We start from the raw sequence: 57,671 nt of genomic DNA, 5'->3' as shown, positions 1-57,671 counted from the left end.
CAATGGTGCGGTCAGGGTTTTCAAGCCATGCGGCACCAGAAATACCGACATTTCATCCAGTCGCCACCGACGATTAGCGGCGGCTGCCCGGGTTTTGCTGGCGACAAGGTCATCAAAGCCCGGAAGATTAAGGGCCGGCGGCAGAACAACTGCATCACCCAATCCGGCACGTTCAAGATCGCGCGGCAGTTCTTCGAACACCAGATACCCTTCACTGAAAAACAGCGGGAAAATGATCAGGCGCTCGGCATGTCCCGACCGTTTGAGGGAAGCGAGCTGATCGGGCAGTGACGGATTGCTTCGCATATAGCCATGCGACACCGGTCCGTTCCAGTCGGGCGCAACGGACCGGGCAAGGTCCCCTGCCGGGTCCCCGCCATTGCCGCTATTACCATGCGACACCATCATCAATGTTGGCATTTCGAAATCAGACATTGCGACCAGTCCCGTTATGCGTTCATGCAAAAACCTAGTAACCAGTACGCAGGATGCAAGGTTTTGGATCGCAACAATCCGGTTCTGATTTGGGTTTTATTGCACCAGATCCCAGCGCGGCTGGCCGCCAAACCGGTCATGCATGAAATCAACCAGAAGCCGGATACGCGATGAAAGCTGCCGACTGGGCGGGTAGAGCAAATAAAGAAAAATCTCGGGCGGGGTATAATCACATAACACCGTCACCAGACGCCCGGTTTGCAATTCCGGCCCGGCAATGAAAGTCGGCATTTCTGCCAAGCCCAGACCGGCCACCGCCGCGTCACGCAGAACTTCGGCATTGTTACAGCAAAACACGCCATTGACCTGAACCGAAACCGGCCCGTTCGGACCGGTCAGTTTCCAGGTCGAACCCGACGGAAGATTGCCGTAATGCAGACAGGGCAAAGTCGCCAGATCCCGGATATCTGTCGGTTCACCATGTTTCTGCAAGAAATCGGGTGCCGCGCAAATCACGCGCCGGATCGGAATAATTTCATGATCAATCAGCGCCAGGGTTTCGGTCGGGCGACTGATGCGCACCGTCATGTCAAAACCATCGGCAACCGGATCGATGAAATGATCATTCAAGGCCAATTCGATCCTGATATCGGGATACATGCGGGCAAAATCGACAAGTGCCGGGCCAAGATGCAGGGTGCCAAATGACATTGGTGCATTGATGCGAATGTCACCAGCCGGCTTTTCCGGGTTCTCGCGAATGGAGTCTTCGGCATCCGTCAGATCCGTCAGAATGGCCTTGGCCCGATGATAAAACGCCTGCCCGCTTGGCGTTACAGAAACGGTACGTGTTGTGCGGTTCAGCAATTGCACACCCAGATCATCTTCAAGCGCGACCACCGCACGGTTGACCTGCGATCGCGACTGCCCGATGGCCCGGGCCGCGGCGGCAAAACTGCCTTCTTCGACCACACGGATGAAACTTTGCAAACTGGCCATTTTATCCACGGGCAATATCCCTGGGCTGCGGTTGGGGATGCGTCATATGACGCGATGATAGGCTTATTGTCGCATTAAACGCAACACTGTGGGCATTATTGCGATAATTGTCTCATTTTATGAAAAGCGTATTCTGTCTCCAACAGAAGACATCCTCATGGAGGTACAGACAAATGCTGATCAAAGTAGATGCAGACACCCGTGGCCGCGCACAGTTTGGCTGGCTTGATTCCAACCATACTTTTTCCTTCGGTCATTATTACGATCCCAACCGGATGGGCTGGGGACCGCTTCGCGTCATTAACGAAGACCGTGTCATTCCCGGTGCCGGTTTTGACACCCATGGCCACAAGGATATGGAAATCATTTCCTATGTTCTTGATGGCGCCCTGGAACACAAGGACAGCATCGGAAACGGATCTGTGATCCGTCCGGGCCGCCTGCAACGCATGACGGCTGGCACCGGCATCCGTCATTCGGAATACAACCATTCAAAATCCGATCCGGTTCACTTCCTGCAAATCTGGATCATTCCGGAAGCAGCCGGACTGGAACCGGGTTACGAAGAAAAGGAAATCGCACGCCACGATACGGGATCGGGGCTTACCCTGATTGGCAGCCGCGATGGCCGCGAGAATTCGATCACCATTCACCAGAATGTCGATCTGTATGTTGCGCACCTTAACAATGGCGAAACCGCACAGCACAGCATCGAAAAAGGCCGCATCGCCTGGATCCAGGTAGCCCGCGGATCGGTCAAAGTGAATGGCGAAACCCTTACTGCCGGTGACGGTGCGGCGATCCGGGATGAAGACGAACTTGTCTTCTCTGATGCCGACAATGCCGAAGCCCTTGTTTTTGACATGGTGGCCTGAGCTGCGAAGACCGCGCTCCCCCATCCCGAGGAGAAAAATCATGACCTCGCTTACCACTGACAAACCCCGTTCGATCATCCCTGCCATTGGCAATGTTACGTCCGCCCTGCAACCGCTTGCCCCGGTGATCATCCGTGTTACCACCGGCCTTTTGATGGTTCCGCATGGTGCACAGAAACTGTTTGGTGCCTTTGGCGGTTATGGCCTTGAAGGAACAGCTGGCTGGCTTGAAAGCATCGGCTTTGCCCCGGGCTTTGTCTTTGCCCTTCTGATCGGCCTTCTTGAATTTGTTGGCGGATTGATGCTGACAGTCGGTCTTTTGACCCGTCCGGTTGCCGCCGCTGTTCTGGCTTTCATGGCTGTTGCCGTTTCAACCCATATTCCGGCTGGCTATTTCTGGAACAATGGCGGATTTGAAATGCCGTTGATGTGGGGTCTGCTTGCCCTGACGGTTCTGATCCAGGGTGGTGGCAAATTCTCGGTCGATCGCAAGATCGGCTACGAATTCTGATCTGACCCGCCCTTAAGCGCACCGATCAAACGGGTTGCTGATACAGCAGCCCGTTTTTTTATGGCTCCTCATATGAGGATATTGGAGATCAGATAAAACAGCCAAAGTAAGGTCGCACTGAATGGCCCGACAGGCTGCATCCCGAAGATGCGGTTTGTTGGTTCTTTATGATAACCCAAGCCAGATCTGTCTGACCGAACCATGTACGAAGATATTTCGATCATATTTGTTGATGACGATCCCAACGTGTTGCGCGGATTGCGTCGCCGTATGATGAGCCAACGCCCGAACTGGTCGCTGCGGTTTTTTGAAAGTGCTGAAAGTGCGCTGATCGGCCTTGCAGAAGAACAGGCAGATGTGGTGATTTCCGACATGCGAATGCCCGAAATGGACGGGGCCGAATTCCTGCGGATTGTTGCCAACCGTTATCCCCAGACATCCCGCATATTGCTCTCCGGCTATGCCGACGAAATCGCCATTCAAAACGGCACCACCGCAACCCAGCACTTTTTGACCAAGCCCTGCAAGGATACCGACATCATTCACGCGGTCGAGCGCGGTCTGGTCATGCGGCGTTATTTGCATGATCCGATGCTGGTTGATCTTCTGGCACGGATTCCCAGGGAACTGGCATGGCCGGCAACCTTTGAACGCCTGCACACGATATTGCAGTTCACCGGCCCCAAAAGCCGCGATGAGCTTAATGAATTTGCCGCCGATCATCCCGCACTGACATTTCTGGCACGGGATCTGGCGCGACGGGAAAAACTTGTCGCAGCCGATAGCCAGACCGGCCTGATCGGTCTTGTGAAACTGCTTGGCATCGAGACGATCAAGGCATTGTGCATTCTTTGGTCAGAACTGGGGCAGCCCGCCAAATTTGACCCGAACGTGCCGGCCATTGAACTGCACCGACCGCTGGTTCTTGGACAGATGGCTGCCAATATTGCCCGGTTGCAAAACCTGCCCTTTGAAACGGTTGATCAAGTCCGTGCGGCGGCCCTTTTGTGTCATATCGGGGAAATCATCATCAAGCGGGTGATGCCCGATGGCTACAAGGCCAGCCGTGATCGGGCGGATCGCGATGAATGCGATATTATTTCCGCCGAAGTTGCCGAAATGGGATTTGCCCATCCGGCGGTATCGGCATCCATTTGTGCCTATTGGGGGTTCCCGCACGAAGTTGTTGAACAGATCGCGTTCCATCACAGGCCCGAAGTTGCACCGACCCCGAATTCCAGGACCCTGCTGATTGTCTATGCTGCGCAGTATTTTGCCCGCATCGTTGGCAAGGACGGTATGAAACGCGCCGCCAAATATGACCTGGCCAGCGGGTTCATTTCACGATGCGGTGCCGATGACATCTGGCCGGTCTGGGAACGGAGCTGCATCGAAAATCACCTGCCGCACGGTATCGAAAAACCATATCCCGGCCAGATGTTCCATTCGGCAGGCTAACGCAGCAACGCACCAAGATCGCTTGGTCCCTGCATGGCATCATTTTGCGAATGTGCGTTATAGGATGGATTGATTTTGGGCAGACGGATAACGAATTCTGCCCCGTCGACATAATCCTCTGACAGGGTCAGATCACCACCGAAATCATCCTGGATAAGCTTGCGACAAATCGGAAGCCCCTGACCGGTGCCGACACCGCGTTCCTTGGTGGTAAAGAAATAATCAAAGATGCGATCGCGCAGATCTTCCGGCACACCCGACCCGTTGTCGCGCAGACGGATAAACACATTGTCGTCGTCCGATGTCACCGTCAGATCAATGCGTCCCCGCCGCTGGCCGGTTTCCTTGATGGCCTGCGATGCATTGACGATCAGGTTGATCAGCGCCTGTGACAGATGGTTGCGCCGTCCATTGACCTCGGTGACATCCGACTGGATATGAACATCAAGATCGGCAACATGTTTGACCTGGTTGCGGGTCAGGGTAACCGCCGTTTCGATTTCTTCGGGAATTGAAATCAGTTCGATTGCGTCATTGGCCGGATGGGCAAATTTGCGAATCCCCCGGACAATTTCCGCAATCCGTTCAAGTCCCTGGATACTTTCATCGATCGCAAGCGGCACTTCCTGCACCAGGAAATCGATTTTGCTTTGGTCAAAATCGACCTTTGCCGTCGGGTCGGCCTGTTGGCGGCGCACTGCATCGACCAGACCCGAAAAGCTGTCAGAAAGGAATTCAAGATTGTTCTGGATATATTGCGCCGGGGTGTTGATTTCATGCGCGACCCCGCCTGCCAGCGTCCCCAAAGCATGCAGCTTGGCGTAATCGGCGGCCTCTTCGATGACTTCCTGTTCCTGTCGGGCTTTCTGGGCGGCAATATCCGCGGCAAAAACACGCTGGCGCTGACGGATCATGAATGCCCCCAGCACCGCCATTGCAACAACGCCGACAAAGAACAAATAGGTCAGAAATTCAATATTGCGCTTCACGGTCTGGATATTCTGGGCGTTATAGACCGACACAAAATTCGTGGTCCGCACCACCGCCTGTTGCAACGGTTCGCCCATCGGTTCAAGCAACCGATAGAGTTCCTGTAATTTTGACCTTGGATCCGTGGCATTTTCCAGCGCGATATCGACTTCATCGATCCGGTTTTGCAGGGCGTCTATGGATGCCGCCACTTCGGGCACGGAAAACAGCACGCGGAAACCTTCGCCATCGCGCAACAAAAATACGCGGCTGACCATGATTTCATATTCAAGCATGATGTCTTCGACCGTCTGGTCATCAAGACCGGCACGGCCAAAGGCGGCTTCTATGTCGCGTTGAATGATGAAAAGCTGGCGCTGGATCTGAAACACCGCCCAGACGAAATTTTCGCGATAGGTAAACCGCTCGTCTTCAAGCTGGCGAATGATCGCCCCGGACAGAACCGCATACAAACCGACAAACAGCACCAGTCCAAAGAACATGGCACGGCCTGAACGGTTGAAAAAAAACGCCTTAATTCTTTGCATCAACAGATTTTACCTGCCAGACCGAATATGCCCAATAGGTATCTGTCTGGAAACGCACATCCCTGTCATAGGGGAAGACAACCCAGAACGGGCCTTTTTCACGCACCGACATTTCCGCGTCATTAAGGTGATAGGCCAGAATGGCACCGTCATTTCGCAATACGTTGGTCGGGACAATGACGCTGTAATCATTCAGGGCCGCGACACGCACCATATCGGCATCAAGGCCATAGGTCTCAAGCAGCAGGTCAAAGGAAACGCCCTGGAATTTCTGCACCCCGTTTGTCCAGGGGGTCGATGTGTAAAACTCGACCGCAGGCATTTCCATGAGCTTGTCCATGGAAACCGTTACCACCTCGCCATCGGGTTTTGTCAGCTTCAATGACCCGCCGGCCAATGCCCCCGCAGAAACGAAGCCCACCATGGCGACCACAAGGGCCAACACCTTTGCAAAGCTTTTCATATTCATATCCATGCTCCCTACCATGCCTTAAAGAGTGGTCACAGCATGTTGATTTAACAATAACTAACAGGTGAATTTAGTCAAAGACACAAGCACTTTTACGCGCTCATGGCTGTTGCTGTCTTTTCTTCCCAGACATCAAGCGGTTCCGGGCTGCCAAGATAGAATCCCTGCAATTCGGTGATGCCATAGACTTGCAGTTTTTCGGCAACCGCACCGCTTTCGATACCCTTGGCCGAAATCGACAGCCCCATTTTCCAGCAGACCTGCGCGATCCATTCGACAAAGGCATCGTCAAGGAAATCGGTCATGATCCCGCGGACAAGCTCACGGTCCAGCTTGATCCCGGCAAAGACTTCATGGCGCAACAGTTCAAGCGAATTGTTGCCCGACCCGAAATCATCAATCAGTACCGCAATGCCGCGTTCACGAAGGCGCGAAACACTGCCCAGCAATTCCTGATCATCCGGAACCAGCTGACGTTCGGGAATTTCATATGTCACGACGACACCGCGCATGCGCATCTTTTCATAGAAGCGGATCAAAAGATCGAGGAATTCCGGCGTTTTGAGCGAATAGGCAGAAATATTGACCGCAAGGTTGCTGGAATCACCCAGCAAGGCACGATATCGCGGCGCCTGATCAATCATCACCGCCATCAGCTGGCTGGTCAGCCGGTTGATTACCGGATGATCGCGGCAAGCCTCAAAGATTTCATCAACCCCGAAATCCTTTTCTAGCGACGGCATGCGACACAGAACCTCAACACCGCACAGACCCAGATCACTTGCCGCAAATCGTGGCTGAAGAACCGTGGAAAATTTGGCCTGATCAATCGTCGAATTAACCATCATCGGCGTCACGCGCGATGTCGGCTTTTCGGCCGGTTTGTTGGTCTGGATGACCCGGTCAATGGCGTCTTTCAAAACAGAAACCGAAACCGGCTTGGCCAATACACGCGTGACCATGGCCTGACTGATGGCTTCGCGCAGGGAAATGGTCGAAATATTGCCAGACAACATCATGCGGCTGACCATCGGCGCGATGCGGGCGGCCTGTTTCAGGAACGAGATACCATCAAGAGTCGGCATGATCAGATCGGCAATGACAAGATCGGTGCGTTCGCGATTGTGCGACAACCAATCAAGTGCCATCTGCCCGTCCGAAAATGTGACAAATTCAAAACTGGTCGCAAGGGTGCGCCGCACCGCTGCCAACAGTTTTTCATCATCATCTACCATCAGAATGACGGGGCGTTTTGTATTGACCACATCCATTAATGGGCAACTCCGGAATGATTCTAAGTCCTGAAATTCTTGTTATTTGGCCCGGCGAGTTTGCGCATATGACGAAAGGCGGGGCTTTGAACGATTGCAGAATAGTGTCAGACTGCCATTGTCCAATATCCCCATTTGTGGAGGGCACTTTTGATGACCGAAAAAACGCCGGTGCGGATTGCCTTTGTCGATGATGACGAACATCTATTGTCATCACATCGGCGCAACTTTGCGCGCTTGCGGCCCCAATGGGGGGCGGTCTATTTCAATGATCCGATCACGGCACGCGATGCCATTGCCGCCGACCCGTCAATCGGGGCTGCTGTTCTGGATATCCATATGCCGGGCATGTCGGGACTGGAACTGGCTGCGGAATTGCGCACCGTTCGCCATGATCTGCTGATTGTGATCCTGACCGGATATGCCGATTTGCAGTCGGCCTTGCTTGCCGTTAACGAGCTGGGGGTATTTCGGTTCTATCCCAAGCCGACCAATCTTCAGACCATTCTTGAAGGACTGGAAACAGAAATCGAAGCCCGTCAGGGACAGGCAGAAGACACCCTTCCTACCGATTTCCTTGATCTGTTCGAGCTTGGCGTGATTGCCGTTGATGCCGACCTTTCGATTTTGCATATGAATGCCCAGGCAGCCGAATTGATGCGCGGATCATCACTTGTTCATTCGGGCAGTCAGGGGCGCCTGATCATTGAACCCGTTCCGGAGGGGTTGGAAAGTTTTCTGAACCCGCCAGCAAAGATGGCGCCGCGCAAACATCAAAGCTATGCGATCGAACGTGACGGCGAAAAACTGTCTGTTCTGATCCGGCGTGTGCCCAAAAAAACCGATGGCAAATCAACCTTTATGGTGATCCTTGTTGATCCCGCACAGCAAAAACCACCCGCGATTGACGATCTGATGGATCTGTTCGGTCTGACCCGGTCCGAGGCAAAACTGACCCAGAAACTGGCAGAAGGTCTTGCCCTTGATCAGGCAGCGGAACTTGTCGGCATCTCGCACAGTTCGGCCAGAACCTATTTGAAAACCATTTTTTCCAAGACCGGCGTCAACCGCCAGCCGCAATTGATGAAGACGGTCCTTTCATCGATACCGTCTTTGCGATAAGCGACGGGAAAACCAACAGAAACAACCCACTACCAACCAAAGACCACAATATATTTACTTGATCAGCGGCAAAATACATCTACCCTGAGTTATGTGAACTGACATAACCATCCAGATGTGGGGGCATCGCGGTTGACCAGGGAAAATCACAAACCAGAAATCCTGTCCGACTTTTCCCGGGTGAATGCCGATCGCCATTACGGCTTCAAACGCCTTTGTGATCTGTTGATTTCATTACTTGCGATCATTGCCCTTGCGCCAGTGATGATTGCGATTTCCATAGTCCTGATCGGACTTGGATTCCACCACCCGATTTTCCGTCAAAAACGTGTCGGCAGACATGCAACGGTGTTCACCATTTTCAAATTCCGCACCTTGCGTGACCGGACCTGCCGGCGGTCATCGGCGCCGATCATCCGGCTTTCAGATCAATTCACCGGGTGGCTGCGCATAAGCGGGCTGGATGAATTGCCACAATTGATCAATGTGATACGCGGCGAGATGTCGCTGGTGGGACCGCGCCCGCACAGTGTCGCCGATCACGCCCTTTTTGCCGCATCCCTGCCCGGCTATGACGCCCGCCTGGTCATGCGTCCGGGCATCACGGGATTGGCGCAAATTCGTGGGTGGCGGGGCCCGGTTGATTGCCATCATCATCTTCGGGCGCGCACGGGATGCGATCTGGATTATATCGCTGATCAGAACCCGCTGCGTGACGGGATCATTCTGTTTGCAACCGTTCTTTTGCCGTTGCGCAGATCATCGACATCGCGCCGGCCAGCCCGTCAAGCGGACCATAACGGGCAGAGGCCGGGACAGGGTCACGTTTTTCGTCATGACCAGCGGCTTGTTTGATGATCAGGCATTTCTGCACAATCACCAAAACAGTCGCCAGGACCGTCACCGGTCACGGCAAAGTCCCCGTGATGTTGTGCTGTGCGATATTCCTGACCGGGCTTTGGGCCCCAACGCGTTCTGTTGCCCAACCTGGCGCGTCATCCGGTCCGAATCCAACCCGGTCACAAGATGACCCCCATATGCGCCTTGGACGGTTTGTTCTGGCCCCGGAAATCACCAACCGCGTAACCCATGACGACAACATCTTTTTATCTGATGACAATGCGCAATCGGATGTCATCACCATGATCGCCCCGCGCCTTCATCTGAGCGGCGACTGGCCGTTCTTTCGTATGCATATGACGATCGGCGGGGAGCTTGGATTTTTTGCCAAATCCGATCAGGACAATTATCAGGATGCCGAGGCCAAGGCCGCCGGAAGCATTGATCTTGGCCCGTCATCGGTTGATGGCGCAATCGAATGGCATCGTCAGCATGATCCGCGCGGAAGCAATGATGTCCCGACTGGCGCACGGGAACCCGTGATTTATCGTGATGTCCGCGCCCATATTGGCGGGCGATATGCCACCAGCAGCTTGCAATATGAATCGCGGTTGTCTTTGCGTCGTCTTGATTTCGAAGACAGCACCGCCATCAATGGCAATGCGATCCGCAATGACGATCGCGACCGCCTTGAAACCCGTGAAACCCTGCGCGCTGTGATGCCATTCGATCCGGGACGCGAAGCGTATGGCGAAATCACGCTTAATCAGCGGCAATATGACAGAACCCCCGATGATAGCGGGCGGGTTCGCGATTCTGCCGGATACCAGATTTATGGTGGCCTGCGGTTTGATGTGACCGACCTGATCCGGGCGGATCTTGCGGCCGGCTGGATGAGCCAAAGCTACGTCGATCCGGCATTTGGCAATATCAATGACTATACGCTGCGGGCCGATATCGACTGGTCTGTTACCCGGCTGACCAGCCTTTCATTTACCGCTGCGCGGGCGGTGCGCGAAACCACCGTCCAAGGTGCCAGCGGCATTCTGGCATTTGAAACCGGCATCGGAGTAACCCATGAATTGCTGCGCACGTTACAGATCGGCGCCAATGCCCGTTATCGCAATGATGCTTTTCAACAAACCACACGCACCGACAGGGTACGTTCGATTGGCCTTGACCTTGATTATCAGCTCAATCGCTTTGCCAGGATCAACAGCACCGTTGGCCACGAAATTCGCCAATCAACCAGCAACGGCGAAGATTACGCCCGCCTGCAAAGCCAGATCAGCCTGAAGCTGGAGATGTAAATGACCGGCATTGTCACATCCGTCACAGCCAGAACCCGATTGCTTGCGATTGTGCTGATCATGCTTGTCGGGATCGTCGCGCTTTCGCGTTCCGGAACTGCCCAAACCATCTATTCGCTTGATAGCGGCGATCTGGTCAGGGTCACGGTATTTGGTGAGCCAGACCTGTCGGGTGACTTCAGCATCGATGCACAGGGCAAGCTGAACCTTGCACTGATCGGGCCGGTTTTTGTAAGGGGCATGACAACCAGCCAGGCCCGCACCGCCATTCATGACGCCTATCTCGACGGCTATTTGCGCCATCCCGATATTGCGGTCGATGTCGTTGCCTTTCGCCCGTTCTTCGTCGTTGGCGAAGTCAATCAGCCCGGGTCATACAGCTTTGTCCCGGGCATGAATGTTTTAAATGCGATTGCGATTGGCGGGGGCATGACCTATCGCGGGGACGAGGACGATATCGAAATCCTGCGCGGTAATGATACAGCACGGGTTTCGATCCCGGCCAATCTGGCAACCATTGTCATGCCCGGTGACATCGTGCGGATCGCCGAGCGGTATTTCTGATCCGCCCGCCGGTTTCCATGCCGCCGCTGCCATTGTTCCTATGCCGCGGTTTCCATTGCTGATTTCGCGACAAAATGATGGGCTGCGATCTGTTGCAGATCGGCAAGTTCCGGCTGGTAATCCAGCCCGTGAACAGGACTTGGGACTTCGCCGGTGATCAGGCTGAAATCCTGACGACGTTTGCGCGGATCGGGGATCGGGACGGCGGCCATCAGCTTTTTGGTATAGGGATGCTGCGAGTCTTCAAAAACCGCCTGACGCGGCCCGATTTCAACAATCTGCCCCATATACATGACGGCTACCCGGTGGCTGATCTGTTCGACCACGGCCATATCGTGCGAAATAAACAGATATGAAAGCCCGCTTTCAGCCTGCAATTCCCCCAGAAGGTCAAGAACCTGTGCCTGCACCGATACATCAAGTGCCGAAACCGATTCGTCGGCAATGATCACCTTGGGCGACAGGCTGAGCGCACGCGCAATACAGATGCGCTGACGCTGACCACCGGAAAATTCGTGCGGATGCCGTTTGGCCGCATCTGCTGGGAGTCCGACCCGCCTGAACAGATATTCGACCCGGTCATCAAGTTCCGATCCCGATGCCAGACCATGGATTACCAATGGTTCGGCCACCAATTCCCCGACCGTCATACGCGGATCAAGGGACGCATAGGGATCCTGAAAAATCATCTGGATATTGCGGCGAACTTCGCGGGTCTGGATGCGGGAATTGGCATCGATCTCGCGCCCGTCAATCACCACTTCGCCCTGCCAGGGAATAAGGTTCATCAACGCCCGACCGGTTGTCGATTTGCCACAGCCGCTTTCACCGACAATCGACAATGTTTCACCTGCAAAGATATCGAAACTGACCTGTTCGACCGCGTGCACGCGTTTCTGCACGCGCTGCAAAAGACCGCCGCGAATATCGAAACGCACGGTAAGGTCCCTGACCGATACCAGGGGTTTGGCCAAACCACGTTCAAGCGCCTTGCCATCACTGCTGGCCGGGCCTTCTGTGCCGGCCATGGCGCCAAGTCGCGGCACAGCGGCCAAAAGCCCGCGGGTATAGGGATCATCGGGTTTTTCAAACACATCGGTCACAGTGCCGCTTTCGACCACCTTGCCCTGGTTCATGACAATGACGCGGTTCGCCATTTCGGCAACAACACCCATGTCATGGGTAATCAGAATGATCGCGGTTCCGGTTTCGCGTTGCAGATCCCGCATCAGTCCCAGAATCTGGGCCTGGATGGTGACATCAAGGGCCGTGGTCGGCTCGTCCGCAATCAGAACATCGGGATTACAGGCAAGTGCCATGGCGATCATTACCCGCTGGCGCATGCCACCAGACAATTCATGGGGATATTGCGAAAGCCGCTTTTCCGGCTCGGAAATGCGAACCTGTTTGAGAACCTCAAGCGCACGCGCCCGAACCCGGGATCCGGACATCGGATTATGGGTTGAAATGGCTTCCCCCAACTGGCGTCCGATCGTCAGAACCGGATTAAGCGATGTCATCGGTTCCTGAAAGATCATCGCGATTTTATTGCCGCGAATGTCGCGCATGGCCCGTTCAGACAGGGTCAGAAGATCGGTGCCGTTCAGGCGGATTTCCCCACTGGCAACCCGTGCCATCGGTTCGGGCAGAAGCCCCATGATCGACAGCGACGTCATGGATTTACCACTACCCGATTCACCGGCAATACACAGCGTCTCGCCACGGCAAAGATCAAAGCTTAATCCATCCACAACGGTTTTCGGGCCGCTTGGTGTTGCCACCTGTGTCACCAGATCGCGTACTTCAAGGATCTTTTCCACCGCTTTACTGCCCTGTTCGGTCATACTGCCAACCCTGAGAAAGTCTGTAATTTATTGATTTTAAAATCCGGGGCAGAACAATTCGATCGCTCCGCCCCGAAAAGCCGTCTTAGTCAAATACGATGCGCGGGAAATAGAACGAGACAACCCAGTTGGGCTGATCAACGATTTCACTGATGCGCAGATCCCCACAGACCGAACACAGCATATAGGCGTCGACCGCCGACATGCCCTGTGTCTTGCAAAGCCAGTCCACCATGCGACGTACGGCATCACGCGCACCGGTCATAAGATCACTTCCGATCCCGGTGGTGCATTCATATCCCTTGCTATCAAGGTGACTGGTCACCGGACCAGGCGTGGTGAAATGCGGTGATTCAAGTTGGGCATTCTTGACCAGATCAAGGGTCACGGTTGCGTTCATCGGGCTTTCAATCGCCGTTCCGCAAACTTCGCCATCGCCCTGTGCGGCATGGGTATCGCCGATCGAAAACAGGCCACCGGCAACCTCGACCGGAAGATAAAGTGTGGTCCCTGCGGCAAGATCGCGAATATCAAGGTTGCCACCAACCCGCCTTGGCGGCACGACCGAATGCAGGCCCGGTTCAGCCAGTGCAAGGCCGATGGTACCGGCAAACGGTTTCAGCGGCACTTTGCCGTATTTGGAAAACAGCGACGGGGCCAGCGTATCGGGATCATATTTCCAGATATGCAGGGCCGGGTCTTCGAACTGATCGGCCAAAAGACCAAATCCCGGAATATTTGCCGTCCAGCCAAAGCCCGACGGTTTGAAACCTTCGATGGTGATTTTGACCGCATCACCGGGTTCTGCCCCGTCAATAAAGACAGGACCGGACACCGGATTGATTTTGGAAAAATCCAGTGCGGTTACATCCGCAACCGTACTGTTTGCATTGAACTGGCCTGCTGCACTGTCGACGCATTCAAATTCAATGGTGGTACCGGGCGCGACCGTCAATGCGGGCGGGATCGAATGATCCCACCCGTGATGACAGTGCGCGGAGTGGATCGTGTAATCCGCACATTTGCACATGTTTATTTCACCGCAATGTAGTCATAGTGAACAGGAATGTGGACCGGATCGACGAGGATCGCGTCATCGGCCACAAGGCGCGGCGAACGAATGGTGTAACGCTGTTCATTGAACACCGGTACCCACGGTGCGTCGGCCATGACTTTGGTAAAGATGTCGCGCCACATATCAATGCGGGTATCGGCCTGGGACGGATCGGCAAGCGCGTCGGCCTTTGATGCTTCGGCATCAAGTTCCTCATTGCAGTACCACGACCAGTTCCAGCCACCCGGCACCGCACCGCCACAACCAAGAATCGGGCCATAGAAGTTCGACGGATCCGGGAAGTCCGCAATCCAGGCCATGCCACCCGACCAGATCATCGGGGCCTGATCGGCTTCACCACCAGCGGCAATCACGTTTGCCTGTGCCAGCGACTTGATTTCGACTTTCATGCCGATTGCCGAAAGATCCTGCTGGATGGCCTGGGCGATACGCGGCTGCGGATCGGTGTTGGCAACAAACAGGGTGGTTTCAACGCCATCAGCAAAACCGGCTTCGGACAGAAGGGACTTGGCCTTTTCCGGATCAAAGGCATAGCCCTTGTAATCGGTGTTGTAGCCGGGCATCAGCGGCGGCAATGGCTGGTTGGCCGGAACGGCACGACCATTGATTACGCGAACGATACGATCCTTGTTGACCGCCATGTTGACGGCCTGACGGACCTTGACATTGTCGAATGGCGGAATGTTGGTATTCAGGGTGATATAGCCGGTATGAAGCTGTTCACCCGATACAACCAGATCCTTGTATTCCGGGTCATTCATGACTTCGAGGAACTTTGCCGGCGGAATGCCGTCACCGGCGATATCAACTTCGCCACGCTGCAAGCGCAGAAGTGCGACCACCGGTTCCTGACCGACTTCAACCGTAATGGTTTCAAGCTTCGGGATACCGTCAATGTGATAGTCCGGGTTGGCCTTGAAAATCAGATGCTGGCCAAGGGTCCAGTCTTCAAGGGCAAAGGCACCGGTACCAACCGGATGTTTGCCGAAATCCTGACCCCATTTTTCGACTTCTTCCTTGGGCACGATATGCGCAAAGTTAAGCGCCATTTTATGCAGGAAGGCCGCATCAGGCTGGCTCAGTGTGAATTTGACGGTGTAATCATCGACAACTTCAACACCCGAAAGGCTTTCGGTTTCACCCGCGGATTCTTCGGCAAAGCCATTGATGGTTTCAAAGAAACCGGCGCCCGGGCTTTGGGTTTTCGGATTTACAACGCGTTCAAGGGTGTATTTGACATCAGATGCCTTGAATTCGCGGCCATTGTGGAATTTGACCCCTTTGCGCAGCGTAAAGGTATAGGTCAGACCATCATCAGAAACCGTATAGCCGGTTGCCAGATCAGGCTTGAGCGTCGTGGTGCCCGGCTCGTAATCCATCAGACCGTCAAACAGGCTTTTGATCATCGACCAGTTCTGCCAGTCATAACCGATCGCCGGATCAAGGGTCGAAACATCGTCCTTGTAGGTCACGGTGATGTTGCCTTCGCCAGCAGCGGCGTTGTGCGCCGTCGTCATGCCGGCACCGGCAATCAGTGCAGCCAGTGCAACACCTTTCAGTGCTTTGCTAAACATTGTTGATATTCTCCCTGTGAATATAAACTTCCATAAGTTTCCTTCCTGATTTTGCTGCGTCTTTTGGTCTTGCATCAGCGCAGCTTGATGCGCGGGTCGATGAACGGCGCCACCAAATCCGCCAATAGATTGCCCAGCACGATGGCGCAGGCCGACACCAGCGTCACACCCATGATGATCGGAATGTCGACCCGCTGAATGGCCTGCCAGGCCAGCTGACCGATGCCCGGCCAGCCAAATACGGACTCGACAACGACAATGCCGCTCATGAACATGCCGATATCGATGCCGATCATTGCGATGATCGGCAAAAGCGCGTTGGGGAATGCATGAACAAAGAATACCCGGGCGCGTCCAAGGCCCTTGGCGCGCGCGGTGCGCACATAATCCTGACGCAGAACATCAAGCATCGATGACCGCATCATGCGCGAATACCACCCCGCCCCGAGGAACCCCATGGAAACGGATGGCAACACCAGATGCGCAAACGTGCCGTACCCGCCAATCGGGAACCAGCCGAGCACCACCGCAAACAGATACAGCATCAGAATGCCGACCACGAATTGCGGTGCCGATACCCCGACAAAGGATACCACCATCAAACCGCGATCAAGCGGTGTATTGCGTTTGATCGCCCCGATGGCGCCCGCCGTCAGCCCGAACAGAAGTTCACAGAAAATCGCACCGGCCATCAGCAAAAGGGTCGCTGGAAGACGGGCCGCAATCAGTTCGCCAACCTCGGTCTTTTGCAGATAGGACCGACCGAAATCACCGGTCAGAAGATTGCCCAGATAGCGCAGATATTGTTCATAGAATGGCAGATTAAGGCCAAGCTGTTCGCGGATATTGGCAACCGTTTCCGCGGTTGCCGAACGCCCGGCAATCTGGCGCGCCGGATCGGCCGGCAGCATGTAAAGCAACGCATAGGTCACGATACTGACGCCCAGAAGGATCAGGATGGCCTGGACAAGACGGCGAAGAATATAGGCAATCATCAGTGGCGCCCCTTCTGAGTCGGATCAAGAATGTCACGAAGGGCGTCGCCCACCAGATTGAAGGCCAGTGCCAGAAGAATGATCGCAATACCCGGGAAGAACACCAGCCACGGGGCCGAGGTAAAATAAGTCTGGTTTTCAAAGATGATGTTGCCCCAGCTCGGCGTTGGCGGCTGCACCCCGACCCCAAGATAGGAAAGGGTCGCTTCAAGCAGCACCGTGGTCGCAATTCCAAGGGTTGCCCACACCACCATGGTCGACAACAGATGCGGCAACATATGTTTGAAAAGAATACGGAACCGGCTGGCCCCGATGCCCCATTCGGCCTCGATGAATTCGCGCTCGGACAGGGACCGGGTTTCGGTATAGATCACGCGTGCAACCTGGACCCAGTTGACCATGGCAATCACCATGGCAACAATCCACAGGCTGGGTTTGAAAATTGCCGCCAGCACAATCGCCAGCAACAGGGCGGGAAACGCCATCATCAGATCGGTTGCCCGCATCAGGATGGTTCCGATCCAGCCCCGGAAAAACCCGGCCGTGACACCAACAAGGGCACCGATCAGGACCGCCGCCCCGTTTGCGACAATCCCGATGATCAGCGATGTCTGTGCCCCATACATAAGACGGGACAGCAAATCACGGCCCAGCAAATCGGTTCCCAGCAAGAACTGCCCGCCGGGCGGCATCGGCGCGCCTTCGATGGTCAGGCCGTCAAACATCTGGTTTTGCGGATCATATGGCGCGATCCACGGCGCAAGCAGGGCTGAACCCGCGATCACCACGATGATGATCAGCCCCAGAAGCGCCAGTTTTCTTTTGGCCAGTTCGGCAAGAACAAGCATACCCACCCTGTCTCGTTAGTTCGTGACAATCGGTGCACCGTCGCCCGAACCGGTCCGGCCCGACGCAACGATTGCCGCGCAATAGTCTTCGATCGTTTGTTGTTTTTTCATCGCTTCGGCGCGGATCGCCTTAAGGGCGCCGTGCTCGTCGATATTGTGGCTGAGCATCACGGTCATCAGCACCTTGGCCACAACCGGGCGCAGCTTCAGCCGCCTGCGCAATTCACAAATCTCAGCCCGCAATTTCTGTTGCTGTTCAAAGGCATGAACCGCCAGAACCGCCGCACTGAAAACACCGGCTGTTGAAACCGGCTTTTGCAAATGGGCCCCGCTTTGACGGCTGAGAACCCATTCAAGACGCCCCGGTGCTTCCGACCCGATCAGGGCGACACTTGGCATCGGGGTCTGATCAGGCGTCCAGGGAAACTGTTCATCCATCCCCATATCGGCATCGAAAAACAGGATATCGGCCGCCTTCACATTGGCATCATCGCCGCGCGGCAATTCCGGCCAATAGCGGTCAACCGTCATCCCGAGACGTTCCAGATGGCGCAATAACGGATCGATCGCCGCACTTGGACGGTGCAGGACCCAGACATGCCAACCTCGGAAGTTCGGAATACGATTGGTGCGTTTCATCAGCTGACCACCCGCAAATTGCCTGCACCGGGTTTGCCGACCTTGCGCCGGAAATCATCGGCATCAAAATGCACAAGATAGGGATCGGGCACGACCGCATGATCCGCGCGCGACACGATCTTGAACCAGCCCGCTTCGCCGATCTCGCCAATCAGCGGAGTCAGGGCGGCATGATTGTTGGTCGCATCGATCTGAACCATGCCAAACGGTGTCTGTACCGGTTTGCGCATCAGGTGATGGCGCACCGCAGGAACATCATCATTCCCGGCCCGCCGGATCGACTGGGCGAGCATTTTGACCGTGGCGTATCCCTGGGCGACAAAGGCCGACGGAATACGATCAGCCCCGGCAAATTCATGGAATCTGGCCAGCCATTCGGTGTTTTCGGCATCGGTCTGGTTGGCGAAATAGATCGCCGTACTCAGATGCCCGATCCCCGCTTCGGCAAGCTGGCCCAACTCGCATTCCGTCAGATTGCAACTGACGATCGGGCGTTTGGCAGCGGCAAATTCCGGATCTTCCTGACCCAGTTTCTGATAGGCGCGAAACAGCGCATAGCTTGAATTGCCAATCAGGTTATTAAGGATGAAGTCGGGCTTCTTGGCCTTGATATCTTCGATGATGTGGTCGACATCGACACTGTCGATCGGCAGGTACTTTTCGCCGAGCACTTCACCATTGCAGGCCTGAATCAGTTCGCGCCCGATGCGGTTGGTTTCCCAGCCCCAGATATAGTTCGACCCGGTCAGATAGACCCGCCGCCCGAATTTCGGAACAACATGTTCAAACAGCGGCAGGATATGCTGATTGGGATTGGCCCCGGTATAGATGACATTTTCGCTGCATTCGAAGCCTTCATACGGGCACGGATACCACAGCAAGGCGTCAAATTTTTCGACAGTGGGCAGCACTTCCTTGCGCGCCAGTGACGTGATGGTGCCGATGATATGTTTGCACCCGTCGCGCCGGATCAGACTGTCGCAAAATTCGGTATAACGTTCAGGCACACCGGCCGGATCGCGAAATTCCGGCACCAGGCGAAATGCAAAGGCAGAGTCGTTATTGACCTCGTCCAGGGCCATGCGCGCGCCATCATAAAGATCCTGCGCGATGGTCCGGTACGGTCCGGTCACGGAATACAGAAAGCCGACCCGGTAAACCGGGTTGGAATGCGTCTCGCCCAAAACTAAAAGCCCCTAAAACAAAAAAAACCCGCGCTTCTTTGCAGTGCAAAGAAACAGCAGGCCTTGATTGGCATGCGGCGATTTGTTGCCGCTATTTGATAAATTCCGCCCCGAAGGACAACATAACGGTAACAATAATTTCCAACTTGTCAAACGGGAGTTTCAGTTTTTGCAAATCTAATGCTGCAATGCCGCATTCCCGCAGAACATCATGCTGTGCCCGTGCTGGCAAAAAAGCCAGATTTTAGAACCGTTAAACCCGATGTTCGATTTTCCGCCAATTGATCGCGCTGACACCTTTACCTTGGCCCTGAATTCGTGATGAAATCGCGTTTGCGCATCCACCGCGCCAAAAATGAACAACGCAAATCACGTATTTTGCCCCACCATACGGAGTTCTTCATACATGTCCGGGAAAACGGAAAATCGCCAACTGCGTCACGGCGGTCGTATTCTGGTTGATCAATTGGCCCTGCATGGCGCGGAACGCGTCTTTCTGGTGCCTGGCGAAAGCTATCTGGCGGTTCTGGATGGTCTGGTGGATCATCCCGCCATTGATCCCGTCATCTGCCGTCAGGAAGGCGGTGCCGCCATCATGGCAGAGGCCTATGGCAAACTGACCGGAAAACCCGGCATCTGCATGGTCACGCGCGGCCCCGGTGCCACCAACGCATCGGCGGGTGTGCATGTCGCCCATCAGGACAGCACACCGATGATCCTGCTGGTCGGGCAGATCGGGCGTGACATGGTCGACCGCGAAGCGTTCCAGGAAGTCGATTATCGCAAGATGTTCGAACCGCTTGCCAAATGGGTCGGCCAGATTGATGACATCAACCGCATCCCGGAATATATCAGCCACGCCTATCACATCGCGACATCGGGTCGCCCCGGCCCGGTTGTTCTGGCCCTGCCCGAAGACATGCTGTCTTCAAGTGCCGAGGTCGCGGACGCCAAGCCCTATGTCCCGATCGAAGCCAAAACCGCCCCCGAAGATGTCGCGCGTTTCCGCGATGCCCTGTCAAAGGCCAAACAGCCGATCATGATCGTTGGGGGTGGCGGCTGGACCCGTGAAGCGACTGAAAACCTTAAATCGTTTGCATTTCGTAACAATGTTGCGATCGCGACGTCTTTCCGCTGTCAGGACTATATCCCCAACACGCACAGCCATTTTGTCGGCGATGTCGGCATCGGGATTAATCCCAAACTTGCCGAATTTATCCGCGACAGCGATCTGGTGATTTTGGTCGGATCGCGCATGGGTGAAATGACCAGCAGCGGCTATAGCCTGCTTGATATCCCCTGTCCGAAACAGAAACTGGTCCATGTGTATGCCGGACCCGATGAACTGGGCCGGGTTTACCGCCCCGATATCGCGATCAATGCATCCCAACGATCCTTCCTGCGTGCCATCGCCATGATGGAGCCGGTTGACGGATCGGCACGCGATGAGATGATTGAAACCGCACACGCCCATTACATCGCCTTTTCCACCCCGCTTGATACGCCGGGCGACGTAAAAATGGCCCATGTGGTTGCCGAACTTCGCGAAAAACTGCCCGATAATGCCATTGTTACCAACGGGGCTGGCAATTACGCCGCCTTCCTGCACCGGTTCTTCCGTTATCGCGAGTATCGCACCGAACTGGCGCCAACGTCGGGCTCAATGGGCTATGGCCTTCCGGCATCGGTATCAGCCAAGCTTGCCCATCCGGATCGCACTGTTGTCTGCCTTGCCGGTGACGGATGCTTTTTGATGCATGGACAGGAATTCGCCACCGCCGTGCAATATGGGGCCAATATCATCACGATTGTGGTCAATAACGGCATGTTCGGCACCATCCGCATGCATCAGGAACGCAACTATCCGGGTCGTGTTTCGGGTACCGAACTTCATAACCCGGATTTCGCGGCCTATGCCGTTGCCTTTGGCGGACATGGGGAAACCGTCACACGGACGGAGGATTTCGGCCCAGCCTTTGACCGCGCGGTAGCCAGTGGCAAACCCGCCATCATCGAGGTCCAGGTTGATCCGCAGGCCCTGACCCCGATCAAGACCCTTGATCAAATCCGGTCTGGTTCGTAATCGAAACGAAAATATGAATTGTTGAAAAACGGGCGGGATCAGCGTTTGGGGATGCTGATCTCGCCATTTTCAAGCCCGGTCTTCAGGGCATCGACCGCAACGGCCAGCTTTTCGTCAATCACATGCAGATAGGCCGTCCAGTCCGAAAGCTTCTTAAGCTCTTCCTTGCCATCTGAAATACCGCGAAGCCCGATCAGCGGCACATCAAATTTGTGGCAGGCCCGCAGGATGGCAAAGCTTTCCATATCGACCATATCGGCATCAATCACGTCATAGGCCGCACCCGAAACCACATTGGCCCCGGTCGAAAGCCGCGCCTCGGGGATACCCGGAATGCGCAACTCCATCGGAATTTCAGCCGGGAAATCCACAAACGGCGTGCAGCCCTTTTCAAACCCCAGAACCGACGCATCCATATCGCGGTAAGACACGGAAATCGCCTGATAAACCTCGGCCTGCTCCAATGTCCGCGACCCGGCCGAGCCCAGCGTCACAACAAGATCGGGCAAATCATCGGAAAGCTTAAGCTCGGTCAGTGCTGCGGTCAGATTAATCGCAGCCTCCACCGGCCCAACCCCGATCATCAGCGGCGTAAAACGCGCTTTGAGGAAATCCCCATATTCCGCCGGTGCTGCCATACAAAACAGCACATCATGACCTGCAAGATTGTGGAGATATCCGCGCATTTTCGAGAACCCGTTGGTTAAAATCAGAAAGGGCAGATTAACGACGCGGATACGATTTGGCACCCACTAAAACAGGAAACCGGACAACAACGCGATGATGGTCTTCTTTTGGGAAAATGGCGCACCCGACAGGATTCGAACCTGTGGCCTTTGCCTTCGGAGGGCAACGCTCTATCCAGCTGAGCTACGGGTGCGCAATATAGGGGCCACGACTGGATCAAGTGGCCCGAGTGCGATGGGTGATACAGGTTTTGACCCGAACGGGCAAGGGTTTTTGACCCCCATGCCGTTACAGCATTATCACCATGCCGGGTTAACGTAACCTTGCACCCAAAGCAGCGCAATCAGCTTTCAACGTCACGCCGGTCATAGGGATCGCGCACAACCCAGGTCCCGTTCCATTCGCGGTCCTGTTCACGCCGTTGGAGGCGTTCCATCCGGTTCATCATCAGCTGGGCGGCAAAGTCGCTGTCATCCAGTTCACGGACGGCCTCATAAAGCGGCTTGGCCTGATCAAACGCGCCTTCGCGGTAATGGGTCATCGCCGTTTCATATTTGGAACGCCAATCGCGACGCTCCTCACTAAGCTGACCGCCAAGGGCAAGCACCTCATAGAGGTACACTTCATGTTCCGTCCCCAGAAGCACCACATGGTCAAGATCGCGCATTTCGATCTCGCCGGCTGCCATATTGGCTGTCTCATGGGAGGCCAGAATTTGCGTGCCATATACGCGGTTGGCCTTTTCCAGACGGTTGGCATAGTTCACGCAATCGCCCACCACGGTATAGGCACGTGACTTGTCCGTCCCGATGGAGCCGACAACCACCTCGCCGGTGGCAATGCCGATGCGGATATCAAGCCCGTGATCGCCAATCAGGTCGGCATATTTGGTCTTGAGCGCGTTAAAGCGCGCCACCTGTTCAAGGGCCGCCTGACAGGCATGGCGGGCATGGGCATTTTCCCCGCAAAATGGCGAGCCCCAGAATCCGATCACGCGGTCCCCGACAAAATTGTCGATGATGCCGCTGTGGTTGGCGATCGGTTCGGTCATTGCCGTCAGATAGTCATTGAGGAAATCGACCAGCTTTTCCGGCGGGGTATGTTCGGCCAGCCAGTCAAACCCGGTCAGGTTGACAACACTGACGGTCATCACGCGCTTTTCGGAGTTTTCAAGCGCGGTTTCCTGATTGATCAGATTGTTGATGACCTTGGGATCAACATATTTGCCAAACCGTTCGCGCATCCGGAACCGCACGCGCAATTCACGCGACATCCGGTTGAAGGCATCGGCAAGACGGGCGAAATCACCCTTGCCCTTGAAATCAAGGCTGGTGTCGAGCTTGCCCGACTGGATGCCATTAAGCGCATTGGTGGTCTGGCGTACGGCCACCACCACCGCGTGGGCCAGATAATAGGCCAGCGACACCCCGATGATGATCGCCGCCAGCATCATGATGAATTCGGCCTGGATCAGGAAATCCTCACTGCGCGAAACGCTTTCGACCGTATCGGCCGCGTATTTTTCCAACAGAAGAATTTCGTTGCGCAGATCAAGAACGATATTGCGATGAAGGCCGCGGACAATGTTTTCCTGACGCTGTGCATCAAGAAGATCACCATCCCGCACCCGCCCCAGCAACCGTTCAACACCAAGGGCGAATTGTGCAGAAACATCGGCGAATTCGCGCATGCGCACATCAAGATCAAGCAACACACCATTGTCGAAATGACCTGATGCCTGTGCACGACCAAGGGCAGCAAAGGTGAATGTCTTGCGATAGGCCTGTTCGATCTGGGTTTGCTTGGCATTGATTTCGATTTCAATGCCATTGAGAAGCGGTGCATGCGGTCCGTCATTTTCGACCACTCGCATATAGCGATCCAGAAGCGAGATTTGTTCAAGCTGGCGGGCACGGACATCCGACAGCGCATCCTTGACCGGTGTGACATAGCGCGATACCGCTTCAAGATCACCATTGATGCCAAGGGACTGGATCACCGAAAAACCGGTTGCCACGAACAGCCAAACGACAAAGAAGGCCGCGACACCCAGGAACTTTGCCCGAATGGTCCTTAGCATGGCGGTCCTGATCCTCCGAAATTCCGTTTACTGCTGGCATATCGGGGTTCCAACACGTTTAGACAACCCGCGAAATGCTCTGCAACCGATTAAAAATGCTACCTGATCACTGATCAGCGGTCAAAAAGCAATCAAGATCGCGTGCAGGAATAATTTTCAACACCACCCCCACCCGCGATCCAGCGGCGAATGTCATCAATCACCACCGGCCCGTTCAGATCACGCAACAACATGTGATACCCGGCCTGATACCGGCACCGGTGATAGGATGTCATGCCAGCGGCCTGCAAATCACGATCAAGGGCATCAATCGCATCTGGCGGAATGACCTGATCCTGTTGGCCGGACAGCAACAAAGTCGCAACCCGGATGTCGGATGCCCGAACGCGTGCCAGATCCATCAAATCGGCCACCCCGGCAATCAGATCGACCCTTACCGCTGACATCATGTGCGGATCCCGCGACAGACGACGAAGCATTTCGATATTGTCGGACGGCCAGATATCAAGCCCGCGACCGGTCAGTGGCAACCATGGCAAGCTATGCGACATGACTGCAAGCGGGGCCGTCTGATACCAGGGCATGCGATCACGGTTCCAGATCGCCGGGGCCACCAGAACAAGACCATCCATCAGATGTCCGCGCGTCGCAGCTGTCACGATTGCAACCGCCCCGCCCATCGAATTGCCCAGAAGATAAACCGGTTTTTGCCGATATCTGGCGCGCAACAGGCTCAGCACATCGCTGGCATCATTGACCATACTGCTGATCCCCGCCCAGAACGGCCGGGACGGACTGCGTCCGAAACCGCGTTGATCAAAGGCATAAATCGCAATACCAGCCGGGCCAAGTGCTTCGCCCAGTTCCATAAACGCATTGGCGTAATCCCCCATCCCGTGCAGGGCAAGGATCACCGCATCGGGATTTTCGATATCCCCCCAATGTTGCAATGGAAGTGCCGTCCCGTCGCTGGCGTGAAAGACGTTTTCATCAAGCGATATCTGCGCCACCGGCGGACCGGCAGGGACGATTTTCGGCGCACAGCCGGTTACCCCCGCCGCACAAAGAAGAACAACCGCACTCAGACGCAGCAAAAATCGAAACATGGGACGGGGCATCCAGATGCGTGACAAAAATCCGTTTTCAAACATGACCCTAAGACCAAAAACAAAAACCCCGCAAGCCTTTGCGGGGTTTTGTCGGTTCATGGCGCAATCGGGCCAACAGGGATATGCCCCTGATCCTGATCAGGCTGCTTTGCCTGCGCGAAGCTTGTCATTATCGCGGGTCAGCATCAGGAAGATGTCTTCAAGGTCGCCTTCCTCGGTCGACAGATCCTTGATCGCAAGTCCGCTGCCCTGAACCGCCTGAAGGATTTCGGCCATCTGGGTGTTGCTGGGACGATAATGAAGGGCGATCTGATTTTCGGATTTAAGCTCCCCGCCCCACTGGGCAAAGACATCCGGAACCGAATTCAGTTCGTTATTCACGGTCAGAACAAGCGTCTTGTGATCGATCCGGCGCAGCAGGCTGCGTTTGTCTTCATGGGCGATCACGTTGCCCTTGTTGATGATGGCGATTTCATCACACAGTTCTTCGGCTTCTTCGAGATAATGGGTGGTCAGAACAATCGTCACACCGGCCTTGTTCAGTTCTTTGACATAGGCCCAAAGCTGCTGGCGCAGTTCGATATCGACACCAGCGGTCGGTTCATCAAGAACCAGGACCGGAGGGGTATGAACCATCGCCTTGCCCACCAGAAGCCGACGGCGCATGCCGCCCGAAAGCGACCGGGCGTACGAGTCTGCCTTGTCCGACAGGCCAAGGGCGGCCAGAATTTCGTCGGTGCGGCGTTCGGATTTTGGCACGCCATACAGGCCCGCCTGCAATTCCATCACCTGACGCGGGGTGAAAAATGCATCAAGGTTCAGTTCCTGGGGCACGATCCCGATCGAACAGCGTGCGGCACGCATTTCGGCTTCGATATCATGGCCCCAGATTTTTGCGGTCCCGCCGGTTTTGGTCACCAGTCCCGCCAGGATGTTGATAAAAGTCGACTTTCCCGCGCCGTTCGGCCCAAGAAGGGCAAAAAACGAACCGCGCGGAATTTTCAGGGATACGTTATCAAGGGCAAGTTTTTCGCCATTTGATCCCGTATAGACCTTTGTCAGCCCTTCGACTTCGATGGCATAGTCGGGCATTGCAGTCATAAGTCAGTGATCTCCACTCTTTTCCACGTCGCCGGTTTGCGCTAAGACGATGGGGCGCCATGCGATGCGGAAGTATTGATTGAATATGCCCAATCGGTATCATTCCCGGGAAACCGGGGTCAATGCTGAGCACAGCACGCGGCCAATCCCGATGGTCACACAAGCCTGAAACAGGCAAACTTGGAACTGGATATATGAAGATCACCGAAGAAATCAAAGTCGGCACCCTCAATGTTGCCTGCGACGGCGGTAAAGGCCACCTTGGTCACCCGACGGTTTACCTCAATCTCGAGGACAAGGGCGAGGTGGTCTGCCCGTACTGCTCGAAAAAATACATCTTCGACAAATCCCAGGCTGATCACGCAGCACATTGATCCGCACCACGCGTTCGTGAGTACAAGCATTGCGCGGGGGCCAACCGCCCCCTATCTGTCGCAGGCTTTCGCGGATTGACACCCTTTCGCCTGCCTATGCTGTCGTGAACGCCATCACGGCCAAATCCACGGGGAACTTTCATGACGTCTTCATCGCCCACGCTCAACAGTTACCGCGCGCTGCCGGACCCGGATGGACATTTCGGCAATTTCGGCGGTCGTTTTGTCGCCGAAACCCTGATGCCGCTGATCCTTGAGCTGGAACAGGCCTATAAAGACGCCAAAAGCGACCCCGCCTTCAAAAAGGAGATGGATTATTATCTCCGTCATTATGTTGGCCGTGCGAACCCGCTTTATTTCGCCGAACGCCTGACCGAAGAACTCGGCGGTGCAAAGATCTATTTCAAGCGCGAGGATCTGAACCATACCGGCGCGCACAAGATCAATAACTGCATCGGCCAGATTCTTTTGGCCAAACGCATGGGCAAGACCCGCATCATCGCCGAAACCGGTGCCGGACAGCACGGGGTTGCGACCGCAACGGTTTGCGCCCGTTTCGGCCTGCCCTGCACGGTTTATATGGGCTCCAAGGACATTGAACGCCAGTCGCCCAACGTCTTCCGCATGCGTTTGCTCGGTGCTGAAGTCAAACCGGTCGTTTCGGGTTCCCGTTCGCTGAAAGACGCAATGAACGAGGCGCTTCGTGACTGGGTGACCAATGTGGAAGATACCTTCTATATCATCGGCACCGCAGCCGGCCCGCACCCCTATCCGGAACTGGTTCGTGATTTCCAGTCCGTGATTGGCAACGAGGCCAAGGAACAGATCCTTGAAGCCGAAGGCCGCCTGCCCGATCAGGTGATTGCCGCTGTCGGTGGCGGATCGAACGCCATCGGCCTGTTCCATCCGTTCCTTGATGACAAGGGTGTCGAGGTGGTTGGTGTCGAGGCCGCCGGTCACGGTGTGCATACCGGCAAACATGCCGCCAGCCTGTCGGCCGGCAAGCCGGGCGTGCTGCATGGCAACCGCACCTATTTGCTGATGGATGACGATGGCCAGATCAAGGAAGCCGACTCGATTTCCGCGGGTCTGGATTATCCGGGCATCGGGCCGGAGCACAGCTGGCTCAAGGATATCGGTCGGGCGCGCTATGAACCGATCACCGACACAGAGGCCCTTGATGCCTTTAAACTTTGTTCGGAGCTCGAAGGCATCATTCCGGCGCTGGAATGCAGCCACGCGATTGCGCAAATCGTCAAGGAAGCGCCCAAGATGGGCAAGGACAAGATCATCCTCATGTGTCTGAGTGGCCGGGGTGACAAGGACATCTTTACCGTGGCCGAAGCACTGGGAGTTAAGTTGTGAGCGACGCTATCATCGGCGGCCAGGACCGCATCGCCAAACGTTTTGCCAAGCTCAAGGAAGAAGGCCGCGCGGGTCTTGTAACCTTTATCACCGCGGGTGACCCCGATCCCGAGGCATCGTTCGAAATCCTGAAATCCCTGCCCGAAGCAGGTGCCGATATCATCGAACTGGGCATGCCGTTCACCGATCCGATGGCTGACGGCCCCGCCATCCAGGAAGCATCGAACCGTGCATTGGCCGCAGGCATGCACATGCGCAAGACCCTGTCGCTGGTGCGTGGATTCCGCGATCTTGATCACGAAACGCCGATAATTCTGATGGGCTATTACAACCCGATCTATATCTATGGCGTTGCGGAATTCCTTGAAGATGCACGTAATGCCGGGGTTGATGGCCTGATTGTGGTGGATCTTCCACCCGAAGAAGACGCCGAACTGTGCGTTCCGACCGTGGAAAAGGGTCTTTCATTCATTCGCCTGACCACGCCGACCTCGGATGACAAGCGTCTTCCGAAACTTGTTCAGAATACGTCCGGCTTTGTTTATTATGTATCGGTTGCGGGTGTTACCGGTGCTGCATCGGCCAGCAATGATCAGATTGTCGAAGCAATGGGACGCCTGCGTCGCCATACCGATCTTCCGATTGCTGTGGGCTTTGGCATCAAAACCGCACAACAGGCTGCTGATGTTGCCCGGCAGGCAGATGCAGCTGTGGTCGGGTCCGCAATCGTATCAAAAATTGCCGAAAGTCTTGACGAAAACGGCAAGGCCACCGATAAGACCGCCTCTATGGTTACCGGCCTTGTGCGCGAACTTGCAAACGGGGTCAGAAACGCGCGCAAATAGTGCGGTGCGTTTTGAAAGAACCGATATAGACAGAACCAAGGATCAGTATCCGATATGTCGTGGCTGACTGAATTCGTCCGTCCAAAGATTCAGAAACTCGTTCGCCGTCCAGATGTGCCAGAGAACCTTTGGCATAAATGCAAATCGTGCGAACAGATGATCTTTCACCGTGATCTGGCAAAGAACAATCATGTTTGCCAGCATTGCGGTCATCACATGCGTATTTCCGCCAAGGACCGTCTTGAGCTCCTGTTCGATGGGGGTCAATACCAGACCATCGAACTGCCGAATGTTCCGGTCGATCCGCTGAAATTCCGTGATCAGAAAAAATACACCGATCGCCTCAAGGCGGCGCAGGCCAAGGCAACCTTCAAGGATGCGCTGGCGGTTGCCCATGGTGAGGTTGGTGGTCATCCGACCGTGATTGCCGTGTTTGACTTCTCCTTCATGGGCGGGTCGATGGGCATTGCCGTTGGCGAAGGCATTGTTGCCGCCGCCGAACTGGCAACTGTTCAGGATGCGGCACTGATCATTGTTCCGGCATCGGGCGGTGCACGTATGCAGGAAGGCATTCTCAGCCTGATGCAGATGGCCCGTACCACGGCCGCCATCGAAAAGGTCAAGGAAAAGGGCCTGCCCTATTTCGTGCTGCTGACCGATCCGACCACCGGCGGTGTTTCGGCATCCTTTGCCATGCTGGGCGATATCCAGGTTGCTGAACCGGGCGCACAGATCGGCTTTGCCGGTCGTCGCGTGATCGAAAGCACCATCCGCGAAAAGCTGCCTGATGATTTCCAGACAGCCGAATACCTTCTGGAACACGGCATGGTCGATATGGTCGTTCCGCGCAATGAACTGAACGCGACTTTTGGCCGCCTGATCGACATGATCCGCCGCACCAAACCGGGTGCAAGCATCGTTCCGATCAAGGACGCCAAAGCCAAGACGTCCAAGTCCAAGACTTCGAACGCGGACAAGTAACTTGGCCCGAAGCGACGCAATTCTTGCTCGCCTTGGCAAGCTGCACCCGAAAGTCATCGATCTTTCGTTAGGGCGGATTACCCGGCTTCTGAACAAGCTGGATAATCCGCACCTTTCCTTGCCGCCGGTCATTCATCTTGCCGGCACAAATGGCAAAGGCTCCACCCAAGCCTATCTGCGCGCCATCTATGAGGCCGCCGGACTTAAGGTCCATTGTTCGACATCCCCGCATCTGGTGCGTTTCCATGAACGCATTACCCTTGCCGGTGACGTGATTTCCGAAGATGCGCTGTGTGACCTTCTTGAAGAAGTCGAAACGGTCAATGACGGCGAATCCATAACATTCTTTGAAATCACCCAGGCCGCCGCATTCCTTGCATTTGCGCGCAGTCCTGCTGATGTCCTGATCCTTGAAACCGGACTTGGCGGGCGGGTTGATGCCTCCAACGTGATTGACAAGCCTGCTGCGACGGTCATTACGCCGGTATCGCTTGATCATCAGGGATTCCTTGGCGATACCATTGCCAAAATCGCCTTTGAAAAGGCCGGGATCATGAAACCCGGTGTGGTCAGCATTCTGGCGCCACAGATGCTTGAAGCCTTCAACACCCTTGTCACCCACGCCAATGCGATCAAGGCCCCGGTCTTTTGCAATTTCGAAGTATCGGATGAACGTGCCGACGGGTTTACCATGCGCATCGAAGGCGATCATATCGACCTTCCGTTGCCAGCACTGCCGGGGCGTCATCAGTTCGTCAATGCCGCAACGGCGATTGCCGCGGTGCGCAAGGCCGGCATTCCGGGCTGCGATGGCAAGAATGTCGATATTCTGGCCCGTGGTCTGACAACGGCACGCTGGCCGGCCCGGTTGCAGAAACTGACTTCGGGGCCGCTCTTTGATGCGCTTCCCGACGGGTGTGAGCTGATTTTGGATGGCGGGCATAATATTGCCGCCGCAGAAGCCATTTCCGACTGGCTGTCGCGTCAGGACGCCGGCGATACCGTCATCATGATGGGGATGCTCGATAATCGTGATGCGGTGGCGTTTCTGAAGCCGCTTGCCAAGCAGATTACAGCACTTGCCGGTGTGCCGATCCCCGGTGAACATCAGGCACATCTGCCGGCAACACTTCGCGATGCTGCCAAGACCTGCGGTATCGATGCGGCCTTTGCCTGTGATGATTTCGGTGATGCTGTGACAGCATTGCTGTCGGCCTGCCCCGCCCCGAAACGGGTATTGATCCTTGGATCACTATATCTGGCTGGCCTGATTCTTGAAAATCATGGCTGATCAGCCATATATCAGAATTTCCTTAACCAGACTGTCAATATCACCATCCAACAACAAGTGACCAGCCGATTCCAGGACGATTTTCCCGGCGGCTGGCAGCCGGTTTACATAGGTTTGGAAATGGTCAAACCCGACAATCCGGTCATCACGGCTGTGACAGAAATGGATTACTTTACAATCACCTAAAATACGAACTTCATCCTTGGTCAGGGTGAATTCATCTATTTCCCAGTCTGTTAGGCCCCAAAATGGCGATGCGATGATGAAAACAGCTGATAAATGGCTGTTTTTGCGCCAGATTTCCGGATTGCGCGCCAGAAATTGCAAGATTGTCGACCCGCCAAGCGAATGCCCGACCAAAACAAGCCCCGGGGCTGCCTGTGAAACGGCCTTTTCGATCCCGCCAAGCCATTGATTGATATCGGGGCGTTCGGGATCGGGCATCGCCGGGGCTGACAGGGTGAAGTTTCCACCCAGCCGGTCTTTCAGCCGCGCGACAAACCGTGTACTGCCATTGTTCCCGCCCTGGGGACCGGCACTGTGAATGAAAACCAGGTCACGGCCCATTGTGGCCTCCTTGCCCTGCTGGTCGATAAATCGTTATCGACCGGGAAAATTTGACGATACGGCAGGTCACCAAAGCCCGGCATCAGACATCGGGCAGGCGAACCTTCGGACCGGCGCCATTCGCCGACCGCGCACTGCCATCATCATTGCCGCCATCGGTTCGGCGCAACCGCAGATTTCCGGCCTTGTAGGTCTGTCGACGGTCCCCCTTGAGCGGCGGGGGCAGGCCATTGTCGCCACCATGGTTGTGGCCATCACGTGATCGGTCAAGGTCGCCATATTTTGCGTTTTCACGCTTTACCTTCTGGCCAGTCACCCAAGTATATCCCAGAACATAAAGCAAAAATCCCCCGACCCCGATGGTCAGGGTCAGGAACTGCACAACCGGGACAAAGCTTCCGAACACCTGACCGCCGCCATAAATCATGAAAATACAAAGGGCTGCGACCGGGGCAAGTGCCAGGAAAAAGATGCTGCGCACCTTGTGACGGATCGGTCCGTAATGCATCAGCATGGCATAAAACAGATACATCAGCGCGACAAACACCACGAGTTTGATCAGCAAAATGAAATGGTCAAAATTGGCAAGCTTCTGATTGCGTTCATAAATGCCAAAGGCCGTGAACAGGCCATGCACGATCAGGCCGAAACTGCCAAATGTCAGGATAAAACGCAGCCAGACACTGACGCGAAAAAACCTGCGCCATCCCGTCTCGCCCGCACTGCCGCGGCGACCTGATTTGTTTTTTTTCCGCTGCCGGGAGGAAAGCTTCATATCTTCTGAAAGCTCACGCACCGGACCGGCGGTTTCTACCCCGATACCCTTGGGGGTAAAAATCGGTTTGGCTGATTTCCGGGCCACGAACCCGTTCTCCCATGTCCCTTGGGATTAACTTTTCAACTTACCATAGCAATCCCGACCGACCCTGATAAGCACAAACAGACCATCAGGAATAAATCTTCGGAAATCCGCATGTTATCTTATTTGTTTTGATATCGAAATATTATGAGATTACCTAAACAATCATCATACAATACTGATGCCAGTACTTGTCAGGAGCCCCGGGCTTTTTGGCCAATGCCCACAGGCTATGCTCGACTTGGCGGCGCGGATCGGGCATTCTGCGAAGCATGATTTTCCTCCAGACAAGAGCACGAAACGTATGACTGAATCTGCCCCGTCCAACACCAATACATCCGCCGGCAATCCGCCGCGCCGCGTCGTACTGGTTGACGGTTCCGGCTTTATTTTCCGCGCTTTCCATGCCCTGCCGCCGATGACCAGTCCCGACGGGACCCCGGTCAATGCGGTATATGGCTTCTGCACCATGTTGATGAAGCTGCGCGAAGATACCAAGCCCGACCATATGGCAGTCATTTTCGACACCAAGGGCAAGTCATTCCGCAACGATTTCTATGCCGACTACAAGGCCCACCGCCCGCCGCCCCCCGAAGAACTGGTACCGCAATTCGGTTTGATCCGGGACGCGACCCGCGCCTTTAACCTGCCCTCGATCGAGCTCGAAGGCTATGAGGCCGACGATCTGATCGCCACCTATGCCCGCCAGGCCGAGGCACAGGGTTCTGATGTGATTATCGTGTCTTCGGACAAGGACCTGATGCAACTTGTTACCGACAAGGTGCAAATGTTTGATGCGATGAAGAATCGCACCATCGGGGCTGCCGAAGTCATGGAAAAATTCGGCGTCGCGCCAGATAAGGTCATTGATATTCAGGCACTTGCGGGCGATTCCGTTGACAACGTACCCGGTGTGCCGGGCATTGGTGTCAAAACCGCCGCCCAACTTATTGATGAATATGGCGATCTTGATTCTCTACTTGAACGCGCTGGTGAAATCAAACAGCCCAAGCGTCGCGAAAAGCTGATCGAGAATGCCGAACTTGCCCGCATCTCACGCGATCTGGTGACCCTTAAAACTGACGTGCCGGTGGTTGAGGACCTTGATGATTTCGACCTGAAAGAACCCGATCCGGAAGTTCTTTTAAGCTTCATCGCAAGTCACGGCTTTAAATCACTGCTTTCTAAAGTAAAAGCCAAGTTTGGCGGCGATGTTGAATTTGAAAGCCCGACCCAACCCGGCATTGGTGTCAATGATATCAAGGTCGAAAAGGCCGAATATGAACTGGTGCAGGATGAAGAACGTCTAAAGCACTGGATTGCGGAGGCCGAATATCTTGGCACCGTGGCGGTTGATACCGAAACCACATCACTTGATGCCCATCAGGCCAAACTTGTCGGCATCTCGCTTTCGACCGAACCGGGCAATGGCTGCTATATCCCGCTTGGCCATGTCAGCGGCGAAGCACAGGGTGGCTTTGACTTCGGCGACACCCCCGAACAAAGCAGCGACGCCCCCAAGCAGATCAAGCTTGAACGCGCGATAGAGCTTCTCAAACCACTGCTCGAAGACCCCGGCGTGCTCAAGGTCGGTCAGAACCTGAAATATGACATGATCGTTCTGGCCCGCCATGGCATCGATGTCGCACCGATGGACGACACCATGGTTCTGTCCTATGTGCTTGACGGGACCAGCCATGGTCACGGCATGGACGAGCTGGCCGAACTGCATCTTGATTATAAACCGATCAAGTTTTCCGATGTTTGCGGATCGGGCAAAACCCAGATCACCTTTGATCAGGTACCGCTGGACAAGGCGCTCGATTACGCGGCCGAGGATGCGGATATTACATTGCGTCTGCACCGCCTGCTGAAGCCGCGCATCGCACAGGAACATATGGCAAGTGTCTATGAAACCCTTGACCGGCCACTGGTGCCGGTTCTGGCAAAGATGGAAAGCCTGGGCGTCAAGGTCGATGCCGAAATCCTGAAAAACCTGTCGGATGATTTCGCCAAACGCATGGCAAGTCTTGAAGTTACCATCCATGAAATGGCCGGAGAGCCGTTCAATCTTGGCAGTCCCAAGCAGCTCGGCGAAATCCTGTTTGATAAGATGAGCCTGCCGGGCGGTAAGAAGACCAAAACCGGTGCCTGGCAAACCGGGGCAGATGTTCTGGAAGCCCTGGCAGCACAGGGGCATGATCTTCCGGCCAAGCTTTTGGAATGGCGTCAGCTTTCGAAACTCAAAAGCACCTATACCGACGCGCTTGCCAACCATATCAACCCGCAAACCGGTCGTGTTCACACCAGTTACGGTCAGACCAACGTCAATACCGGGCGTTTGTCATCCAATGATCCGAACCTGCAAAACATCCCGATCCGAAGCGAAGAAGGCCGTAAGATCCGTACTGCCTTTGTCGCAGAGCCGGGCCACAAGCTTATTTCTGCCGACTATTCGCAGATCGAATTGCGTCTTCTTGCCCATGTGGCCGAAATCGATGCCCTGCGCGAAGCCTTCAAAAACGGCGAGGATATCCACGCCGCGACCGCATCCAAGGTCTTTGGCGTGCCAATCGAAGGCATGGACCCGATGGTCCGCCGCAAAGCAAAGGCGATCAACTTCGGCATCATTTACGGCATTTCGGCCTTTGGTCTGGCCAACCAGCTTGGCATTCCGCAAAAAGAGGCCAAGGCCTTTATCGATGCCTATTTCGAGATTTATCCGGGCATTCGCGACTATATGGATCAGGCCAAGGAATTCGCCACCAAACATGGTTTTGTCCGTACGCTGTTTGGTCGCCATATCCATATCAGCGGCATCAATGACAAAAACGGCATGCGCAGAAGCTTTGGCGAACGTGCGGCGATCAATGCCCCGATCCAGGGTGGTGCCGCCGACATCATCAAACGCGCGATGATTGCGGTACCCGGTGCGCTGCTTGATGCTGGCCTCAAGACCCGCATGCTGTTGCAGGTCCACGATGAATTGATCTTTGAAGCCCCGGAAGACGAGGCCGAAAAAGCCATCAAGGTCATCCGTGACGTCATGGAAAATGCGGCCCATCTGTCCGTACCGCTGATTGCCGACGCCGGCATCGGCGATAGCTGGGCTGATGCGCATTAACCGGCGTTTTCAGATCGAACCCAAACGCAAAAAGGCCGGGGATATCCCCGGCCTTTTTGATTGATTGACGATTGTAAAACCTTAAAGGCCCAGCACTTCAAAGGCCCAGAACTTCGCGCATGGAATAAAGGCCCGGTGCCTTGCCCTCAGCCCATTTGGCGGCGCGCACCGCGCCCTTGGCAAAGACTTCGCGCGATGATGCCTTGTGGGTGATCTCGATGCGTTCGCCTTCACAGGCAAAGACAACCGTGTGATCGCCAACCACATCGCCCCCGCGAAGCGTTGCAAAGCCGATGGTACCGTCTTCACGCGCCCCGGTATGGCCATCACGGGTACGAACGGCCACATCGTCAAGTTTGACACCACGGCCTTTTGCCGCGGCCTCACCAAGGCCAAGTGCTGTACCCGAAGGCGCATCGACCTTGTGCTTGTGATGCATTTCGACGATTTCGATATCGGCCACATCCTTGTCCAGGACACTTGCGACCTTTTCGACCAGTGCGAAGGCAAGGTTCACACCGACACTCATATTCGGCGCAAAGATGATCGGGGCCTTCTGGGCGGCAACTTTCAGCTCGTCCTTTTGATCATTGGAAAGCCCGGTGGTTCCGATCACAAGGATCGTCCCGGTTTCAGAAGCCAGCTGCGCGTGTTTCATGGTTGCGGCCGGGGCGGTGAAATCAATCACCGCATCGACGGCTTCGAACAAGGCCCTGGCGTCATCGCCGACCAGAACGCCGCTTTCTTCCAGACCGGCAATCAGAGTGATGTCCTTGCCAATGAACGGGCTTTCGGGAAGATCCGTACCGCCACCGACTTCGCAGCCCTTGGTTTTGGCAGTTTCATTCACCAGCATCCGGCCCATACGGCCCGCACATCCAACAATCCCGATCTTCATTTCCGGTCTCCTAGCAACAAAGCTTGCAAATTATGCCTTTGCTTTATCACAAGCCCCCGGTCAGGCAAAACAAAACCCCTGACCGGCATGTCAGGGGTTTTGATCGTGTCGTTTCATTGAAGCGATGCTGACCTTAGTCCGTCAGATCTTTCCAGATTTCTTTCATCTTGGAAAAGAAGCCTTCGCTTTCCGGGCTTGAGCCCTCTTCGCGGGAAATCTCGTCGAATTCTTCAAGCAGTTCCTTCTGACGTTCTGTCAGATTGACCGGCGTTTCGACACTGATTTCAACAAACATGTCACCGCGGGCCTGCGAACGCAGGATGGTCATGCCCTTGCCGCGCAGACGCAGCTGCTGACCCGACTGGGTCCCGGCGGGAATGTTGATCCGCGTGCGCGTGCCTTCGATCGTCGGGACCTCGATGGTGCCGCCAAGGGCAGCCTTGCTCATCGGGATCGGAATCCGGCAATAAAGGTTGGCACTTTCGCGCTGGAAGAAGCGATGATGGGCGATATCAAGGAAGATATAGAGATCACCCGGAGGTGCCCCGTTCGTTCCTGCTTCGCCTTCGCCCGCCAGACGGATGCGCGTACCATCCTCGACACCGGCCGGAATGGTGACCTGAAGGGTCTTTTCCTTTTCAACACGACCAACACCGTGACAGGATTTGCACGGATTCTTGATGATCTTGCCTTTGCCATGACAGCTCGGGCAGGTGCGTTCAATGGTAAAGAAGCCCTGCTGTGCGCGGACCTTGCCGTGACCGTTACAGGTCGGGCAATTGACCGGCTGCGAACCTGCTTCGGCACCGGTGCCATCGCATTTTTCACAGGAAACCGAACCTGGAATGGTGATCTCGGCCTTTTTGCCTTCGAACGCTTCTTCAAGCGTGATCGCCATATTATAGCGCAGGTCCGCCCCGCGCGATGACCCGCCACCACGGCGTCCACCGCCCATCGCACCAAAGATCTCGTCAAAGACGTCGGCAAACCCGCCGCCACCGAAACCACCGCCAAAGCCGCCACCGCCACCGGGGCCGCCCTGTTCAAAGGCTGCGTGACCAAAACGGTCATAGGCTGCGCGTTTTTCGTCGTCCTTGAGAACTTCGTACGCTTCGTTGACCTGTTTGAATTTTACTTCGGCTTCGGCATCGCCCGGGTTCTTGTCCGGGTGATACTGCATCGCTTTTTTACGATAGGCGCTTTTCAGCTCCGCTGCGCTGGCGCCTTTCGAAACACCCAACAGCTCGTAAAAATCTTCTTTCGCCATCTGTAACTCCGAAATACGGTCGGGCCGTTCCCGCAAGCCTTGCGTCCGGAACGGCCCGATTTTTCTTTACAGGGCGTCGTTCAAGACGACCTCTGCGGTCGTCTTACTTGTCTTTTTTGTTGTCATCGACTTCTTCGAAGTCGGCATCAACAACGCCGTCATCGGCCTGGGACGCGGATGCGCCTGCATCACCTTCGGCACCTTCTTCGGCCTGCTGTGCCTGATACATGGCTTCGCCAAGTTTCATTGCAGCCTGCTGAAGTTCATTGACCTTGGCGTTGATGGCTTCGGCATCGTCACCGTCTTTGGCTTCTTTCAAAGCCGACAGAGCGTTTTCGATGTCGGACTTGGTTGAGTCATCAACCTTGTCACCATGCTCGTTAAGGTTCTTTTCGGTGGCGTGAATGACGGCTTCTGCCTGGTTGCGGGCTTCGACAAGCGCCTTGCGCTTCTTATCGGCTTCGGCGTTGCTTTCCGCATCCTTGACCATGTTTTCGATTTCGTCATCCGAAAGACCACCAGATGCCTGAATGCGGATCTGCTGTTCCTTGTTGGTCGCCTTGTCTTTGGCCGACACGTTGACGATACCGTTGGCATCAATGTCAAAGGTCACTTCGATCTGCGGAACACCGCGCGGTGCCGGCGGGATACCAACCAGATCAAACTGGCCGAGCATCTTGTTATCAGCCGCCATTTCACGTTCACCCTGGAAGACGCGGATGGTCACGGCCGTCTGGTTGTCTTCAGCGGTCGAGAAGGTCTGCGACTTGCGGGTCGGGATCGTGGTGTTACGGTCGATCAGGCGGGTGAACACACCGCCAAGCGTTTCGATACCAAGCGACAGCGGGGTCACGTCGAGCAGAAGAACGTCTTTGACGTCACCCTGCAGAACACCACCCTGAATTGCGGCACCAAGGGCAACAACTTCGTCCGGGTTCACACCTTTGTGCGGTTCACGACCGAAGAACTCCTTAACGCGTTCCTGGACCTTCGGCATACGGGTCATGCCGCCGACCAGAATAACGTCGTCGATTTCACCTGCGGTAATGCCGGCATCCTTAAGGGCGGCTTTACACGGGGTCATGGTGCGTTCGATCAGATCGGAAACCAGACCTTCAAGCTTCGCACGCGACAGCTTGATGTTCAGGTGCTTCGGACCGGACGCATCAGCGGTGATGAACGGCAGGTTCACATCGGTCTGCATCGACGAGGACAGTTCGATCTTGGCTTTTTCAGCAGCTTCTTTCAGACGCTGCAGGGCCAGACGGTCCTTGCGCAGGTCGATCTGCTGTTCCTTTTTGAACTCGTCAGCAAGGTAATCAATGATCTGTTTGTCGAAGTCTTCACCACCAAGGAAGGTATCACCGTTGGTCGATTTCACTTCGAAAACGCCATCGCCGATTTCAAGAACCGACACGTCGAAGGTACCGCCACCAAGGTCATAAACAACCACGGTGCCGCCGTCTTTCTTGTCCAGGCCATAGGCCAGGGCTGCCGCGGTCGGCTCGTTGATGATACGTTTGACTTCAAGACCCGCGATCTTGCCGGCGTCTTTGGTCGCCTGGCGCTGGGAGTCGTTGAAATATGCCGGAACGGTAATCACGGCTTCGGTTACCGGCTCACCCAGATGGGCTTCTGCGGTTTCCTTCATTTTCTGAAGAACCATGGCTGCGATCTGGCTCGGTGCCATTTTCTCGCCATTGACTTCAACCCATGCATCGCCGTTTTCGCCCGAGACGATTTTGTACGGCACGAGGTCTTTGTCTTTTTCAACTTCCGGATCGCCGTAACGACGGCCGATCAGACGTTTGATCGCAAACAGGGTATTTTCCGGGTTGGTCACAGCCTGGCGTTTCGCCGGCTGACCGACAAGGCGTTCACCATCGTCGGTGAAAGCGACCATTGACGGGGTGGTACGGGCACCTTCGCTGTTTTCAATCACACGGCCTTCTTTGCCATCCATGACTGCAACGCACGAGTTGGTGGTGCCAAGGTCGATACCAATAATCTTGCCCATAGTAAGTTCCTCTTTTAGCGGCCGGTCCGTCCCGCAGCCTTCAAACCGAAGCGCCGCGCAGGACCTCCTGGGACCAATGGTTGTAATACACGTAATTTTTCTGGGGTCTCTGCATGACCCCGCGCACCTATATATGAAAGTCCCCACAAAGTCGCAAGCGGTCAAAGAGGGGAATCTTGGGTGTTTTTTACCTTAAAAATGCAATTTTTATCCAATCGCGGGCAATATCATCGCGATTGCCGCGCCATTTGAGCGATTTCGAGCCGATTTTCAGTGTCAAAACCAGGCTTTTCAAATCGCTCATAACCGGGTTGCAATTCCGTCAAATCACAGAATTTTACGGGGATTGAAGCGGAATATCCGAGGGATTACAGCGGGTATGGCGCAATACCGCTTCGAGCTGACAGGCCAGATCAGCCTTTTCATCCGCCCCCAAAAAGCCGGCAATTTCGAAGCTTTTGCCATGCGTTTGCAAAAACAGCGCGCATTGATCGTCTTCGCCGCGTTCCAGAACAACGCGCAGCCAATAGGGCTGAAAATCAAATTCCTGACGATCGCCCCTGACCGAAATGCGGGTTACGCGAAGATTGGCCGGGCTGAGTTCGATGCGTTCTTCCTGCCGGGCCGAGCGGAAGCTGAAATGAAATGCCAGCGACAGCAACACCACATCCACGCCGAGAAAACCGATCACCGGCCAGGCCCCGACCGACCAGAACACCAGACCGATACTTGTCGTCAACGCAGCCAGCATCAGGACAATATTGCGTGCAGCCCGGCGCGAAAGCGACCGCGGCGGAAACAAGTCCACCCGATAGATCGGCTTGGCACTGCGCGGGACGGCGGGCATTTTACTTACCTGTATATCTGAACGGGCCTGCTGCTGTTTTCCATATATGGTGCGTACAGCACAGGATGTCGTGCAATCAAAATTCGATTTTTCGTCTTATCCCTTATATATAATGTCCGCACAGGAGATCGGATCAGGGATGCCATGCTTTGACACATGTGCATCCCCAAATCGGCTGAAAACAGCCCGCTAAAAAAGAGAGCTAAAGTCCATGGCCCGCCCGATGAGCAAAGCCGCCATTGAAGAATTTTTCCAGCGTCTGTCAGATGCTGATCCCGAACCCAAAGGCGAACTGGATTACACCAATCCCTATACGCTGCTTGTGGCTGTTGCCCTGTCGGCGCAGGCAACCGATGTCGGGGTCAACAAGGCGACCAAAAAGCTGTTTCAGATCGTTGAAACACCCCAAGACATGCTTGATCTGGGCGAAGAAGCACTGATTGATCATATCAAGACGATCGGGCTTTATCGCGGCAAGGCCAAGAACGTCATGGCAGCAGCCAAAATTCTGGTCGAAAAGCATGGCGGGGTGGTTCCCAATGATCAGGAAGCCCTTGAAGAATTACCGGGTGTCGGACGCAAGACCGCCAATGTCGTGCGCAATATCGCCTGGGGCGAACATACCATGGCGGTTGATACCCACATTTTCCGGCTTGGCAATCGCACCGGCATGGCCAATGGCAAAACGGTTCTGGCTGTTGAAAAGGCTCTTTTGAAAAAGGTACCGGCACGCTTCATGACCCATGCCCATCACTGGCTGATCCTGCATGGGCGCTATATCTGCAAGGCGCGCAAGCCGCGCTGTGGCGACTGCATCGTCAATGATCTGTGCAATTTCAAAGACAAAACGCCTGCCGAAGCATAATCCGGCAGGCGTTTAAAAACAGGCCAGGCATCCATCAGATCGGAAGATCAGAATACCTGGTCAAAGGTTGCCGGTGCCGGCGCAATGACCTTTGCGCCATCCGGCTGGATCTGCATGATGGCATAGCCGCGTTCGGACTGGCCATCGGCCGTCAGACGGAAAATCCCGTCAACCCCGACAAAGCCGCTTGGATTGGTCAGTGCATCACGCGTAATCCCGTTTTCATCACGCGCCATCAATGCCGCCAGTGCCGCACTGTCATAGGCCAGACTTGAAATGCGCGGCGGCTGGCTGCCAAAGGTGCGTTCAAACCGGTTGGCAAACAGGTTCCAGTTTTCCGGATTGGGGGCGGCAAAAATACCGCCCTTAAGGGCCGGTTCCGCAAACAGGCCGGGATCATTCCAGCCAAAGGTCCCGATGAACTGAACAACCGACGGATCAATATCAAAATAGGCCAGCAGGGCCGATACCTGACGCAGATCGCCACCGGTTGCCGGCAGGATCAACGCATCAAAATCAAGCTCGCCAAACGTATCGACACCTTCAAGACGGCGCAGCGCCCGCTTTGCCCCGGCACTGCCATCAGCTTCAAGCTGGGCCTTGTGGGCGCGCAGATTGGCGCGACGCGCATCGTAATTGGCAAAATCGCGAATGGTCTGTTGCAGACTTTCCGAACCGGGCTGATAGAACGCCACCCGTCCCAACGATCCGCCAACACGCGACACCACCCCGTTCAGGGCGCTGGCGATCTGGCGACCATAATCATTTTGCGGCAACAGGGCGGCAAACCGGAAATGGCCCTGTGTTGTGGCATATCCGACAGCACGCGCAATCTGGTCTTCAGGGATCAGGCCACTGACCCAAACACCGTTTTCAGCAACACGCCGGTTGTTGGAAAAGGCAATGACCGGAACGTTGGCGGCCTTGGCAACTTCGCTGGCCCCGCTGACCGATTCGGAAAACAGCGGACCAAGGATCATTTTCGCACCGGCATCAACCGCCTGGCGTGCAGCATTTTGCCCGCCCTGATAGGTACCCGCCGTATCGATCGGCATCAGGACAAAATCATCCCCGGCAATATCAAACATTGCAAGTTCTGCCGCATGGCGCATGGCACGACCAAGATCGGCATGCTGCCCGGAAAGCGGCAGCAAAAGCGCAACCCGCTTTTCAAAGACCGCGGCTTCGTCATTATAAAGGGTCGGAAGCTCGACACCTTCGCCTTCGGGAAGGGCGGCGTCACTTGGCCATGGATTGGCATCAGGGATCAGCCCCTGATCAGGGGCGCCTGTCGGGTCGACAGCGGGTTGATTGGCTGTTTCGACCGGGGCGCCACGTTGCGTACCAAACAGGTCCGTGATACTCGTGGTCGCATTACATGCGGCAAGCCCGACAGAGAGGACAACAACTGATGCCGTCCGGCGTGCAATCCGGCCCCAGGTCGAACCCCCATTCAGATTCTGCAACGCCTGACGCGGCAGCGCCTCGTTCTGCATCCGATTCTGTGACGGATGACGTTTCGGACAACCCACTCTCACCTCCAGATAAGTCGTTTCGCACGCAGGGTAATGCGGGCGAGGATGCAAGTAAACATGATGAAAGCCATTTGCCACTTTCATCGGGTCTTTATCTTGTCGCTACTCCAATCGGAAATTTGGGCGATATTACGTTCAGGGCGCTCGAAATCCTTAAAAGGGCCGATGTTATCCTGTGCGAGGATACCCGGACATCGGGCAAATTGCTGTCACGCTATGGCGTCAAGACCAAGCGAATCGCCTATCACGAACATAACGCCGCCAAGATGCGCCCGGAAATCATGGAACGCCTTGGCAAGGGTCAGGGACTGGCGCTGATTTCCGATGCGGGAACGCCCCTGATCAATGATCCGGGCTACAAGCTTGTACGTGATTGCAAGGCAGAAGGCTTTAACGTCACGGCCGCACCGGGCGCATCTTCGCCGATTGTCGCATTGATCCTGTCAGGATTGCCAAGCGATCATTTCTTTTATGCCGGTTTCCTGCCACCCAAAACCATGGCCCGGCAAAAGGAACTGTCCCGTTTTACCGCCATTCCGGGCAGCCTGATTTTTCTTGAAAGTCCCAAACGTCTTGCCGCCAGCCTTGCCGATATGGCCCGGGTTCTTGGCGGATCACGCGAAGCCGCTGTAACCCGCGAACTGACCAAGATGTTCGAGGAAGTCCGTAATGGCACCCTTGATGAACTTGCCGCCCATTACGAAGAAGCTGGCGCCCCAAAGGGCGAAATCGTGATCATTGTCGGACCGGCCAATGATGCGGATAACGAACCCAGCCCCGAAGACATTGATGCGCGGCTGCTTGATCTGATCAAAACTCATCGGACCAAGGATGCCGCCGATATCCTGGCCCGCGAAACCGGCCTTAAGAAGCGTGATCTTTATAATCGCGCCCTTGAACTGGCCAAGACGGAGTAGCCATGCCCCGAACCCGCCGCGCACCTGATCAACAATCAAGTCGCAAGCAGGCGGAAAAGGCCGGACGCCGCGCAGAAATGCTGTGTGCCCTGTTTCTGCGCCTGAAGGGATATCGCATCCTTGCAACGCGCCATAAAAGCCCGGTCGGTGAAATTGATATCATCGCCCGGCGCGGCAAAGTCCTGATTGCAATCGAAGTCAAAAACCGGCCCAACCGGCAAACAGCGCTGTTTGCACTGCGTCCCCGTCAGCAGGTCCGAATTGCCCGCGCCCTTGAATGCTATGCCGGGCAAATTGGCCATGACGGCGATCTTCGCTTCGATCTGATGATGGTGCACGGTCTTGTGCGGGTCGAACATCTTCGCAATGCCTGGCATGCCAGCTAGCTACAACCGTCGTCATGCCCCTAGGGATGCATCTTTGCGCCCTTGGTGATTTTATCGACAATGCGCTTGTCTGCATGAATGCCAATGCCGACAAATTTGGCCTGTTCGGGATCGACAGCGGCAAATACTTCGCGATTGGCCGCGTCATGGCCGGTGGCAAACATATCTTCGATATAGGCCGATGCCCTGACACCGCGATCAAGCACCCGGCGATGGATTTTGGTCAGGGTCGCTTGGTCTGCGGCCAGAACAATCGCCGGTTGCCGCGATAGCGGATTGTAAATATTTTGCTTCGCATCGACATAGGGTTCGCCGATGATATCGGGTGTCTGGGCGACGATGCCGCTCATCAGAAAGGCCGTCACATTCAGCGATTGCCAGGCTTCAAGATCATTGCGCAAGACCAGCGCGACTTTGGTGTCAAACATATGCGTTCTCCATCGGGTCGGATAATCAGGTGATGAAAGAAGCAGTAGATCAAAGCACCGATCCCGGTATTGAACGTTTGTGCAAAAAGCGTGAACGCTTTATTGCCGCCCCGACCAGCGACGGGATCGAGCGGATCGAAGCCCGGTTTTATGGCAATATGTTCAGCCCGCACCGCCACGACACCTATGCGCTGGGCATCACCATGCAGGGTGTGCAAACCTTTAACTATCGCGGGGAATTTCGCGCCAGCAATCCGGGCAATGTCATTATCCTGCATCCCGACGAAATTCATGATGGCGGGGCGGGCACCGAAGACGGATTGCGATACCGCATGCTGTATCTTGAACCGGCGCTTTTGCGCAGCGGTCTGGATCATGAGTCCGATCCCCTGCCCTTTGTCGGTGAGCCAGTGATCAATGATCGGGTTTTATGGTCGGTTCTGGCATCGGTTCTGGGCGAACTTGATTGCGATGTTGATCCCCTGCTGCGTGACCAGTTTGTCGCCGATATTGCCCAGCGCCTGTCACTTCATGGCAAATCACCGTTAAAGCAGCCGCGCTTTAATGCCGCTGCACGCATGGAACAGGTCCGCGCCTTTCTGGAAGACAATTTCGACCGACCGGTACAGTCCGATGAACTTGAACAGATTGCCGATATGGACCGCTATCGCCTGATCCGGCATTTCCGGGCCCGGTTTGGCACGACCCCGTATCGCTATCTGATGATGCGCCGCCTGCAAAAGGCCCGGGCCCTGATGGTTCTGGGTCAACCGCTGGCCGGGATTGCGGCCGAAACCGGGTTTTCAGATCAAAGCCACTTCAACCGGCATTTTCGCCAGACCTATGGCGTGACACCGGGACGCTGGGCAGGACTGATCGCCGAAAGGGCGCATTGAAGCCATCCCGTTCCGATCAACATGCAAAAAGATGCATTTTTGCTGATAAACTGGTCGGGATTTTAAAACTCTTTAACCCCAAGGCGCGATGATTGCACCCGGAAGACTGAGGGAATCGGGGGCGAGACATCACCATATGTCGTCAAAAACGGACATTGAATGGCATCTGACCACCAGACCGCCAGATCATGCCAACCGTCATTTGCGCGCGGTCAGGTATCTGGTATTGGCCGGGTTCTGTCTTTTGCCATTGTCGGGATGCACATCGCTTGTAATCGGTGCCGGGGCCACGGCCGGGGTTGCAGCCCTTCAGGAACGTGGTCTTGACGGTGCCGTCAGTGACACCGCGATTACCGCAGAAATCTGGCAGAAATTTCTGTCAAAAGATGAGAAACTGTTTCTCGATATCGAAATCGAAGTTGTCGAAGGCGAAGTCCTGCTGGCCGGTCGCGTACCGTCCGTCGCAGATCAGCTTGAAGCGGTACGATTAAGCTGGCAGGTCGATGGCGTCAGAAGCGTCATTAACGAAATTGATGTCGGATCGGGCATGTCACTGATGGACAGTGCCGGCGATCTGATCATCACCACACGGATCAAGACCGCGCTGATGTTTGATGGCGATGTTTTCGCGATCAATTACAGCATCGAGACCGTAAACGGTACAGTGCATCTGATGGGCATTGCCCAGAACGAACGCGAACGTGAACGGGTTATTTCGCATGCGCGTGAAACCAGCTATGTAAAACGCGTGGTCAGTCACATCCGCCTGAAAGATGACGTCAACCGGCAAGGGACCTGATCAATTAGTACCGTAAGCCACATCATCGCACCGACCGATCCGGACCGCCAATGGCTTGTCGATTACGCCAAGGGCCAAAAACCTGACGCCAGCGTTGCGGAGGCTGCCCTTCATTTTGCCCGGCTCAATCTGGCAGAAGACGGTCAGAAACGCGATATCGCGCCATATCTTCGTCATCTCGATGACCTTGCCGACCAGCTGCGGGCCGAGCTGGCCCGCATAACCCTGCAACCGGACTTTGTCACATTGTCCGATATTGCGGGCCTTCCGGTCGACGACAAGGAAGCCGAACCGACCATTGAACAAGTGGTCAAAGGCCTTCAGACAGTGATTGCCGAACGCAACGGCTTTCAGGGCGACATGGAAAATTACGATGACATGGCCAATGCCGACCTGTTGCAAGTCATTGAACGCAAGCGCGGCCTGCCGGTTGCACTGGGCTTGCTTTACATCCATGCGGCCGAACGATGCGGCATTACCATCACCGGGATCGATTTCCCCGGCCATTTCCTGTTGCGGGTCCAGGCCAATGGCAAACGCCGCATGATCGATCCGTTCCACGGGGGCATTACCCTTGGACCCGCAGAATTGCGCGAATTGCTGAAATCTTTTAGCGGGCTTGATGCCGAACTTGAGCCCCGCCACTATCGCCCGACAAGCAATGTCGATATATTGTTACGACTTCAAAACAATATAAAGGTCCGGGCCCTGCGCGCAGGCGAACTGGCCCTTGCGACCCGTGTGATCGAACACAGTTTGCTGATCGCGCCCGACCATGAAGGGCTTTGGCATCAGCTTGGTGCGCTTTATGCACGTCTTGATCAGGACCATATGGCACTTGGCGCGTTTGAACAGTTTGTCATGCGCTGTGACGACCCGCTTCATCGCGCCCGGATCGAAGCCGTGATCGAAGAATTGCGCGAACGGCTTGAACGGGAAGTCGCCAATCAGGATGATCCGGGCGTGATTTCCGCACCATCAGAAAGTTCCGATCAATCGCGCAGCGATCCACAACAAAAATCCAACGCGCCGATCCCGCTTTTCCCCGATCTGAATTCCTGATTTCCCCAAAATCACCTATGCTCGCCAGATGCAATGCGGCCGGATTCCGTCATCTGGCCTTGCACGACCTTTATAAGCTCAGGTCACGAAAATCCATATGAAATGGCTTATATTCCAATATAGAGTTAAATAAATAATCCTATACGTGATAAATTAGACTGTTATCTTTAAACCTAAATACAAACAAACTGGCCCGTACGATTTTTCAAGATCACTGAATGCCGGTGATTATCGGGCACAAAATCATCAAAAAATGCTTGTTTCGGTATTTTTTGCCTAATTTCGGCGATCTGACCATTTCGTGCATCAGGAAACCCTGAAGAATGCGCAAAGCCCCGGAAATCGGGGCTTTTGACCATAGACATGCGATGGCGACCGGATCGACGGAACCGTCATCTGCCCGAAGATCGAAATTGAAACCGGATTCAGATCGAATTTCGTGGTGACATTGCCTCAAAAAACATCTTTTGCAGTTTTTTCGGTTGTTAACGGCAGGTTAAACAACCGGCCACGAAACGGTCGCGACACTTGCACCGTGAACAGCAATGCATATACTCCGCGCCAGTCAGTTTTTAGGCGCTTGATCATGGCCATCTGCCAGATCGGCCCGCCTGTGCGGTCAACCGGGTTCAATACGGTGCCGTTCAAACCGAACAAATTGCAGGAATGAACTATATGAACGACACCACAGTCGACGTCGTCGGTATTGGCAACGCCATTGTTGATGTCCTTGCCCATTGCAAGGAAGAAGACCTGACCCGTCTGAAGCTTGTCAAAAACTCCATGACCCTGATTGACGCGGAAACCGCAGACAGTCTGTATGAACAGATGGGCCCGGGTATGGAAATGTCCGGTGGGTCGGCAGGCAACACCATGGCCGGCATCGCAGCCCTTGGCGGCAAGGGTGCCTATATCGGCAAGGTGCGCGACGATCAGCTTGGCCAGGTTTTCCGCCACGATATCCGTGCAATTGGCGTTCAGTTCAATTCCGCACCGGCCACGGCCGGTTCGCCGACCGCGCGCTGCCTGATCTTTGTCACCCCGGATGGCCATCGCACCATGAACACCTTCCTTGGTGCCTGCACCGAGCTTGGCCCGGACGACATTGACGAAGATCTGATCAAATCGGCCAAAGTCACATATATGGAAGGCTATCTGTGGGATCGCCCCGAAGCCAAGGAAGCCTTTGTCAAAGCGGCCAAGGTCGCCCATGAGGCCGGTCGGCAGGTTTCCATCAGCCTGTCTGATTCATTCTGTGTTGACCGTCACCGCGATTCATTCCGCGATCTGGTTCATCACCATATCGACGTGCTGTTTGCCAACGAAGAAGAAATCAAGTCGCTTTACGAAGTCGGCACCTTTGAAGAGGCCCTGGCCGAAGTTCGCAAACACTGCAAGGTCGCAGCCCTGACCCGTGGGGAAAAAGGCGCGGTTATCGTTGCCGAGAACGAACTTCACGAAATCAGCGCCGAACCGGTCGCCAAGGTGGTCGATACAACAGGTGCCGGCGATCTGTTCGCATCAGGCTTCCTGTATGGCTATACCCAGGGTCACGAACTTCCGGTTTGCGGGCAGCTTGGTGCGATTTGCGCATCCGAGGTGATTTCGCATATGGGCGCGCGCCCGGATGCGGATCTTAAGGAACTGACCGCAAAGGTCATCTGACCGGAAACCGGTGCCTTTCAGCGCCGTCTGCAAAGATTTCACGGGACGGCAACAATCCGTTGTCGTCCCGTTTTACGTTACCAAAGACCCCGATTTCCGGGCATTGCAGCGCAACACAAACATTGACTTTATACAAAGTTTAGCGCAAACAGCCCGCATTGCAGAAAAATCAACCCCGCATGGCGCGCACAAAGCTGGTCATTCGCCTCCACATTGGCTATGACAGGGCGGCCTTCGGGCAAGATACACAATGCCCGGACCAGTAAACATTCAGCATATGCCGTGTTCTAGAGTTGCGCGGATGACCGAGCGCCATCGGTCATAAGGCTGCTGAATATCTACTGGCCTTGAAACGTTTTACTGACCGATGCGCATGGGCAAGCCCCGGCGCGCGGCATTTTTATTTCTGGAGTCCGCGCCAATGAGCTTGCGCAATATCGCCATCATCGCCCACGTTGACCACGGCAAAACCACGCTGGTCGATTCCATGTTCCGTCAGTCCGGTGTCTATCGTGACAACCAGCGCGTAGATGAACGCGCAATGGACAGCAACGATCTGGAACGTGAACGCGGCATTACCATCGTTGCAAAACCGACGGCTGTTCAGTGGGGTGATACCCGCGTAAACATCGTCGATACCCCGGGCCACGCCGATTTCGGCGGTGAGGTCGAACGTATCCTGTCCATGGTCGAAGGCGTTGTTCTGCTTGTTGACTCGGCCGAAGGTCCGATGCCGCAGACCAAATTCGTTCTGGGCAAGGCGCTTAAACTTGGTCTGAAACCGATCGTTGTCATCAACAAGATCGACCGTCCTGACCAGCGTGCCGAAGAAGTCCTTGACGAGATTTTCGATCTGTTCGTATCGCTCGAAGCAACTGAAGAACAGCTCGACTTCCCGGTTCTGTATGCATCGGGTCGTGACGGCTGGGCTGCTGAAAGCCCGGAAGGCCCGAAAGAAAACCTGACCCCGCTGATGGAACTGGTTCTGAACCACGTTCCGGCACCGGACGTCAATGTCGATGCCCCGTTCGCGATGCTGGCAACCATGCTGCATGCTGACAACTTCCTGGGTCGTATTCTGACCGGTCGTGTCTATCAGGGCCGTGCGAAACTCAACATGCCGGTAAAGGTTCTTCGTGGCGATGGCACGGTTGAAACCGGCCGTCTGTCCAAACTGATGGGCTTCCGCGGTCTGGAACGTGTCCCGCAGGACGAAGCTGTTGCCGGTGACATCATCGCAATTGCCGGCCTGACCGAAGCAACCGTTGCCGACACCATCTGTGCAACCGACGTCAACACCGCAATCGAAAGCCAGCCGATCGATCCGCCGACCCTGGCAATGACCTTCTCGGTCAACAACTCGCCGCTGGCCGGTCAGGAAGGTGACAAGGTTACCTCGCGCATGATCCGTGCCCGTCTGGAACGCGAAGCCGAAGGCAACATCGCGATCAAGATTGGCGAAACCGCCGACAAGGATGCATTCGAAGTTGCCGGTCGTGGTGAACTTCAGCTCGGCGTTCTGGTTGAAACCATGCGCCGCGAAGGTTTTGAGCTTTCGATTTCACGTCCGCGCGTTCTGTTCCAGGAAATCGACGGCGTAATGTCCGAGCCGTACGAAGAAGTCCAGGTTGACGTTGACGAAGAATATTCCGGCGTCGTGGTCGAGAAAATGAGCCTGCGCAAGGCTGAAATGACCGACATGCGCTCAAGCGGTGGCGGCAAGACCCGTATCATCTTCCTTGCGCCGTCGCGTGGCCTCATTGGCTATCACGGTGAATTCCTGACCGATACCCGCGGTACCGGCGTTATGAACCGCGTGTTCCATTCCTATGGCCCGGTCAAGGGTGCGATTGCAGGCCGCCGTAACGGCGCACTGATTTCCAACGATCAGGGCGATGCCGTGGCCTATGCACTGTTCGGTCTTGAAGATCGTGGCATCATGTTCATCGAACATGGCGAACGCGTCTATCAGGGCATGATCATCGGTGAACATAACCGTGACAACGATCTGGAAGTGAACGTGCTCAAGGGCAAAAAGCTGACCAACGTTCGTGCATCGGGCAAGGACGAGGCTGTTACCCTGACCCCGCCGCGCCGCATGTCGCTTGAAGAAGCCCTGTCCTACATTCAGGACGACGAACTGGTCGAAGTCACCCCGCAGAGCGTACGTATCCGCAAACTGCACCTTGACCCGAACGTTCGTAAGCGCGAAAGCCGCAAGAAAGAAGGCTAAGCCTTCCTTCTAGCAACAGATTTCAAAAGGGCCGGTCCAGTGGATCGGCCCTTTTTTCGTGGCAGACCGGATCTTTGCCACCCGGCCGGTGGTGGTTGCGGATTGGCTATTCATTAACCTGTTTGCACTAGCTTCTTCGCAGCGTGTTTCAAGTTGGGGGAATCGATGCACAGCACAGAAAAGCGAAGCTGGGGTGAAGCCTTTGGCGCCTTTATTCATCCACGCGTCATTACGATGCTGTTTCTGGGCCTGTCGGCGGGCATTCCCATCCTTCTGATTTTCTCCACCCTGTCGATCTGGCTGCGCGAGGCCGGCGTTGACCGGTCGACCGTCACCTATTTCAGCTGGGCCGCCCTTGGCTATTCCTTCAAGTTTGTCTGGGCGCCATTGATTGACCGGCTGCCTTTTCCGGTTCTGCACGGGCTTCTGGGCCGTCGGCGCAGTTGGCTGATCATTGCGCAGGCCTGCATCATTGCTGCCATCCTGTGGATGGGCCTGACCGATCCGGCCGAAAACCTGACCATGATGGCTTTTGCGGCCGTGGCTCTTGGCTTTGCATCGGCCACACAGGATATCGTTATTGATGCCTACCGGATCGAGGCCGCCGATGCCGACCTTCAGGCAATGATGAGTTCGGCCTATATTGGTGGTTACCGGATCGGCATGATTGTCGCCGGTGCCGGTGCATTGACGATTGCTGGCCTGTTTGAGGCCGAAGGCACCTATCAGCACTTTGCCTGGACCGTTGCCTATGGCTGTATGGCGCTTGCCATGTGTGTTGGCGTTATCACCACGCTTCTGGTGCGTGAACCCGATGCGCCCAAAACACAAAGCAAATATTTCCATGAAACGTCAGACTATCTTCGTTTTCTGGCGATGTTTGCGCTCACTGTCATCGCCTTTATCCTTGCCAATATCTATGCAGGCGACCTTACCGACCCGCTCAAGACCGGCCTGACCGATGCCGGGATGATCAAGGAGCTGTCCGGCTTTATTGCCGGGACGCTCAAGCTTGCGATCGCAGTCGGTTTTGCCATTCTGGTTGCCTGGCTGACCACGCGGGTCGGCCTGACGCCGACCGGAATGGTGCAGGAAACCTATATCTCGCCGGTAAAGGACTTCATCGACCGTTATGGCAAGGTTGCGATCATCATTCTTGCCCTGATCGGGGTTTATCGCATTGCCGATATCGTCATGGGCGTGATGGCCAACGTGTTTTACACCGACCTTGGCTTTTCCAAGGAAGAAATTGCTGCCGTCTCCAAGACATTCGGCCTGTTCATGACCATTGGCGGCAGTTTCCTGGGCGGGGTTCTGTCGGTACGTTATGGCGTGGTCAAGATCCTGTTTCTTGGCGCCCTGCTTTCGGCCATTACCAACATACTGTTCGCTTTCATGGCGCAGCTTGGTCCGGATACCACGATGTTTGTCGTCGTGATCATGGCCGATAACCTGTCTGGCGGTCTCGCCACAGCGGCCTTCATCGCCTATCTGTCGGGCCTGACCAACATTTCCTTTACCGCCATGCAATATGCGATCTTCAGTTCGATCATGACCCTGTTCCCGAAAATCCTTGCCGGTTTCTCGGGCACCGTGGTGGATGCGGTCGGATATAGCTGGTTCTTTGTCGGTACCGCCGTGATCGGAATCCCGGTTCTTTGGCTTGTGGTGCTGGCCGGTCGGATGACCGATACCAAAGACACGACCAAACCCGATGCCTCAGCCCAGGATGCCTGATATCGGTGCCTGATGCTGAAACCTGATGCTGATCTGGCGCAGATGCCCTTTGATCACAATCGGTCTGCCCAAAAGAAAAACCGGACGCCAGCAAAGCGTCCGGTTTTTTAAATCTGGTCTGTCTGCATTACGGGGACTACCCGCCTTTCACTGACCGTTTCAAGCGGCCTGTTCGGCCTCGTCCTGGGTCAGCAATGCATAGATCGCGTCGGCGGAACCCGCCCCGCGCAGCTTGTCGCACATGCCCTGATTACGCAGCAGACGCGAAATCCGCGCCAGTGCCTTCAGGTGATCGGCACCGGCTTCTTCGGGTGCGATCAGCATGCAGAAAAGGTCGACCGGGTGTTCATCAACCGCATCGAATTCGATCGGGTTCTGAGCACGGGCAAAGACCATGTAGAGCCGATCAAGGTCATTGAGCTTGCCATGCGGAATCGCGACACCACCGCCTACGCCAGTGCTGCCAAGCTTCTCACGATCAAGCAGGACAGAGAAAATCTCGCTTGCGTCGCGTCCGGTAACTTCGGCTGCTTTTTCGGCAAGTTCCTCAAGCACAGCCTTTTTCGCACCGGACCGCAGTGCCGGAATGACCCCGGACGGGGTAAGTATAGATGATATGTCCATTTTTCGCGTTGCGTTGTTTGGCTCGGAATCCGTGTTCGTCACGCGCCACCAGCATCTTTATCGTTTGGATCAAGCCAACCGATATTGCCATCCGCGCGACGGTACACAACATTCAACCCGCCATGTTTGCCATTCCGGAACATCAGTGCCGGAATGTCCCCCAAGTCGAGCCGCATGACAGCTTCTCCGACAGAGAGCGTATCAATGCGATCCGGTGTCTCGGCGACAATCACCGGTTCAAACCCGTTTACGTGATCGTCATCCGAATGATCGTCATCTTCCTGTGCGATCACATAGTGAATCGCTTCAAGACGAGCCTGCTCGTGATGGTCCCGGCTTGCGTGATGATCACGCAGGCGCCGTTTATAGCGCCGCAACTGCTTGGCCACTCTGTCACAGGCTGAATCGAAGGCCGGATAGACTTCATCCGCCGACGCCTTTGCCTGTACCATCATGCCCTTGCCAACATGGACCGAAATTTGTGCCTGATAGAGATGTGCCTGTTTGGTGATCGTCACCGTGGCTTCGATCGCGTGATCGAAATATTTCTCTACCGCAGGGTCCAAGGTCTCGACGACGTGCTGCCGAAGAGCATCCCCAACGTCAAGTTGCTTACCGATAACCGTAATTTGCATGGATCGCCTATCCCCAGTTGAGTGACTTCCCAGTACATATGGATGTTTGGTGCCCCTCAATCAGGAGGCCGCACCATATTCCCTCGTCATTGCCAAGTCAAGATATGGGTATATTTCCTTTGATTGCAGTACGTTACAGTACAAATTTTCGAAAAAACGATGCTAGGAAGCACGTGATTTTTTTTCGCGCCGACGCTGGACCGACGAAGGAATGCGCATCGCTTCACGGTATTTTGCCACTGTTCGGCGGGCAATGTCGATCCCTTCCTTCCCGAGCAACTCAACGAGTTTGTCGTCAGACAAAATCTTTTTCGGATCTTCGTTATCAATCAATGACTTGATCCGGTGTCGAACCGCTTCGGACGAATAGGCATCCCCGCCATCAGATGACGAAATTGCCGTGGTAAAGAAGTATTTCAGCTCGAACATGCCGCGCGGTGTCGCCATGAATTTGCCGTTGGTCACCCGCGACACCGTACTTTCATGCATGCCGATGGCCTCGGCAATGTCACGCAGAATAAGCGGCCGCAGATGCGATACCCCGTGGGTAAAGAACCCGTCCTGCTGGCGAACAATTTCGCTGGCGACCTTCATGATGGTGGTCGCACGCTGATGCAGTGCCTTGACCAGCCAGTTCGCGGTTTGCAGCTTTTCACTCATGAAGCTGCGTTCTTCGCGGTCGCGCAGGCCCGATCCGATCTGGGCGACATAGTCTTCATTGACCAGAACACGCGGCAGGGCTTCGGAATTCAGTTCCAGATGCCAGTTGCCATTCCCCGCCGATCGCATCAGAACATCGGGGATGACCGGGGTTGCCACTTCGCCATCAGCTGTGCGCCCCGGGCGCGGATCCAGTGTCTTGATCTCGGCGATCATGTCGTGAAGATCGTCGGCATCAACACCACAGACCCGACGCAACCGGTCAAATTCGCGCTTTGCCAGCAGATCAAGATTGGCAAGCAATGCCGACATTGCCGGATCAAACCGGTTCATTTCGCGCAATTGCAATTCAAGACATTCGGCAAGATCACGGGCGAAAATGCCGACCGGCTCGAACCCCTGCATGATGCCAAGAACACGCTCGACCTCCGCCAGCGGGCATTCCAGGGCCTCGGACACCTCATCAAGATCACCGCCGACATAGCCGTTTTCATCAAGCATATCGATCAGATAGGACCCGATCATCCGCGACATGGCATCGGCAAAGGCGATATTGAGCTGATCATCAAGGGATTGGCGCAGCGTCGCCTCGTCGGCCAGGGTCTGTTCAAGACCGGGCAGATCATCACTGCTGCCCGCCCCGGATCCACCGGTCCCGCCGCCATAGGGCGACGCATAGTCGTGATTGCCCGCGACCGGTTCGCCATTGCGCGAAACTTCACCTTCACCGTCGTAAAGCGCGTCGCTTGACACATCAAGCGGGCCGTCATCCCCGCCCATGGTTTCACTTGCGGTCAGGCGATCAGTGCCAAACCGGTCTTCGCGGTCGGTGAAATTGTCACTGGATCGGCTGTCGATACCGTCATCGCCATTGCCAACAGCCCCGTCACCGGTCTCGGCAAAGGTCTGACCGGGGTCAGCCCGTTCCAGCAACGGGTTTTCCAGAAGTTCGCTGTCGATGAAATTGGAAAGCTCAATATTATTGAATTGCAGCAGCTTGATCGCCTGCTGCAGCTGGGGCGTCATGACAAGAGACTGGGACTGACGTAAATCGAGCCGCGCCTTCAGGGCCATTTATGCACTACCCCGTGTCAATCCGAACTCCCCCAAGACTGTTATGTCTGTCTGGTGTTTTCGTCTGGTATCGTGATCAGAGACTGAAACGATCACCCAGATAAACCCTTCGAACATCATCATTTCTGACGATTTCGTCAGGACCACCTTCCATCAAAACCCGACCGTCATGCAAGATATATGCCCGGTCAATAATGTCGAGAGTCTCGCGCACATTGTGGTCAGTAATCAAGACCCCAATGCCACGATCTTTCAGATGGCGGACAAGATCACGGATATCACCCACTGCAATCGGGTCAATCCCGGCAAGTGGTTCATCAAGTAGAACAAAGTTCGGATGTGCTGCCAGGGCCCGGGCGATTTCGCAACGGCGGCGCTCCCCGCCCGACAGCGCAAGTGCCGGCGTGCGGCGCAAATGTTCGATGGCGAATTCGGCCAGAAGATCTTCAAGATTCTGTTCGCGCTTGATGCGGTCATCCTCGACCACCTCAAGGACCGCCATGATGTTCTGTTCGACTGTCATACCACGGAAAATCGATGCTTCCTGTGGCAGATAGCCGATTCCAAGGCGCGCACGCTGATACATCGGCATTGCCGTAATATCACGCCCATCAAGGGAAATTGTCCCGCGATCCGATGAAATCAGCCCGGTAATGATATAGAAACTGGTCGTCTTGCCAGCACCGTTCGGCCCGAGAAGGCCGACAGCCTCGCCGCGCTGAACAGACACAGATACATCCTTGAGAACCGGGCGCTTCTTGAAGCTTTTGCCAAGATTATGCGCCACAAGCCCCTTGTTGGTCGTAATCAGCCGCGGACCACCTGCGGTCCCCGCCCCTGAGGATGCTTGTGCACCGGCAGACGCGCCTTGCGTCTTTGCGTCATCGGATTTTACGCCCTTGCGCGACCAGAACAAATTACCGACCTTTCCTCAGTTACCGGTCCCGGCGCCAGCCGGGCTTTTATTTTCATCTTTTTCAGGAACCAGCAGGCCGCGAACCCGGGCCTTGCCGTCACCATTGCCATTTGCCGTCAGACGACTGACACCGGTATTCAGATCAACAACCGCGCGATCCCCGTTCAACTGGTTCTCTCCGCGGGTGATCTTAACCGATCCGATCAATGTGGCG

Annotated in this window: 53 protein-coding genes and 1 tRNA gene (2 of these 54 cut by a window edge); 23 read left to right on the top strand and 31 right to left on the bottom strand. The window is 55.2% G+C overall.

Going from position 1 to position 57,671, the window contains the following annotated elements; all coding sequences use genetic code 11:
• Together WA429_RS00860 and WA429_RS00855 are read right to left on the bottom strand one after the other, a co-directional pair.
• Positions 1–435 carry the 5' portion of a sirohydrochlorin chelatase gene (locus tag WA429_RS00860; protein WP_287464516.1) on the bottom strand. Its footprint begins 366 nt before the window's first position, so the window shows 435 of its 801 coding nt (coding positions 1–435); it begins with the start codon at positions 433–435; its stop codon lies beyond the left edge, outside the window.
• Between the two features lie 96 nt (positions 436–531).
• On the bottom strand, positions 532–1,434 hold the full coding sequence (locus tag WA429_RS00855; RefSeq protein WP_287464805.1) for a LysR family transcriptional regulator: 903 nt from the start codon (positions 1,432–1,434) through the stop codon (positions 532–534).
• 173 nt (positions 1,435–1,607) lie between these two features.
• On the opposite strand from WA429_RS00855, the gene WA429_RS00850 reads away from it, so the two are divergent.
• The 3 genes from WA429_RS00850 (at position 1,608) to WA429_RS00840 (ending at position 4,278) form a co-directional block, all read left to right on the top strand.
• Positions 1,608–2,309 (top strand): pirin family protein, encoded by a 702-nt coding sequence (locus WA429_RS00850; protein ID WP_287464517.1) that lies wholly within the window; start codon positions 1,608–1,610, stop codon positions 2,307–2,309.
• Between the two features lie 40 nt (positions 2,310–2,349).
• The gene (locus tag WA429_RS00845; protein WP_287464518.1) at positions 2,350–2,820 is read left to right on the top strand and encodes a DoxX family protein; all 471 of its coding nucleotides are present in this window, start codon (positions 2,350–2,352) and stop codon (positions 2,818–2,820) included.
• A 201-nt stretch (positions 2,821–3,021) separates the two neighbouring features.
• Complete coding sequence (locus WA429_RS00840) at positions 3,022–4,278, top strand: response regulator (RefSeq protein WP_114112062.1); 1,257 nt, start codon at positions 3,022–3,024, stop codon at positions 4,276–4,278.
• On the opposite strand, the gene WA429_RS00835 is transcribed toward WA429_RS00840, so the two are convergent.
• The 3 genes from WA429_RS00835 to WA429_RS00825 all read right to left on the bottom strand — a co-directional run bounded on the left by WA429_RS00835 (position 4,275) and on the right by WA429_RS00825 (position 7,535).
• Positions 4,275–5,795: a sensor histidine kinase gene (locus WA429_RS00835; RefSeq protein WP_287464519.1), complete on the bottom strand. Its 1,521-nt coding sequence runs from the start codon at positions 5,793–5,795 to the stop codon at positions 4,275–4,277. The two genes, WA429_RS00840 and WA429_RS00835, sit on opposite strands and share 4 nt — an antisense overlap.
• A complete protein-coding gene (locus WA429_RS00830) occupies positions 5,782–6,258 on the bottom strand; it encodes a molybdopterin-dependent oxidoreductase (protein ID WP_287464520.1) in 477 nt (158 codons plus the stop codon). Before WA429_RS00830 ends, WA429_RS00835 begins: the two co-directional genes overlap by 14 nt.
• 98 nt (positions 6,259–6,356) lie before the next feature.
• Entirely contained in the window at positions 6,357–7,535 is a 1,179-nt protein-coding gene (locus WA429_RS00825; protein ID WP_287464521.1) for an EAL domain-containing response regulator, read from the bottom strand.
• Between the two features lie 153 nt (positions 7,536–7,688).
• Here WA429_RS00825 and WA429_RS00820 point away from each other — a divergent pair, with 153 nt between their 5' ends.
• From WA429_RS00820 to WA429_RS00805, 4 genes are all read left to right on the top strand, one after another.
• Positions 7,689–8,657, top strand: a complete 969-nt coding sequence (locus WA429_RS00820) for a DNA-binding response regulator (protein WP_101246592.1) — start codon at positions 7,689–7,691, stop codon at positions 8,655–8,657.
• A 132-nt stretch (positions 8,658–8,789) separates the two neighbouring features.
• Positions 8,790–9,512 carry a sugar transferase gene (locus WA429_RS00815; RefSeq protein WP_287464522.1) on the top strand — a complete coding sequence of 241 codons (723 nt, stop codon included), beginning with the start codon at positions 8,790–8,792 and terminating at the stop codon, positions 9,510–9,512.
• A 182-nt stretch (positions 9,513–9,694) separates the two neighbouring features.
• The gene (locus WA429_RS00810) at positions 9,695–10,807 is read left to right on the top strand and encodes an outer membrane beta-barrel protein (protein ID WP_287464523.1); all 1,113 of its coding nucleotides are present in this window, start codon (positions 9,695–9,697) and stop codon (positions 10,805–10,807) included.
• Positions 10,808–11,371, top strand: a complete 564-nt coding sequence (locus WA429_RS00805) for a polysaccharide biosynthesis/export family protein (RefSeq protein ID WP_287464524.1) — start codon at positions 10,808–10,810, stop codon at positions 11,369–11,371.
• Between the two features lie 38 nt (positions 11,372–11,409).
• Here the strand turns inward: WA429_RS00805 and WA429_RS00800 are convergent, their stop codons facing one another.
• From WA429_RS00800 to WA429_RS00770, 7 genes are all read right to left on the bottom strand, one after another.
• Positions 11,410–13,215 (bottom strand): ABC transporter ATP-binding protein, encoded by a 1,806-nt coding sequence (locus tag WA429_RS00800; RefSeq protein ID WP_287464525.1) that lies wholly within the window; start codon positions 13,213–13,215, stop codon positions 11,410–11,412.
• Between the two features lie 85 nt (positions 13,216–13,300).
• Positions 13,301–14,245: an acetamidase/formamidase family protein gene (locus tag WA429_RS00795; RefSeq protein ID WP_101246597.1), complete on the bottom strand. Its 945-nt coding sequence runs from the start codon at positions 14,243–14,245 to the stop codon at positions 13,301–13,303.
• A gap of 2 nt (positions 14,246–14,247) precedes the next feature.
• Entirely contained in the window at positions 14,248–15,864 is a 1,617-nt protein-coding gene (locus WA429_RS00790) for an ABC transporter substrate-binding protein (protein ID WP_287464526.1), read from the bottom strand.
• A 74-nt stretch (positions 15,865–15,938) separates the two neighbouring features.
• Positions 15,939–16,859, bottom strand: coding sequence for an ABC transporter permease (locus tag WA429_RS00785; RefSeq protein ID WP_287464527.1), 921 nt, complete (start codon positions 16,857–16,859; stop codon positions 15,939–15,941).
• On the bottom strand, positions 16,859–17,707 hold the full coding sequence (locus tag WA429_RS00780; protein ID WP_101246600.1) for an ABC transporter permease: 849 nt from the start codon (positions 17,705–17,707) through the stop codon (positions 16,859–16,861). Before WA429_RS00780 ends, WA429_RS00785 begins: the two co-directional genes overlap by 1 nt.
• Positions 17,708–17,722: 15 nt before the next feature.
• Entirely contained in the window at positions 17,723–18,346 is a 624-nt protein-coding gene (locus WA429_RS00775; RefSeq protein WP_101246601.1) for an ANTAR domain-containing response regulator, read from the bottom strand.
• Positions 18,346–19,530 carry a transporter substrate-binding domain-containing protein gene (locus WA429_RS00770; RefSeq protein WP_287464528.1) on the bottom strand — a complete coding sequence of 395 codons (1,185 nt, stop codon included), beginning with the start codon at positions 19,528–19,530 and terminating at the stop codon, positions 18,346–18,348. Before WA429_RS00770 ends, WA429_RS00775 begins: the two co-directional genes overlap by 1 nt.
• A gap of 406 nt (positions 19,531–19,936) precedes the next feature.
• Here WA429_RS00770 and WA429_RS00765 point away from each other — a divergent pair, with 406 nt between their 5' ends.
• A complete protein-coding gene (locus WA429_RS00765) occupies positions 19,937–21,613 on the top strand; it encodes a thiamine pyrophosphate-binding protein (RefSeq protein WP_287464529.1) in 1,677 nt (558 codons plus the stop codon).
• 38 nt (positions 21,614–21,651) lie between these two features.
• Here the strand turns inward: WA429_RS00765 and WA429_RS00760 are convergent, their stop codons facing one another.
• The 5 genes from WA429_RS00760 to WA429_RS00740 form a co-directional block, all read right to left on the bottom strand.
• A complete protein-coding gene (locus tag WA429_RS00760) occupies positions 21,652–22,299 on the bottom strand; it encodes a 5'-methylthioadenosine/S-adenosylhomocysteine nucleosidase (RefSeq protein ID WP_287464530.1) in 648 nt (215 codons plus the stop codon).
• A 117-nt stretch (positions 22,300–22,416) separates the two neighbouring features.
• Positions 22,417–22,493 (bottom strand) — tRNA-Arg (locus WA429_RS00755).
• Between the two features lie 150 nt (positions 22,494–22,643).
• Positions 22,644–24,380 (bottom strand): adenylate/guanylate cyclase domain-containing protein, encoded by a 1,737-nt coding sequence (locus WA429_RS00750; protein ID WP_287464531.1) that lies wholly within the window; start codon positions 24,378–24,380, stop codon positions 22,644–22,646.
• Between the two features lie 131 nt (positions 24,381–24,511).
• On the bottom strand, positions 24,512–25,486 hold the full coding sequence (locus WA429_RS00745; RefSeq protein ID WP_287464532.1) for an alpha/beta hydrolase: 975 nt from the start codon (positions 25,484–25,486) through the stop codon (positions 24,512–24,514).
• Positions 25,487–25,627: 141 nt separating this feature from the next.
• The gene (locus tag WA429_RS00740; protein ID WP_101246606.1) at positions 25,628–26,590 is read right to left on the bottom strand and encodes an ABC transporter ATP-binding protein; all 963 of its coding nucleotides are present in this window, start codon (positions 26,588–26,590) and stop codon (positions 25,628–25,630) included.
• Positions 26,591–26,784: 194 nt separating this feature from the next.
• On the opposite strand from WA429_RS00740, the gene WA429_RS00735 reads away from it, so the two are divergent.
• The 5 genes from WA429_RS00735 (at position 26,785) to WA429_RS00715 (ending at position 31,446) form a co-directional block, all read left to right on the top strand.
• Entirely contained in the window at positions 26,785–26,964 is a 180-nt protein-coding gene (locus WA429_RS00735; RefSeq protein ID WP_101247009.1) for a zinc-finger domain-containing protein, read from the top strand.
• Positions 26,965–27,105: 141 nt separating this feature from the next.
• Positions 27,106–28,329 carry a tryptophan synthase subunit beta gene (gene trpB / locus WA429_RS00730; RefSeq protein WP_101246607.1) on the top strand — a complete coding sequence of 408 codons (1,224 nt, stop codon included), beginning with the start codon at positions 27,106–27,108 and terminating at the stop codon, positions 28,327–28,329.
• Entirely contained in the window at positions 28,326–29,174 is an 849-nt protein-coding gene (gene trpA, locus WA429_RS00725; RefSeq protein ID WP_287464533.1) for a tryptophan synthase subunit alpha, read from the top strand. Before trpB ends, trpA begins: the two co-directional genes overlap by 4 nt.
• 54 nt (positions 29,175–29,228) lie before the next feature.
• Entirely contained in the window at positions 29,229–30,155 is a 927-nt protein-coding gene (accD, locus tag WA429_RS00720; RefSeq protein ID WP_101246609.1) for an acetyl-CoA carboxylase, carboxyltransferase subunit beta, read from the top strand.
• 1 nt (position 30,156) lies between these two features.
• A complete protein-coding gene (locus WA429_RS00715) occupies positions 30,157–31,446 on the top strand; it encodes a bifunctional folylpolyglutamate synthase/dihydrofolate synthase (RefSeq protein ID WP_287464534.1) in 1,290 nt (429 codons plus the stop codon).
• On the opposite strand, the gene WA429_RS00710 is transcribed toward WA429_RS00715, so the two are convergent.
• Positions 31,447–32,013, bottom strand: a complete 567-nt coding sequence (locus tag WA429_RS00710) for an alpha/beta fold hydrolase (protein WP_287464535.1) — start codon at positions 32,011–32,013, stop codon at positions 31,447–31,449.
• A gap of 82 nt (positions 32,014–32,095) precedes the next feature.
• On the bottom strand, positions 32,096–32,875 hold the full coding sequence (locus tag WA429_RS00705) for a hypothetical protein (RefSeq protein WP_250281258.1): 780 nt from the start codon (positions 32,873–32,875) through the stop codon (positions 32,096–32,098).
• A 301-nt stretch (positions 32,876–33,176) separates the two neighbouring features.
• Here WA429_RS00705 and polA point away from each other — a divergent pair, with 301 nt between their 5' ends.
• Complete coding sequence (polA, locus tag WA429_RS00700; protein WP_287464536.1) at positions 33,177–35,996, top strand: DNA polymerase I; 2,820 nt, start codon at positions 33,177–33,179, stop codon at positions 35,994–35,996.
• Between the two features lie 97 nt (positions 35,997–36,093).
• Here the strand turns inward: polA and dapB are convergent, their stop codons facing one another.
• The 4 genes from dapB to WA429_RS00680 all read right to left on the bottom strand — a co-directional run bounded on the left by dapB (position 36,094) and on the right by WA429_RS00680 (position 41,025).
• A complete protein-coding gene (gene dapB / locus WA429_RS00695; protein ID WP_287464537.1) occupies positions 36,094–36,894 on the bottom strand; it encodes a 4-hydroxy-tetrahydrodipicolinate reductase in 801 nt (266 codons plus the stop codon).
• A 133-nt stretch (positions 36,895–37,027) separates the two neighbouring features.
• Positions 37,028–38,161 carry a molecular chaperone DnaJ gene (dnaJ, locus tag WA429_RS00690; RefSeq protein ID WP_101246615.1) on the bottom strand — a complete coding sequence of 378 codons (1,134 nt, stop codon included), beginning with the start codon at positions 38,159–38,161 and terminating at the stop codon, positions 37,028–37,030.
• A gap of 103 nt (positions 38,162–38,264) precedes the next feature.
• Positions 38,265–40,178, bottom strand: a complete 1,914-nt coding sequence (gene dnaK / locus WA429_RS00685; protein ID WP_101246616.1) for a molecular chaperone DnaK — start codon at positions 40,176–40,178, stop codon at positions 38,265–38,267.
• A gap of 337 nt (positions 40,179–40,515) precedes the next feature.
• Positions 40,516–41,025: a DUF2244 domain-containing protein gene (locus tag WA429_RS00680; protein ID WP_114112075.1), complete on the bottom strand. Its 510-nt coding sequence runs from the start codon at positions 41,023–41,025 to the stop codon at positions 40,516–40,518.
• Between the two features lie 223 nt (positions 41,026–41,248).
• On the opposite strand from WA429_RS00680, the gene nth reads away from it, so the two are divergent.
• Positions 41,249–41,890 carry an endonuclease III gene (gene nth, locus WA429_RS00675; protein WP_101246618.1) on the top strand — a complete coding sequence of 214 codons (642 nt, stop codon included), beginning with the start codon at positions 41,249–41,251 and terminating at the stop codon, positions 41,888–41,890.
• 47 nt (positions 41,891–41,937) lie between these two features.
• Here the strand turns inward: nth and WA429_RS00670 are convergent, their stop codons facing one another.
• On the bottom strand, positions 41,938–43,386 hold the full coding sequence (locus tag WA429_RS00670) for a penicillin-binding protein activator (RefSeq protein WP_266099869.1): 1,449 nt from the start codon (positions 43,384–43,386) through the stop codon (positions 41,938–41,940).
• A 110-nt stretch (positions 43,387–43,496) separates the two neighbouring features.
• Between WA429_RS00670 and rsmI the strand changes: the two genes are divergently transcribed.
• Both rsmI and WA429_RS00660 read left to right on the top strand, forming a co-directional pair.
• A complete protein-coding gene (gene rsmI / locus WA429_RS00665; protein ID WP_287464538.1) occupies positions 43,497–44,342 on the top strand; it encodes a 16S rRNA (cytidine(1402)-2'-O)-methyltransferase in 846 nt (281 codons plus the stop codon).
• Positions 44,343–44,344: 2 nt separating this feature from the next.
• Positions 44,345–44,728, top strand: coding sequence for a YraN family protein (locus tag WA429_RS00660; protein WP_287464539.1), 384 nt, complete (start codon positions 44,345–44,347; stop codon positions 44,726–44,728).
• Between the two features lie 20 nt (positions 44,729–44,748).
• On the opposite strand, the gene WA429_RS00655 is transcribed toward WA429_RS00660, so the two are convergent.
• A complete protein-coding gene (locus WA429_RS00655; RefSeq protein ID WP_101246620.1) occupies positions 44,749–45,156 on the bottom strand; it encodes a DUF2000 family protein in 408 nt (135 codons plus the stop codon).
• Between the two features lie 32 nt (positions 45,157–45,188).
• Between WA429_RS00655 and WA429_RS00650 the strand changes: the two genes are divergently transcribed.
• A complete protein-coding gene (locus WA429_RS00650) occupies positions 45,189–46,052 on the top strand; it encodes an AraC family transcriptional regulator (protein WP_287464540.1) in 864 nt (287 codons plus the stop codon).
• 136 nt (positions 46,053–46,188) lie between these two features.
• Entirely contained in the window at positions 46,189–46,851 is a 663-nt protein-coding gene (locus WA429_RS00645) for a BON domain-containing protein (protein WP_101246622.1), read from the top strand.
• Here WA429_RS00645 and WA429_RS00640 read toward each other — a convergent pair whose 3' ends face one another.
• Complete coding sequence (locus WA429_RS00640) at positions 46,852–47,082, bottom strand: hypothetical protein (protein ID WP_287464541.1); 231 nt, start codon at positions 47,080–47,082, stop codon at positions 46,852–46,854. It abuts the gene before it with no gap.
• Here WA429_RS00640 and WA429_RS00635 point away from each other — a divergent pair.
• The 4 genes from WA429_RS00635 (at position 46,981) to WA429_RS00620 (ending at position 53,548) form a co-directional block, all read left to right on the top strand.
• Positions 46,981–47,913, top strand: coding sequence for a SirB1 family protein (locus WA429_RS00635; RefSeq protein WP_336107178.1), 933 nt, complete (start codon positions 46,981–46,983; stop codon positions 47,911–47,913). The genes WA429_RS00640 and WA429_RS00635 overlap by 102 nt on opposite strands.
• A gap of 675 nt (positions 47,914–48,588) precedes the next feature.
• A complete protein-coding gene (locus WA429_RS00630; protein WP_287464542.1) occupies positions 48,589–49,578 on the top strand; it encodes an adenosine kinase in 990 nt (329 codons plus the stop codon).
• A gap of 421 nt (positions 49,579–49,999) precedes the next feature.
• Positions 50,000–51,811 (top strand): translational GTPase TypA, encoded by a 1,812-nt coding sequence (typA, locus tag WA429_RS00625; protein WP_101247013.1) that lies wholly within the window; start codon positions 50,000–50,002, stop codon positions 51,809–51,811.
• A gap of 165 nt (positions 51,812–51,976) precedes the next feature.
• Positions 51,977–53,548: an AmpG family muropeptide MFS transporter gene (locus WA429_RS00620; protein ID WP_114112081.1), complete on the top strand. Its 1,572-nt coding sequence runs from the start codon at positions 51,977–51,979 to the stop codon at positions 53,546–53,548.
• Positions 53,549–53,707: 159 nt separating this feature from the next.
• Here the strand turns inward: WA429_RS00620 and ptsN are convergent, their stop codons facing one another.
• The 5 genes from ptsN to WA429_RS00595 form a co-directional block, all read right to left on the bottom strand.
• Complete coding sequence (gene ptsN, locus WA429_RS00615) at positions 53,708–54,172, bottom strand: PTS IIA-like nitrogen regulatory protein PtsN (RefSeq protein WP_028791622.1); 465 nt, start codon at positions 54,170–54,172, stop codon at positions 53,708–53,710.
• Positions 54,173–54,210: 38 nt separating this feature from the next.
• The gene (hpf, locus tag WA429_RS00610; protein ID WP_101246625.1) at positions 54,211–54,807 is read right to left on the bottom strand and encodes a ribosome hibernation-promoting factor, HPF/YfiA family; all 597 of its coding nucleotides are present in this window, start codon (positions 54,805–54,807) and stop codon (positions 54,211–54,213) included.
• A 162-nt stretch (positions 54,808–54,969) separates the two neighbouring features.
• Complete coding sequence (gene rpoN / locus WA429_RS00605; protein WP_287464543.1) at positions 54,970–56,541, bottom strand: RNA polymerase factor sigma-54; 1,572 nt, start codon at positions 56,539–56,541, stop codon at positions 54,970–54,972.
• 76 nt (positions 56,542–56,617) lie between these two features.
• Positions 56,618–57,457 (bottom strand): LPS export ABC transporter ATP-binding protein, encoded by an 840-nt coding sequence (gene lptB / locus WA429_RS00600; protein WP_114112083.1) that lies wholly within the window; start codon positions 57,455–57,457, stop codon positions 56,618–56,620.
• A 15-nt stretch (positions 57,458–57,472) separates the two neighbouring features.
• Positions 57,473–57,671, bottom strand: the end of a protein-coding gene (locus WA429_RS00595) for an LptA/OstA family protein (protein WP_114112084.1). 680 nt of this gene lie beyond the right edge of the window; 199 of the gene's 879 nt are visible here — the last part of the coding sequence; its start codon lies off the right edge, out of view; it ends in the stop codon at positions 57,473–57,475.

Source organism: Thalassospira sp. CH_XMU1420-2 (assembly GCF_037029325.1).
GTDB lineage: Bacteria > Pseudomonadota > Alphaproteobacteria > Rhodospirillales > Thalassospiraceae > Thalassospira > Thalassospira povalilytica.
Note: the sequence above shows the minus strand (reverse complement) of the source record. Positions and strands in the feature narration are given on the sequence as shown.

What these genes read in the sequence shown, in the direction of transcription:
- WA429_RS00650 (WP_287464540.1), top strand. Translation starts at nt 45,189, where the DNA reads ATGAAAGAAGCAGTAGATCAAAGCACCGATCCCGGTATTGAACGTTTG.
- WA429_RS00710 (WP_287464535.1), bottom strand. Translation starts at nt 32,013, where the DNA reads ATGGGCCGTGACCTGGTTTTCATTCACAGTGCCGGTCCCCAGGGCGGG.
- dapB (WP_287464537.1), bottom strand. Translation starts at nt 36,894, where the DNA reads ATGAAGATCGGGATTGTTGGATGTGCGGGCCGTATGGGCCGGATGCTG.
- WA429_RS00795 (WP_101246597.1), bottom strand. Translation starts at nt 14,245, where the DNA reads ATGTGCAAATGTGCGGATTACACGATCCACTCCGCGCACTGTCATCAC.
- WA429_RS00855 (WP_287464805.1), bottom strand. Translation starts at nt 1,434, where the DNA reads ATGGCCAGTTTGCAAAGTTTCATCCGTGTGGTCGAAGAAGGCAGTTTT.
- WA429_RS00670 (WP_266099869.1), bottom strand. Translation starts at nt 43,386, where the DNA reads ATGCAGAACGAGGCGCTGCCGCGTCAGGCGTTGCAGAATCTGAATGGG.
- WA429_RS00835 (WP_287464519.1), bottom strand. Translation starts at nt 5,795, where the DNA reads ATGCAAAGAATTAAGGCGTTTTTTTTCAACCGTTCAGGCCGTGCCATG.
- WA429_RS00775 (WP_101246601.1), bottom strand. Translation starts at nt 18,346, where the DNA reads ATGAAACGCACCAATCGTATTCCGAACTTCCGAGGTTGGCATGTCTGG.
- WA429_RS00850 (WP_287464517.1), top strand. Translation starts at nt 1,608, where the DNA reads ATGCTGATCAAAGTAGATGCAGACACCCGTGGCCGCGCACAGTTTGGC.
- WA429_RS00740 (WP_101246606.1), bottom strand. Translation starts at nt 26,590, where the DNA reads ATGACTGCAATGCCCGACTATGCCATCGAAGTCGAAGGGCTGACAAAG.
- WA429_RS00840 (WP_114112062.1), top strand. Translation starts at nt 3,022, where the DNA reads ATGTACGAAGATATTTCGATCATATTTGTTGATGACGATCCCAACGTG.
- ptsN (WP_028791622.1), bottom strand. Translation starts at nt 54,172, where the DNA reads ATGGACATATCATCTATACTTACCCCGTCCGGGGTCATTCCGGCACTG.
- accD (WP_101246609.1), top strand. Translation starts at nt 29,229, where the DNA reads ATGTCGTGGCTGACTGAATTCGTCCGTCCAAAGATTCAGAAACTCGTT.
- WA429_RS00735 (WP_101247009.1), top strand. Translation starts at nt 26,785, where the DNA reads ATGAAGATCACCGAAGAAATCAAAGTCGGCACCCTCAATGTTGCCTGC.
- WA429_RS00765 (WP_287464529.1), top strand. Translation starts at nt 19,937, where the DNA reads ATGTCCGGGAAAACGGAAAATCGCCAACTGCGTCACGGCGGTCGTATT.
- WA429_RS00780 (WP_101246600.1), bottom strand. Translation starts at nt 17,707, where the DNA reads ATGCTTGTTCTTGCCGAACTGGCCAAAAGAAAACTGGCGCTTCTGGGG.
- WA429_RS00810 (WP_287464523.1), top strand. Translation starts at nt 9,695, where the DNA reads ATGCGCCTTGGACGGTTTGTTCTGGCCCCGGAAATCACCAACCGCGTA.
- WA429_RS00745 (WP_287464532.1), bottom strand. Translation starts at nt 25,486, where the DNA reads ATGTTTCGATTTTTGCTGCGTCTGAGTGCGGTTGTTCTTCTTTGTGCG.
- WA429_RS00805 (WP_287464524.1), top strand. Translation starts at nt 10,808, where the DNA reads ATGACCGGCATTGTCACATCCGTCACAGCCAGAACCCGATTGCTTGCG.
- WA429_RS00790 (WP_287464526.1), bottom strand. Translation starts at nt 15,864, where the DNA reads ATGTTTAGCAAAGCACTGAAAGGTGTTGCACTGGCTGCACTGATTGCC.
- dnaJ (WP_101246615.1), bottom strand. Translation starts at nt 38,161, where the DNA reads ATGGCGAAAGAAGATTTTTACGAGCTGTTGGGTGTTTCGAAAGGCGCC.
- WA429_RS00630 (WP_287464542.1), top strand. Translation starts at nt 48,589, where the DNA reads ATGAACGACACCACAGTCGACGTCGTCGGTATTGGCAACGCCATTGTT.
- typA (WP_101247013.1), top strand. Translation starts at nt 50,000, where the DNA reads ATGAGCTTGCGCAATATCGCCATCATCGCCCACGTTGACCACGGCAAA.
- WA429_RS00645 (WP_101246622.1), top strand. Translation starts at nt 46,189, where the DNA reads ATGTCGTCAAAAACGGACATTGAATGGCATCTGACCACCAGACCGCCA.
- WA429_RS00660 (WP_287464539.1), top strand. Translation starts at nt 44,345, where the DNA reads ATGCCCCGAACCCGCCGCGCACCTGATCAACAATCAAGTCGCAAGCAG.
- WA429_RS00655 (WP_101246620.1), bottom strand. Translation starts at nt 45,156, where the DNA reads ATGTTTGACACCAAAGTCGCGCTGGTCTTGCGCAATGATCTTGAAGCC.
- WA429_RS00680 (WP_114112075.1), bottom strand. Translation starts at nt 41,025, where the DNA reads ATGCCCGCCGTCCCGCGCAGTGCCAAGCCGATCTATCGGGTGGACTTG.
- rpoN (WP_287464543.1), bottom strand. Translation starts at nt 56,541, where the DNA reads ATGGCCCTGAAGGCGCGGCTCGATTTACGTCAGTCCCAGTCTCTTGTC.
- WA429_RS00800 (WP_287464525.1), bottom strand. Translation starts at nt 13,215, where the DNA reads ATGACCGAACAGGGCAGTAAAGCGGTGGAAAAGATCCTTGAAGTACGC.
- WA429_RS00750 (WP_287464531.1), bottom strand. Translation starts at nt 24,380, where the DNA reads ATGCTAAGGACCATTCGGGCAAAGTTCCTGGGTGTCGCGGCCTTCTTT.
- WA429_RS00820 (WP_101246592.1), top strand. Translation starts at nt 7,689, where the DNA reads ATGACCGAAAAAACGCCGGTGCGGATTGCCTTTGTCGATGATGACGAA.
- WA429_RS00825 (WP_287464521.1), bottom strand. Translation starts at nt 7,535, where the DNA reads ATGGATGTGGTCAATACAAAACGCCCCGTCATTCTGATGGTAGATGAT.
- dnaK (WP_101246616.1), bottom strand. Translation starts at nt 40,178, where the DNA reads ATGGGCAAGATTATTGGTATCGACCTTGGCACCACCAACTCGTGCGTT.
- nth (WP_101246618.1), top strand. Translation starts at nt 41,249, where the DNA reads ATGAGCAAAGCCGCCATTGAAGAATTTTTCCAGCGTCTGTCAGATGCT.
- polA (WP_287464536.1), top strand. Translation starts at nt 33,177, where the DNA reads ATGACTGAATCTGCCCCGTCCAACACCAATACATCCGCCGGCAATCCG.
- WA429_RS00760 (WP_287464530.1), bottom strand. Translation starts at nt 22,299, where the DNA reads ATGCGCGGATATCTCCACAATCTTGCAGGTCATGATGTGCTGTTTTGT.
- WA429_RS00830 (WP_287464520.1), bottom strand. Translation starts at nt 6,258, where the DNA reads ATGAAAAGCTTTGCAAAGGTGTTGGCCCTTGTGGTCGCCATGGTGGGC.
- hpf (WP_101246625.1), bottom strand. Translation starts at nt 54,807, where the DNA reads ATGCAAATTACGGTTATCGGTAAGCAACTTGACGTTGGGGATGCTCTT.
- WA429_RS00785 (WP_287464527.1), bottom strand. Translation starts at nt 16,859, where the DNA reads ATGATTGCCTATATTCTTCGCCGTCTTGTCCAGGCCATCCTGATCCTT.
- WA429_RS00845 (WP_287464518.1), top strand. Translation starts at nt 2,350, where the DNA reads ATGACCTCGCTTACCACTGACAAACCCCGTTCGATCATCCCTGCCATT.
- trpB (WP_101246607.1), top strand. Translation starts at nt 27,106, where the DNA reads ATGACGTCTTCATCGCCCACGCTCAACAGTTACCGCGCGCTGCCGGAC.
- WA429_RS00620 (WP_114112081.1), top strand. Translation starts at nt 51,977, where the DNA reads ATGCACAGCACAGAAAAGCGAAGCTGGGGTGAAGCCTTTGGCGCCTTT.